Source organism: Streptomyces sp. NPDC096176 (assembly GCF_044763255.1).
Classification (GTDB): domain Bacteria; phylum Actinomycetota; class Actinomycetes; order Streptomycetales; family Streptomycetaceae; genus Streptomyces.
Window position 1 is genome coordinate 163,145 of the sequence record NZ_JBIWFV010000012.1, and the last position, 53,267, is coordinate 216,411.

56 protein-coding genes and 7 tRNA genes (2 of these 63 running past the window's edge) are annotated in these 53,267 nt (G+C 70.8%); 19 read left to right on the forward strand and 44 right to left on the reverse strand.

What is annotated here, in order from left to right:
• A protein-coding gene (locus ACIQ7Q_RS28570) for a hypothetical protein (RefSeq protein WP_403868115.1) crosses the window boundary here: on the reverse strand, positions 1-277 show its 5' portion. It extends 959 nt beyond the left edge of the window; 277 of the gene's 1,236 nt are visible here — the first part of the coding sequence; the start codon lies at positions 275-277; its stop codon lies off the left edge, out of view.
• The gene (locus tag ACIQ7Q_RS28575; protein WP_403868118.1) at positions 277-867 is read right to left on the reverse strand and encodes a DUF4365 domain-containing protein; all 591 of its coding nucleotides are present in this window, start codon (positions 865-867) and stop codon (positions 277-279) included. Before ACIQ7Q_RS28575 ends, ACIQ7Q_RS28570 begins: the two co-directional genes overlap by 1 nt.
• A 121-nt stretch (positions 868-988) precedes the next feature.
• On the opposite strand from ACIQ7Q_RS28575, the gene ACIQ7Q_RS28580 reads away from it, so the two are divergent.
• Entirely contained in the window at positions 989-1,714 is a 726-nt protein-coding gene (locus ACIQ7Q_RS28580; RefSeq protein WP_403868121.1) for a 3'-5' exonuclease, read from the forward strand.
• Between the two features lie 56 nt (positions 1,715-1,770).
• Here the strand turns inward: ACIQ7Q_RS28580 and ACIQ7Q_RS28585 are convergent.
• A tRNA-Val gene (locus ACIQ7Q_RS28585) sits at positions 1,771-1,842 on the reverse strand.
• A 39-nt stretch (positions 1,843-1,881) separates the two neighbouring features.
• Complete coding sequence (locus ACIQ7Q_RS28590) at positions 1,882-2,328, reverse strand: SRPBCC family protein (protein WP_403868124.1); 447 nt, start codon at positions 2,326-2,328, stop codon at positions 1,882-1,884.
• Positions 2,329-2,421: 93 nt separating this feature from the next.
• Between ACIQ7Q_RS28590 and ACIQ7Q_RS28595 the strand changes: the two genes are divergently transcribed.
• Complete coding sequence (locus tag ACIQ7Q_RS28595) at positions 2,422-4,911, forward strand: SCO7613 C-terminal domain-containing membrane protein (RefSeq protein ID WP_403868127.1); 2,490 nt, start codon at positions 2,422-2,424, stop codon at positions 4,909-4,911.
• A 56-nt stretch (positions 4,912-4,967) separates the two neighbouring features.
• Here the strand turns inward: ACIQ7Q_RS28595 and ACIQ7Q_RS28600 are convergent.
• Positions 4,968-5,039: transfer RNA gene (locus ACIQ7Q_RS28600), tRNA-Val, on the reverse strand.
• Between the two features lie 54 nt (positions 5,040-5,093).
• Positions 5,094-5,582, reverse strand: coding sequence for a TIGR02611 family protein (locus ACIQ7Q_RS28605; RefSeq protein ID WP_403868130.1), 489 nt, complete (start codon positions 5,580-5,582; stop codon positions 5,094-5,096).
• 190 nt (positions 5,583-5,772) lie between these two features.
• On the opposite strand from ACIQ7Q_RS28605, the gene ACIQ7Q_RS28610 reads away from it, so the two are divergent.
• Both ACIQ7Q_RS28610 and ACIQ7Q_RS28615 read left to right on the forward strand, forming a co-directional pair.
• Entirely contained in the window at positions 5,773-6,186 is a 414-nt protein-coding gene (locus ACIQ7Q_RS28610; protein WP_003959770.1) for an SsgA family sporulation/cell division regulator, read from the forward strand.
• Positions 6,187-6,388: 202 nt separating this feature from the next.
• Positions 6,389-6,943 (forward strand): CGNR zinc finger domain-containing protein, encoded by a 555-nt coding sequence (locus tag ACIQ7Q_RS28615; RefSeq protein ID WP_403868133.1) that lies wholly within the window; start codon positions 6,389-6,391, stop codon positions 6,941-6,943.
• Positions 6,944-6,969: 26 nt separating this feature from the next.
• On the opposite strand, the gene ACIQ7Q_RS28620 is transcribed toward ACIQ7Q_RS28615, so the two are convergent.
• Together ACIQ7Q_RS28620 and ACIQ7Q_RS28625 are read right to left on the reverse strand one after the other, a co-directional pair.
• A complete protein-coding gene (locus ACIQ7Q_RS28620) occupies positions 6,970-7,122 on the reverse strand; it encodes a hypothetical protein (protein ID WP_356621226.1) in 153 nt (50 codons plus the stop codon).
• Between the two features lie 120 nt (positions 7,123-7,242).
• On the reverse strand, positions 7,243-7,692 hold the full coding sequence (locus ACIQ7Q_RS28625) for a hypothetical protein (RefSeq protein ID WP_403868330.1): 450 nt from the start codon (positions 7,690-7,692) through the stop codon (positions 7,243-7,245).
• Positions 7,693-7,869: 177 nt separating this feature from the next.
• Between ACIQ7Q_RS28625 and ACIQ7Q_RS28630 the strand changes: the two genes are divergently transcribed.
• Positions 7,870-8,385, forward strand: coding sequence for a DsbA family protein (locus tag ACIQ7Q_RS28630; protein WP_403868137.1), 516 nt, complete (start codon positions 7,870-7,872; stop codon positions 8,383-8,385).
• Positions 8,386-8,397: 12 nt separating this feature from the next.
• Here ACIQ7Q_RS28630 and ACIQ7Q_RS28635 read toward each other — a convergent pair whose 3' ends face one another.
• Genes ACIQ7Q_RS28635 through ACIQ7Q_RS28645 form a run of 3 tightly spaced genes read right to left on the reverse strand, consistent with a single transcriptional unit; the run spans position 8,398 to position 11,186 of the window.
• On the reverse strand, positions 8,398-9,237 hold the full coding sequence (locus tag ACIQ7Q_RS28635) for a GNAT family N-acetyltransferase (protein WP_403868140.1): 840 nt from the start codon (positions 9,235-9,237) through the stop codon (positions 8,398-8,400).
• A gap of 60 nt (positions 9,238-9,297) precedes the next feature.
• Positions 9,298-10,128: an aminotransferase class IV gene (locus tag ACIQ7Q_RS28640; RefSeq protein WP_403868332.1), complete on the reverse strand. Its 831-nt coding sequence runs from the start codon at positions 10,126-10,128 to the stop codon at positions 9,298-9,300.
• An 8-nt stretch (positions 10,129-10,136) separates the two neighbouring features.
• A complete protein-coding gene (locus tag ACIQ7Q_RS28645) occupies positions 10,137-11,186 on the reverse strand; it encodes a chorismate-binding protein (RefSeq protein ID WP_403868143.1) in 1,050 nt (349 codons plus the stop codon).
• A 211-nt stretch (positions 11,187-11,397) separates the two neighbouring features.
• Between ACIQ7Q_RS28645 and ACIQ7Q_RS28650 the strand changes: the two genes are divergently transcribed.
• From ACIQ7Q_RS28650 to ACIQ7Q_RS28670, 5 genes are all read left to right on the forward strand, one after another.
• Positions 11,398-11,470, forward strand: a tRNA-Gly gene (locus tag ACIQ7Q_RS28650).
• A gap of 35 nt (positions 11,471-11,505) precedes the next feature.
• Positions 11,506-11,579 (forward strand) — tRNA-Cys (locus tag ACIQ7Q_RS28655).
• A gap of 1 nt (position 11,580) precedes the next feature.
• A tRNA-Val gene (locus tag ACIQ7Q_RS28660) sits at positions 11,581-11,652 on the forward strand.
• Between the two features lie 20 nt (positions 11,653-11,672).
• Positions 11,673-11,744, forward strand: a tRNA-Val gene (locus ACIQ7Q_RS28665).
• Between the two features lie 47 nt (positions 11,745-11,791).
• Positions 11,792-11,863 (forward strand) — tRNA-Val (locus ACIQ7Q_RS28670).
• A 90-nt stretch (positions 11,864-11,953) separates the two neighbouring features.
• Here ACIQ7Q_RS28670 and ACIQ7Q_RS28675 read toward each other — a convergent pair.
• The 4 genes from ACIQ7Q_RS28675 to ACIQ7Q_RS28690 all read right to left on the reverse strand — a co-directional run bounded on the left by ACIQ7Q_RS28675 (position 11,954) and on the right by ACIQ7Q_RS28690 (position 14,146).
• Positions 11,954-12,250 (reverse strand): zf-TFIIB domain-containing protein, encoded by a 297-nt coding sequence (locus tag ACIQ7Q_RS28675; RefSeq protein WP_403868146.1) that lies wholly within the window; start codon positions 12,248-12,250, stop codon positions 11,954-11,956.
• Positions 12,251-12,318: 68 nt separating this feature from the next.
• A complete protein-coding gene (locus ACIQ7Q_RS28680) occupies positions 12,319-13,335 on the reverse strand; it encodes a phosphotransferase family protein (protein WP_403868149.1) in 1,017 nt (338 codons plus the stop codon).
• Positions 13,336-13,488: 153 nt separating this feature from the next.
• Positions 13,489-13,695 (reverse strand): hypothetical protein, encoded by a 207-nt coding sequence (locus tag ACIQ7Q_RS28685; RefSeq protein ID WP_403868152.1) that lies wholly within the window; start codon positions 13,693-13,695, stop codon positions 13,489-13,491.
• Positions 13,696-13,915: 220 nt separating this feature from the next.
• Entirely contained in the window at positions 13,916-14,146 is a 231-nt protein-coding gene (locus ACIQ7Q_RS28690) for a hypothetical protein (RefSeq protein WP_356632654.1), read from the reverse strand.
• Between the two features lie 233 nt (positions 14,147-14,379).
• Here ACIQ7Q_RS28690 and ACIQ7Q_RS28695 point away from each other — a divergent pair, with 233 nt between their 5' ends.
• Positions 14,380-15,546 carry a serine/threonine-protein kinase gene (locus tag ACIQ7Q_RS28695; protein ID WP_403868155.1) on the forward strand — a complete coding sequence of 389 codons (1,167 nt, stop codon included), beginning with the start codon at positions 14,380-14,382 and terminating at the stop codon, positions 15,544-15,546.
• Positions 15,547-15,565: 19 nt separating this feature from the next.
• On the opposite strand, the gene ACIQ7Q_RS28700 is transcribed toward ACIQ7Q_RS28695, so the two are convergent.
• The 9 genes from ACIQ7Q_RS28700 to ACIQ7Q_RS28740 all read right to left on the reverse strand — a co-directional run bounded on the left by ACIQ7Q_RS28700 (position 15,566) and on the right by ACIQ7Q_RS28740 (position 27,819).
• On the reverse strand, positions 15,566-16,381 hold the full coding sequence (locus ACIQ7Q_RS28700) for a TrmH family RNA methyltransferase (RefSeq protein ID WP_403868158.1): 816 nt from the start codon (positions 16,379-16,381) through the stop codon (positions 15,566-15,568).
• 112 nt (positions 16,382-16,493) lie between these two features.
• The gene (gene cobA, locus ACIQ7Q_RS28705) at positions 16,494-17,726 is read right to left on the reverse strand and encodes a uroporphyrinogen-III C-methyltransferase (protein WP_403868161.1); all 1,233 of its coding nucleotides are present in this window, start codon (positions 17,724-17,726) and stop codon (positions 16,494-16,496) included.
• Positions 17,727-17,933: 207 nt separating this feature from the next.
• Positions 17,934-21,599, reverse strand: coding sequence for a nicotinate-nucleotide--dimethylbenzimidazole phosphoribosyltransferase (gene cobT, locus ACIQ7Q_RS28710; protein ID WP_403868164.1), 3,666 nt, complete (start codon positions 21,597-21,599; stop codon positions 17,934-17,936).
• A 308-nt stretch (positions 21,600-21,907) separates the two neighbouring features.
• Positions 21,908-23,179, reverse strand: a complete 1,272-nt coding sequence (gene cbiE, locus ACIQ7Q_RS28715; RefSeq protein WP_403868167.1) for a precorrin-6y C5,15-methyltransferase (decarboxylating) subunit CbiE — start codon at positions 23,177-23,179, stop codon at positions 21,908-21,910.
• A 123-nt stretch (positions 23,180-23,302) separates the two neighbouring features.
• The gene (locus ACIQ7Q_RS28720; RefSeq protein ID WP_403868170.1) at positions 23,303-23,944 is read right to left on the reverse strand and encodes a GNAT family N-acetyltransferase; all 642 of its coding nucleotides are present in this window, start codon (positions 23,942-23,944) and stop codon (positions 23,303-23,305) included.
• 164 nt (positions 23,945-24,108) lie between these two features.
• On the reverse strand, positions 24,109-24,978 hold the full coding sequence (locus tag ACIQ7Q_RS28725) for a MetQ/NlpA family ABC transporter substrate-binding protein (RefSeq protein WP_403868173.1): 870 nt from the start codon (positions 24,976-24,978) through the stop codon (positions 24,109-24,111).
• 75 nt (positions 24,979-25,053) lie between these two features.
• Positions 25,054-25,725, reverse strand: coding sequence for a methionine ABC transporter permease (locus tag ACIQ7Q_RS28730; protein WP_403868176.1), 672 nt, complete (start codon positions 25,723-25,725; stop codon positions 25,054-25,056).
• A complete protein-coding gene (locus ACIQ7Q_RS28735; RefSeq protein ID WP_403868179.1) occupies positions 25,722-26,792 on the reverse strand; it encodes a methionine ABC transporter ATP-binding protein in 1,071 nt (356 codons plus the stop codon). Before ACIQ7Q_RS28735 ends, ACIQ7Q_RS28730 begins: the two co-directional genes overlap by 4 nt.
• A gap of 379 nt (positions 26,793-27,171) precedes the next feature.
• Entirely contained in the window at positions 27,172-27,819 is a 648-nt protein-coding gene (locus ACIQ7Q_RS28740; protein ID WP_403868182.1) for an HAD-IA family hydrolase, read from the reverse strand.
• A gap of 85 nt (positions 27,820-27,904) precedes the next feature.
• Here ACIQ7Q_RS28740 and ACIQ7Q_RS28745 point away from each other — a divergent pair, with 85 nt between their 5' ends.
• Both ACIQ7Q_RS28745 and ACIQ7Q_RS28750 read left to right on the forward strand, forming a co-directional pair.
• A complete protein-coding gene (locus ACIQ7Q_RS28745; protein ID WP_403868185.1) occupies positions 27,905-28,264 on the forward strand; it encodes a hypothetical protein in 360 nt (119 codons plus the stop codon).
• Between the two features lie 2 nt (positions 28,265-28,266).
• On the forward strand, positions 28,267-28,707 hold the full coding sequence (locus ACIQ7Q_RS28750; RefSeq protein WP_403868188.1) for a hypothetical protein: 441 nt from the start codon (positions 28,267-28,269) through the stop codon (positions 28,705-28,707).
• 22 nt (positions 28,708-28,729) lie between these two features.
• Here the strand turns inward: ACIQ7Q_RS28750 and ACIQ7Q_RS28755 are convergent, their stop codons facing one another.
• From ACIQ7Q_RS28755 to ACIQ7Q_RS28765, 3 genes are all read right to left on the reverse strand, one after another.
• Complete coding sequence (locus tag ACIQ7Q_RS28755) at positions 28,730-29,233, reverse strand: GNAT family N-acetyltransferase (protein ID WP_403868190.1); 504 nt, start codon at positions 29,231-29,233, stop codon at positions 28,730-28,732.
• Between the two features lie 38 nt (positions 29,234-29,271).
• The gene (locus ACIQ7Q_RS28760; protein ID WP_403868192.1) at positions 29,272-29,811 is read right to left on the reverse strand and encodes a sigma-70 family RNA polymerase sigma factor; all 540 of its coding nucleotides are present in this window, start codon (positions 29,809-29,811) and stop codon (positions 29,272-29,274) included.
• Between the two features lie 175 nt (positions 29,812-29,986).
• Entirely contained in the window at positions 29,987-31,141 is a 1,155-nt protein-coding gene (locus ACIQ7Q_RS28765; protein WP_403868194.1) for a glycerophosphodiester phosphodiesterase, read from the reverse strand.
• A gap of 235 nt (positions 31,142-31,376) precedes the next feature.
• Between ACIQ7Q_RS28765 and ACIQ7Q_RS28770 the strand changes: the two genes are divergently transcribed.
• The gene (locus ACIQ7Q_RS28770) at positions 31,377-32,039 is read left to right on the forward strand and encodes a lysophospholipid acyltransferase family protein (RefSeq protein WP_403868197.1); all 663 of its coding nucleotides are present in this window, start codon (positions 31,377-31,379) and stop codon (positions 32,037-32,039) included.
• Positions 32,040-32,201: 162 nt separating this feature from the next.
• Here ACIQ7Q_RS28770 and ACIQ7Q_RS28775 read toward each other — a convergent pair whose 3' ends face one another.
• From ACIQ7Q_RS28775 to ACIQ7Q_RS28800, 6 genes are all read right to left on the reverse strand, one after another.
• Positions 32,202-33,746 carry an MFS transporter gene (locus ACIQ7Q_RS28775; RefSeq protein ID WP_403868200.1) on the reverse strand — a complete coding sequence of 515 codons (1,545 nt, stop codon included), beginning with the start codon at positions 33,744-33,746 and terminating at the stop codon, positions 32,202-32,204.
• Positions 33,743-34,294 carry a TetR/AcrR family transcriptional regulator gene (locus ACIQ7Q_RS28780; protein ID WP_403868202.1) on the reverse strand — a complete coding sequence of 184 codons (552 nt, stop codon included), beginning with the start codon at positions 34,292-34,294 and terminating at the stop codon, positions 33,743-33,745. The genes ACIQ7Q_RS28775 and ACIQ7Q_RS28780 overlap by 4 nt, the downstream gene beginning before the upstream one ends.
• 605 nt (positions 34,295-34,899) lie before the next feature.
• Positions 34,900-35,490, reverse strand: a complete 591-nt coding sequence (locus ACIQ7Q_RS28785) for a GTP-binding protein (protein WP_403868205.1) — start codon at positions 35,488-35,490, stop codon at positions 34,900-34,902.
• Positions 35,477-35,842: a DUF742 domain-containing protein gene (locus ACIQ7Q_RS28790; RefSeq protein WP_403868208.1), complete on the reverse strand. Its 366-nt coding sequence runs from the start codon at positions 35,840-35,842 to the stop codon at positions 35,477-35,479. The genes ACIQ7Q_RS28785 and ACIQ7Q_RS28790 overlap by 14 nt, the downstream gene beginning before the upstream one ends.
• Complete coding sequence (locus tag ACIQ7Q_RS28795) at positions 35,842-36,246, reverse strand: roadblock/LC7 domain-containing protein (RefSeq protein ID WP_398901778.1); 405 nt, start codon at positions 36,244-36,246, stop codon at positions 35,842-35,844. The genes ACIQ7Q_RS28790 and ACIQ7Q_RS28795 overlap by 1 nt, the downstream gene beginning before the upstream one ends.
• A complete protein-coding gene (locus ACIQ7Q_RS28800; RefSeq protein ID WP_403868212.1) occupies positions 36,243-38,588 on the reverse strand; it encodes a nitrate- and nitrite sensing domain-containing protein in 2,346 nt (781 codons plus the stop codon). Before ACIQ7Q_RS28800 ends, ACIQ7Q_RS28795 begins: the two co-directional genes overlap by 4 nt.
• A 566-nt stretch (positions 38,589-39,154) precedes the next feature.
• On the opposite strand from ACIQ7Q_RS28800, the gene ACIQ7Q_RS28805 reads away from it, so the two are divergent.
• A complete protein-coding gene (locus ACIQ7Q_RS28805) occupies positions 39,155-39,658 on the forward strand; it encodes a hypothetical protein (protein WP_403868215.1) in 504 nt (167 codons plus the stop codon).
• Between the two features lie 263 nt (positions 39,659-39,921).
• Positions 39,922-40,830: an aminoglycoside phosphotransferase family protein gene (locus ACIQ7Q_RS28810; RefSeq protein WP_403868335.1), complete on the forward strand. Its 909-nt coding sequence runs from the start codon at positions 39,922-39,924 to the stop codon at positions 40,828-40,830.
• A gap of 255 nt (positions 40,831-41,085) precedes the next feature.
• Here the strand turns inward: ACIQ7Q_RS28810 and argH are convergent, their stop codons facing one another.
• Both argH and ACIQ7Q_RS28820 read right to left on the reverse strand, forming a co-directional pair.
• A complete protein-coding gene (gene argH / locus ACIQ7Q_RS28815) occupies positions 41,086-42,513 on the reverse strand; it encodes an argininosuccinate lyase (protein WP_403868218.1) in 1,428 nt (475 codons plus the stop codon).
• An 87-nt stretch (positions 42,514-42,600) separates the two neighbouring features.
• Positions 42,601-43,794, reverse strand: coding sequence for an argininosuccinate synthase (locus ACIQ7Q_RS28820; protein ID WP_356632609.1), 1,194 nt, complete (start codon positions 43,792-43,794; stop codon positions 42,601-42,603).
• A 134-nt stretch (positions 43,795-43,928) separates the two neighbouring features.
• Between ACIQ7Q_RS28820 and ACIQ7Q_RS28825 the strand changes: the two genes are divergently transcribed.
• Both ACIQ7Q_RS28825 and ACIQ7Q_RS28830 read left to right on the forward strand, forming a co-directional pair.
• Complete coding sequence (locus ACIQ7Q_RS28825) at positions 43,929-44,156, forward strand: hypothetical protein (RefSeq protein WP_403868221.1); 228 nt, start codon at positions 43,929-43,931, stop codon at positions 44,154-44,156.
• 27 nt (positions 44,157-44,183) lie between these two features.
• Positions 44,184-44,771 (forward strand): pyridoxamine 5'-phosphate oxidase family protein, encoded by a 588-nt coding sequence (locus tag ACIQ7Q_RS28830; RefSeq protein ID WP_403868224.1) that lies wholly within the window; start codon positions 44,184-44,186, stop codon positions 44,769-44,771.
• A 63-nt stretch (positions 44,772-44,834) separates the two neighbouring features.
• On the opposite strand, the gene ACIQ7Q_RS28835 is transcribed toward ACIQ7Q_RS28830, so the two are convergent.
• The 7 genes from ACIQ7Q_RS28835 to ACIQ7Q_RS28865 all read right to left on the reverse strand — a co-directional run bounded on the left by ACIQ7Q_RS28835 (position 44,835) and on the right by ACIQ7Q_RS28865 (position 51,283).
• Positions 44,835-45,380, reverse strand: coding sequence for an arginine repressor (locus ACIQ7Q_RS28835; protein ID WP_356632605.1), 546 nt, complete (start codon positions 45,378-45,380; stop codon positions 44,835-44,837).
• 7 nt (positions 45,381-45,387) lie between these two features.
• Positions 45,388-46,593 carry an acetylornithine transaminase gene (locus tag ACIQ7Q_RS28840; protein ID WP_403868226.1) on the reverse strand — a complete coding sequence of 402 codons (1,206 nt, stop codon included), beginning with the start codon at positions 46,591-46,593 and terminating at the stop codon, positions 45,388-45,390.
• On the reverse strand, positions 46,590-47,504 hold the full coding sequence (argB, locus tag ACIQ7Q_RS28845) for an acetylglutamate kinase (RefSeq protein WP_403868229.1): 915 nt from the start codon (positions 47,502-47,504) through the stop codon (positions 46,590-46,592). Before argB ends, ACIQ7Q_RS28840 begins: the two co-directional genes overlap by 4 nt.
• Positions 47,501-48,652, reverse strand: a complete 1,152-nt coding sequence (gene argJ / locus ACIQ7Q_RS28850; RefSeq protein ID WP_403868231.1) for a bifunctional glutamate N-acetyltransferase/amino-acid acetyltransferase ArgJ — start codon at positions 48,650-48,652, stop codon at positions 47,501-47,503. The genes argB and argJ overlap by 4 nt, the downstream gene beginning before the upstream one ends.
• Complete coding sequence (argC, locus tag ACIQ7Q_RS28855) at positions 48,649-49,677, reverse strand: N-acetyl-gamma-glutamyl-phosphate reductase (protein ID WP_403868234.1); 1,029 nt, start codon at positions 49,675-49,677, stop codon at positions 48,649-48,651. The genes argJ and argC overlap by 4 nt, the downstream gene beginning before the upstream one ends.
• Before the next feature lie 222 nt (positions 49,678-49,899).
• Complete coding sequence (locus tag ACIQ7Q_RS28860; RefSeq protein ID WP_403868237.1) at positions 49,900-50,718, reverse strand: HEAT repeat domain-containing protein; 819 nt, start codon at positions 50,716-50,718, stop codon at positions 49,900-49,902.
• A gap of 160 nt (positions 50,719-50,878) precedes the next feature.
• A complete protein-coding gene (locus ACIQ7Q_RS28865; RefSeq protein WP_403868240.1) occupies positions 50,879-51,283 on the reverse strand; it encodes a DUF5997 family protein in 405 nt (134 codons plus the stop codon).
• A gap of 58 nt (positions 51,284-51,341) precedes the next feature.
• On the opposite strand from ACIQ7Q_RS28865, the gene ACIQ7Q_RS28870 reads away from it, so the two are divergent.
• Positions 51,342-52,166: a LysR substrate-binding domain-containing protein gene (locus ACIQ7Q_RS28870; protein WP_403868243.1), complete on the forward strand. Its 825-nt coding sequence runs from the start codon at positions 51,342-51,344 to the stop codon at positions 52,164-52,166.
• 240 nt (positions 52,167-52,406) lie between these two features.
• Here the strand turns inward: ACIQ7Q_RS28870 and ACIQ7Q_RS28875 are convergent, their stop codons facing one another.
• On the reverse strand, positions 52,407-52,982 hold the full coding sequence (locus ACIQ7Q_RS28875) for a histidine phosphatase family protein (RefSeq protein WP_403868246.1): 576 nt from the start codon (positions 52,980-52,982) through the stop codon (positions 52,407-52,409).
• A gap of 31 nt (positions 52,983-53,013) precedes the next feature.
• On the reverse strand, positions 53,014-53,267 hold the 3' portion of the coding sequence (locus tag ACIQ7Q_RS28880; RefSeq protein WP_403868249.1) for a GNAT family N-acetyltransferase. 199 nt of this gene lie beyond the right edge of the window; the window shows 254 of its 453 coding nt (coding positions 200-453); its start codon lies beyond the right edge, outside the window; the stop codon is at positions 53,014-53,016.

The window sequence follows — 53,267 nt, forward strand, 5'->3', positions numbered from 1 at the left end:
CCGTGATCGCCTCACCGAGCAGGTCCTCGCAGTCGGGGAAGGCCTTGCTCTCGGGTACGAGCAGGCTGGTGCCGCCGGTGGCGGGCCCCGGCGGGGTCCAGCGGGTGTAGCGCCCGGCGGCGCCACCGCGGCGGCGCCAGCCGTGCCGGTCCAGCAGCGCACCGAGGACGACGGGGTCGACGTCGGCCGGGTCCGGTTCCACCGCTCCCAGCCAGGGTCCGGAGGGCTCCGTGGCGCCCGGGCGGGGGCGCACATGCTCATCGAAGGGCTGGTGCATCAGGGTCTCCCTCCAGCCCCGACACGCGTCATGATCTCGCAGAGCGCTCGGTCGTCGAAGATCCGCGAGGTCGGGATGCGCACGGTGGTCCTGCGCCTGCCGGTCACGGGTTGGCCGGCCAGGTTGGTCCAGTAGCAGCAGTGCCTCAGGTCGAGCCGGTCGTGACTGGCGCGCAGCCACTCGTCCTGCGTTCTGGGGACGAGCATCACGACCAGGATCTTGTGCACGGAGACCGGGGTGCGGGCCAGCTTCACCAGGTGGTCGTTGTCGAGCGTGAAGGAGAACGCGGGCCCCGGCGGGTGCGGCGGGATCTGGTACGTGCACTTGAGCTGCACCTTGATGGTCACTTCGTCGTCGACCGTGTGTCCGGCCGAGCTGTGGCTGACATGCCAGTCGATGCCGTTGTCGGGAAACGGCTGGGAGAGCGAACACCCCGCCGCGGCTGCGACGGCATGCAGATAGCCCACCTGGAGCGTCTCCATACAGGCGGTGGTGGCGAGTGCTCCGCGCAGCGGGACCGTCCGCTGGGGCGGGGGGCACCTCCCGCTTGCGGGGGACAGCCCTCCCGGCTCGGGCTGGGCGAGCGCCATGGCAATTTCCTTCCCCGTCACCTGTGTTGTCACCGGCCTGCGTACGGTGCAAACAGCCCGGGTATCACCGATTCGGGCAGGGGTTGTCGCCATCTGCCGCTTACGTGCGAGGAGTTCGGGGATGACGCACTGGTATGACGGCCCCCTGGCCGCATTTGACACAGAGACAACCGGAGTGGACGTCGAGCAGGACCGGATCGTGTCGGCGGCGCTCGTGGTCCAGGACGCGCCCGGCGGGCGGCCGAGGATCACCCGCTGGCTGGTGAATCCGGGGGTGCCCGTGCCGCCGGGAGCCGTCGAGGTTCACGGCCTGACCGACGACCATCTGCAGCGCAACGGCCGTTGGCCGGCGCCGGTGATGGAGGAGATAGCCAGGTCGCTGGCCGAGCAGTGCGCTGCCGCCCGCCCGCTGGTGGTGATGAACGCGCCGTTCGATCTGACGCTGCTGGACCGGGAGTTGAGGCGCCATCGTGCCTCGTCGCTGAGCCGCTATCTGGACCGTTCGCCGCTGTGCGTGCTGGATCCGCGGGTGCTGGACAAACATCTGGACCGCTATCGCAAGGGCCGGCGGACACTCGCCGACCTGTGCGCGCAGTACGAGGTGGTGCTGGACGGCGCCCATGACGCCGCGGCGGACGCGCTGGCGGCGCTCGAGGTCGTCCGGGCGGTCGGCCGGCGCTTCGCGGCGCGGATGGAGCGCCTCTCGCCGGCGGAGCTGCACACGTTGCAGGCGGTGTGGCACGCGGCGCAGGCGCGGGGACTGCAGGCGTGGTTCGCGCGCAGCGGCACTCCCGAGGCTGTCGACCCGGCGTGGCCGCTGCGTCCGGACCTGCCGGCCGCGGCCTGACCCCGGGGCGGGAATGAGCAAGGCCGGTCCGTCGATGACGGACCGGCCTCTCCCGGTGGGCGATACTGGGTTCGAACCAGTGACCTCTTCGGTGTGAACGAAGCGCTCTCCCACTGAGCTAATCGCCCGGGAACGCACTGAACCATACAGTGCCCTGCGGGCTTCCTTCAAACTCCTTCCAGGTACGCCTCGAGCCCTCGCCGCCCGGCGCGCATCATCAGCGCGTGGTTGGCGCGGAAGACCGGTCGGCAGGGCACGGCCAGCCTTCTCATCAGGGGCCGGCGCACCACCACCTCCTGTTCGTAGAGCGCGAGGGTGCCGCGGCCGCCCGCCCGAACCGTCCATCGCGACCAGCCGTCGAGATCGCCCGTCATGCCCATCTCCAGCACACCGGCCACCGGGTCGCGGCGCCGTCCGCGGGCGGTGATGCGGAGGTCGTACGGGAGCACGGAGCGCAGGCGTGCGGTGCCCGACTCGCCGTCGGTGGTGGCCACCTCGCGTACCTGCGGCCACCACAGGGGATAGTCCCCGGCTCTGGACAGCACTTCGTAGACCGTTTCCGGCGCGGCGGGCAGATCCCAGGTGGTGCGGAAGCGGTAGTGGCTCCAGTCCATGGGCCCAGTCTGCGCCCCTCAGCGGGGATACTCACGCGGAATTGAGTATCCGCGCCCATACCGCGGGCTGTGGCGGGGGCCACACTTCCGGCCATGGACAACGTGCCACCACCGGCCGAGGAGCTGGGGATACTCGACCGCGAACTGCGGCAACTGGACGCCCGGCGGGCGCAGTTGCTGACCCGCAGGGCCTGGCTGCTCGCCGCGCTGCAACCGCCTGTCGCCCCGGGCGCCCCGCCCGCGCCGCCGCGGGCCGGTTTCGGCCCGCCCAATTCCGCTCCGGGCGGTTTCGGCCGGCCTTTCGCCGCCCCGGCCGGGCCGGACACTTCCCCGCCCGGCGTGCAGAACGTGCTGCTGACGCTCGGCGGCATCCTGCTGACCGTCGCGGCGATCGCCTTCACCCTGGTCAGTTGGGGGGCCATGGGCATCGGCGGCCGCTCCGCCGTGCTCGGCGCCGTGACGGTGGCGGCGCTCGGCACCCCGTACGCGCTGCTGCGCCGTGGGCTCGTCGCGACGGCCGAGTCGATCGCCGTGCTGGGCCTGGTGCTCATGGTGCTCGACGCGTACGCCTTGCACCGTGCTGTGCTGCCGGAGACGGATGGACTCGGTTACGCGGCCTTCGCCTCGGCCGCGCTCGCCGCGCTGTGGTCCGCGTACGGCCTGTGGCTGCCGCGCCTTCACACACCGCTGCCCGCGGCCGTGGTGGCCGCCCAGCTCCCGCTGCCGCTCTGGGCCCTGACCGCCGGCGCCGGCGCACCGCCCATGGAGTGGGCGCTGTTGCTGACCGCCGCGCTGGACGTCGCCGTCGTGGTGTGGACGCGGCCGGTCCCGGTGAGGGTCACCGCAGGTGTCGCGGCGGCGGTGACGGGCGGCGGAGCACTGCTGATCGGCGCCTTCCGGTCGCTGGCGGCCGACTCCCCGTCGGCTGCCGCGAATCCGGCGGTGCTGCTGGTCGCGGCGGCGGCCGTCGCTCTGTTCACGGCGTGGCGCGTCCCGGCCGTCGCCGGTGTCTCTGCGGTGGCGGGTCTCGCGGCGGTAGCGGGTGTCGGCGGCGTCGTCCGCGCGACGGTTCCCGGCGTCGGCTGGGCGGTCATCGGCTACCTGCTGTGCGGGACCGCGCTGATGGCCGTCGTACGGGCCCCGGTGCCGCGGCGCCTGCTGCCGGGTCTGGCGGGCGCGTCCGCCGTGGTGCATGCGGCATCGGCCCTGATGGCCCTGCCGTTGTCGGCGCTGGCGCTGGCGGGCCCGGTGACGGCATTGACGGACGTCTGGTCCGGTACGTCGCCGCTGCCGGATCCCGACTCCACGGCAACGACCCTGCTCCCGGCGCCTCTTGCGCTGCTGATCACCGCGGCGGTCCTGGTGGCGGCCTCCCATGACCGCGGCACGCCCTCCGCCGCGGACGCCACCGGCTCCCAGCCGCCGTCGGCGGCGACCGGCACCATGTGGCCGGCGCGGGGCGACCGGCTGCGTACTGCCGCCCGTTGCGGTGCCCTGGTGCTGGTCTGGGCGGCGTTCGTCGCGGTGCCGGTCGTGTTCGGCTTCGGGCACTCCGCCGCTGTCCTCTGGCAGCTGGCGCCGACCCTGGGCCTGCCGGCCGCCGCCGCGTGGCGACAGTCCGGTGCCATGACGTCGACCGCTCTGGCGTGCGCGCTGACCGGGTCGGTGAGCGTCGCGCTGCTCTCGCTCGCGACTCGCCCCGCGACCTTCGCCGTCCTCGGAGTGCTGGTGGGGGCCTGCGTGGTGGCCGCCGTAAGGGCGCGTGGTCCGCTGCAGGCCCTGCTCGCCTGCACGGCGACCGTCTTCGCGACGGGCTTCGCCGGAGCCGCCGCCGCGGCCCTGGAGCTTCCGGCACACCGGGCCGCGCCGCTGCTCCTCACCGTCCCGGCGCTCACGGCGCTCCTGGGCGCCCGGCTGCGGCGTCACCCGGCGGCCCTCCCCGTGGAGGTCACCGGCTCAGGGGCCGCACTCGTCGCGCTGCTGCTCGCGGCGGGCCACCTGCCCACGCTCGCCCTGGTTCTCGCGCTGTGCGGAGTCATCGCCGCCGGAACGGCCGTGCGAGCCGAGCGGCGCCCGGTCGCCGGGTATCTGGCGGTGGCGCTGTTCGTCCTGGCGACGTGGGTGCGGCTGGCCGCCTCCGACGTCGTGGCGCCCGAGGCGTACTCGCTGCCCGTCACGGTTCCCGCGCTGGCGGTCGGTGCACTGCGCCGCCGCAAGGACCCGCAGGCATCGTCCTGGACGGCGTACGGGCCGGGCCTGGCCGCGACTCTCGTGCCGAGCCTCGTCGCCGCGTGGGGCGACGAGCACTGGCTGCGCCCGCTGCTGCTGGGGGTCGCGGCGCTCGCCGTCACGCTCGCCGGCGCCAGGCTGCGGCTGCAGGCGCTGCTGATGCTCGGTGGCGCGGTCCTGGCCCTGGATGCCCTGCACGAGCTCGCCCCGTACGTGGTGCAGGCCGTCGGCGCTCTGCCCCGCTGGCTTCCGCCGGCTCTGGTCGGCCTGCTGCTCCTTGCCGTGGGAGCGACGTACGAGCAGCGCCTGCGGGACGCCCGCAAGCTGCGGGAGAGCCTTGGTCGTATGCGGTGACGGGGAAACGCCGCAGGCCCCGGAGACGTGTCGGTCTCCGGGGCCCGCGGTCCGGGTGGGCGATACTGGGTTCGAACCAGTGACCTCTTCGGTGTGAACGAAGCGCTCTCCCACTGAGCTAATCGCCCGGGCGCAGCGCAAACATTACCGCATGTCAGCTGGTCCTCAGGACCACTGTGGTGTCACTCGTCGATCTTCCACGGCATGGCGATCCCGAACTTCCACAGGTAGATGCCGACCAGCACCGCGATGATCACCAGACCGATCGTGGTGAGGATGATGTTCCGGCGTCGCACCTTCGGGTCGAGCGCCCTCTGGGCGGCCTCGGTGACCTTGCGCTTGGTCCAGCGCAGCACCAGCTGGGCCCAGACGAACTCCGTCGCCCAGATCGCCATGCCGCCGAAGATGACCACCCAGCCGGGTCCGGGCAACACCAGCATCGAGACACCGGCGCCGACGACGGCGAGGCCGACGACGAAGACACCGACCTGCCAGCTCACGTGCAGCGTCCTGGACCGCTTGATGAAGTGCGGCGCCCTCGAGCCGAGCGCCGGTTCCTCCTTCGCCCCTTCCGGGAGCGGCTCGGCCGCTCCGTCCGTCACGTCCCCCGTCGCGGGGCGGGCCGTCGTCGCCGCGACGGCCTCGTCCCGCTCGTCACTCTCCGCGTTCATGAATCCAAACCTACCGGATGGAACGCGATCACCAGAATGGCCGTATAACGCAAAGTAATACACCGCCGTACGAGCGACCTGAACGATCCCAAAACGGTCAGAGGGGTTTACAACGGCACCGTAGGTGGCATGTCGATTTCGCCGACGTGCGAATCCCCGAGCGCACACTGAGCGAAAGGCCCTGGCGCTTATGAACACCACGGTCAGCTGCGAGCTGCACCTGCGCCTCGTTGTATCGAGCGAGTCATCACTGCCTGTACCCGCGGGCCTGCGGTATGACACGGCCGATCCTTATGCCGTGCACGCCACCTTCCACACCGGAGCCGAGGAGACGGTCGAGTGGGTTTTCGCCCGCGATCTTCTTGCCGAGGGGCTGCACCGGCCCACCGGCACGGGCGACGTACGAGTCTGGCCGTCCCGCAGCCACGGTCAGGGCGTCGTCTGCATCGCGCTGAGCTCCCCGGAGGGCGAAGCCCTGCTCGAGGCCCCGGCGCGGGCCCTGGAGTCGTTCCTCAAGCGGACGGACGCCGCGGTGCCACCCGGCACCGAGCATCGACACTTCGATCTCGATACGGAGCTGTCGCACATTCTGGCCGAAAGCTGAGCCGAAGTCCGGCCGGCGGAAAACTGCCCGGCGCCGTCCGACTCGGGGAGACGGCGCCGCGCGGACAACCACATATGGCGATCACAGCGCCGTCGTCGCGGAATCCACCGCGGCGACGGCGCCGGTGCGCTCTCGACACGAACCGATAGAGTTCAGCGCAATTCGGCGGGCACCGGCCCGCATCCGGCCAGGGAGCGAATTCGTGCTGATCCCCCACGACACCCGTATCGCCCTCGACACCGTCGTCGATCTGGTGAACACCGCACCTGAGGGCGATCGGGACGACGGGCTGACGGACGTCGAGGCGCTGTACGGCTTCGTGCGGAGTCACGACGTCAGCGGTGTGGGGGATCTGACCCAGCGGGATCTCAAGGCGGTGCACGGCGTCCGGTCGCTGTTCGCGTCGGTGTTCGCGGCGCCCGACAGCAGGACCGCCGCCGAGGTGATCAACCGCCTGGTGGCCGCGGCGGGGACGACTCCGCAGCTCACGGACCACGACGGCTATGACTGGCATGTGCACTACTTCGCGCCGGGCGCGTCGGTCGCCGACCACCTGGCGGCGGACTGCGGGATGGCGCTGGCGTTCATCGTCGTTGCGGGTGAGCAGGAGCGGCTGCGGCGGTGCGAGGCGCCGGACTGCGGGCGCGCCTTCGTGGACCTGTCGCGCAATCGCTCCCGCCGCTACTGCGACAGCCGCACGTGCGGCAACCGCCTGCACGTCGCCGCCTACCGGGCGCGCCGCAAGGCCGCCGGCTGACCGGACCGGGACGCCTCACCGCGGCGTCACAGCCAGAAGAGGTCGTGCACGGCGGCCATCAGCAGCAGGACACCGATCACTCCGAGGAAGATCATCAGGGGCGGCTGGGAGAGCGCGAAGAGGCATCCGCGCGGCTCCTGGGTCGGTACGGGGGGCTGCCCCCGGGAGGTATCGAGCATCTCGGGGGTGATGATGACGCAGCCCGCACCCCGATGATCGACCAACACACCCACCGGGCAGGCTCGTTCATCACATCCCGTGGCACGGATCGGTGCGGGGCCGCCGGAGCGGGGGTCGGGTCAGATGCCGTGCTTCTTGAGGATCGCCTCGATGTCGCTGAAGTCGTCGTCCGTGCCGGATGCCTTCGGGCGAGTGGCCTTGGGGTCGGCGGCGGCCGGACCGGGCCGGCCGAGCGAGGGCCGGGACGCGGCGGGCTCGACCGCGTCGCGGCGGGCGGCAGCGGCGGCGGCCTTGCGCTCCTTGCGGCTTCCACCCGTACGTCGCTCAACGGCCCGTGTGGTCATGAACAGCAGCCACGCGCCGCCGAGGAGGCCGAAGCCGATCCAGGCGGTCGGGCTGAAGGCCGTGCCGACCACCCAGTCGACCGCGCCGGTCAGCACCAGGCCGAGCGGCACGAGGGAGTAGGCGGCGATACGCGCCGCCGGGAGAAAGCGCCTGCGGTAGGCCGTGATCGCGGCGATGCCCAGGCCCGCCGCGGACACCGCGGAACAAATGGTCTCGGCCAGCATCCGGTCCTCCAGGGCATAGCGCGGCATGAGCGGTGTGTCCCTTCCATCCTGCACCGCCCCACCCTGTCCGGGCCATGGTGCGACGCCCCACCCGGAACATCTGGGGGACATCTCCGGGGTGCTCTCCTCCCGAGGTCCCGGTTCCGGCGCGGGCGTCCGGGCTGGGAGACTGGCCGTATGAGCGACTCCACGACCGGCTCCCCCGTCGTCCTCGACGTCTGGTGCGAGCTCCAGTGCCCCGACTGCCGCAGCGCCCTGGAGGACCTGCGCGCCCTGCGCGCCCGCTACGGCGACCGGCTCGAGCTGAGGCTGCGGCACTTCCCCCTCGACAAGCACAAGCACGCCTTCGCCGCCGCGCAGGCCGCAGAGGAGGCCGCAGCGCAGAGCAAGGGCCGGCCGTACGTGGAAGCAGTCCTGGCGCGCACCGAGGAGCTGGCGGCGAAGGGCGAGCCGTTCCTGCTGGAGGTGGCCCGCGAACTGGGCCTGGACACCGAGGAGTTCGACACCGCGCTGATCGACGGGCGGCACATCCTGATCGTCGACGCCGACCAGGCGGAGGGCAAGGCCGTCGGCGTGACCGGCACGCCGACGTACGTCATCGACGGGCAGCGCCTCGACGGCGGCAAGAGCCAGGAGGGGCTGCGGGCCCGGATCGAGGAGATCGTGGACCGGCTGCTCGCCGGGCAGGAGTGAGCCGGGGCCGCCCTAGAGGAGCCGTTTGACGAAGTTGCGGTGGGTGGTGCGGTAGCCGAGGGACTCGTAGAGGGCGAGTGCGGGAGTGTTGCCCTCGAAGACGTGCAGGGCGATCCGCCGGTGTCCGGTCCCTGCCGCGATCCGCTCGGCGAGCAGCATCAGGGCACGTCCGTAGCCCCGGCCGCGGTGGTCCGGTGCGACCTCGACGTCGAAGACGTATCCACCCTCCTGGCCGGGGCGCACCTCGGTCTCCGAGACCCAGACATGACCGACCGCGGTGCCATCGGCGATCAGGTAGTGGATGTGGGTGCCGGGGGTCGCGTGGCCGTCCGGGAGGAGCTGCCTGTGGACCGCCTCGGAGCGGGCGAGGGCCTCCTCCTCGGGCACGCCGCGGGAGATCCAGTCCTGGGCGAACTGCCGCAGGGCGTGCGATCGCCAGCGGTCGAACTCCTCCTCCCCCATGGGCCGGCTCTCGACCCCGTCGGGCAGCGTCGGTGGAGGCCCCAGGGGCTCCTTGAGCATGTTGCGGCCCCGCTCGGTGTAGCCGAGCGCGGCGGCCATGCGCAGTGCGGGGGCCGCGTCGGCCGGGATGGAGGCACGCACCTCGGTGCAGTTCCAGCCGCGCAGCACCTCTTCGGCCGCGAGGGCGGCGACGGTGCCGCGGCCCCGTCTGCGGTCCGCGTCGTCGATGCGCAGCGACCGCACCTGGCCGACCGGGCGGCCCGCGCCGGGGTCCGTTGCGAGTTCGACCACGCCGACGGGCCTGCCGTTGACGCAGACGTCGTAGGTGCGTGCGGTGGCGCCGGTGTCGTCGCGCTGAATCGGCCCGGTGGGCCGCAGGGTTGTGGTCATCGAGGAGTTTCTACCTGCCCCGCGGCTGTCCGACACCAGGTTTTTCGACGGCCCCGGGGCTCACAGGGACTTGGGGTCGCGGTCCGCCGCCGCGCGCTCCTCGAAGACGCGCATGGCCTTCGTCGTCACGGGGCCCGGCGTCCCGGGGACGTCACGGCCGTCGACGCGCCGCACCGCCTGGACGTCGCGGAGCGTGGAGGTCAGAAAGATCTCCTCCGCGCTGTGGAGTACGTCCATGGGCAGGTCCGTCTCCTTGGCGCCCGTCCACTCGACGGTCAGCGCGCGGGTGATGCCGGCGAGGCACCCGGAGGAGACCGGCGGGGTGTGCAGTTCGCCGTCCAGGACGACGAAGACGTTGGAGCCGGTGCCTTCGCAGAGCTGCCCGACCGTGTTGGCGAACAGGGCTTCGGAGGCGCCCTGGTCGTGCGCCTTCGCGAGCGCCACCACGTTCTCCGCGTACGACGTGGTCTTCAGCCCGGTCAGCGCACCGCGTTCGTTACGGGTCCAAGGGACTGTGATCACCGCGGTGGTGTCGGGGCGTCGGACGCTCTCGCCCACGGCGACGACCAGCGTCGGGCCGTCGGTGCCGCGGTCGGAGCCCAGGGGCGAGAGCCCGCCGGTGTAGGTGATGCGCAGCCTGCCGAGCGGCATCGGGTTGGCGTCCAGTACGGCGGTGCAGGCGTGCCGCACCTCGTCGAGGTCGGGCTCGGTGAGCCCGAGGCCTTTGGCGGAGCGGGCCAGCCGTTCCAGGTGGCGGGTGAGGGCGAAGGGCCGACCGTCCACCGCCTTCACGGTCTCGAAGATGCCGTCGCCCACGGTCATTCCGTGGTCGAGCACGGAGACCCGGGCGTTCTCCAGGTCCGTGAGCGCGCCGTTGACCCAAACCTTCATGGCGACCTTCATCGAGTTGTCCTTCCACTTGCCGCGTACGCGCCCGACGCTACCGCCAGCAGCCGGGATGCCTTGAGTTCCGTCTCGGCCCACTCGCGTTCCGGGTCGGAGCCCCAGGTGATTCCGGCGCCGGTGCCGAAGCGCAGGGTGCTGTCCGTGCGGTCGATCCAGAAGGTGCGTATGCCGACCGCGAGCTCCGCCGTGCCCTGGTCGGCGTCGACCCAGCCGATGCCGCCGCAGTACGGACCGCGTGGCGCGGTCTCGAGAGCCTTGATGATGTTCAGTGCGCTGGACTTGGGTGCACCCGTGACGGATCCCGGCGGGAAGGTGGCCTCGAGCAGCTCGCGCCATCCCGCTCCCTGCGCAAGGGTGCCGCGCACGGTGGAGACGAGGTGCACCAGTCCGGGATGGGGCTCGATCGCGCAGAGGGCGGGGACGGTGACGCTGCCGGTGGAGCAGACGCGACCCAGATCGTTGCGGACGAGGTCCACGATCATGACGTTCTCCGCGTGGTCCTTCTCCAGCAGATCGTCGGCCGTACGGCCCGTCCCCTTGATCGGCCCCGACTCGACGGTGTCCGCCTCGCGACGCAGATACAGCTCGGGCGAGGCCGTGGCGATCTCCACACCGTGCGCGGGCAGCCGGATCGTTCCTGCGTACGGCGCCGGGTTGCCCCGCGCCAGCAGGGCGGTCAGCTCGTCGACGTCCGCCGTGGCCGGGTCCGGCAGCGGTGCGGACAGGACTCGGCAGAGATTGGCCTGGTAGACCTCGCCCGCCGCGATGTGCTCGCGGATACGCCGCACGCCGGCGACGTAGCCGGCGCGGTCCAGCGAGCTCGTCCACCCCTCCACGGCGGGCCCCTGCCACCGGCCGGGGACGGGCTCGGGGACCGGCGCGCTCCGGACGTCCCCGAAGCGGGCACAGGTCAGCCGGCCCTCGAAGTCTGCCGCGACGGCCCAGAACCCGGTGGAGTCGAGGGCTGCGGGGTCGCTGGTGACATCCCGGAGGTCGGTGGCGACGAGGGAGCCGAAGCGGGCCAGAGGAGCAAGGTCATGCACGTTGTTGAGTCTATGACCGGCGAGGATGCGGTGCGGATGAGCGTCCGGCGGGCCGCCGGTGCCTCGCGGGTGAACCGCAGGTGGGCCGCCGCCCGGCCGCCGTGGAGCGAACACACGTCGGCAAGCTGCACAAACGCGTTTTTGTACTGGCCCGGGAATCCGCTAGAGTTCAACTCGTCGCCGGGACGCGCAAGCGGATCGGACCCGACAAGCGGACGTGGCTCAGTTGGTAGAGCATCACCTTGCCAAGGTGAGGGTCGCGAGTTCGAATCTCGTCGTCCGCTCGAGAAGGGGGATCTTCCCGAACCCCTGCACTCCGGGTGGAGTGGCCGAGAGGCGAGGCAACGGCCTGCAAAGCCGTCTACACGGGTTCAAATCCCGTCTCCACCTCCAAGGACGATTAGCTCAGCGGGAGAGCGCTTCCCTGACACGGAAGAGGTCACTGGTTCAATCCCAGTATCGTCCACTGGATCCGCGAGGATCCGAGCGCGATTAGCTCAGCGGGAGAGCGCTTCCCTGACACGGAAGAGGTCACTGGTTCAATCCCAGTATCGCGCACGCAGTACGCTGTAGGCAGTAACCCGTTACACGTGGCAGGTCACCCTGCGCGATTAGCTCAGCGGGAGAGCGCTTCCCTGACACGGAAGAGGTCACTGGTTCAATCCCAGTATCGCGCACCGCCCGAAGCCCCCGGTCGTCTTCACGGCCGGGGGCTTCGTCGTTCACCCGCCGTTCGCGAACTCACGGCGGAGAACTCACGACGCGACTCACGAAGAGAAGAGCATCCGCCCGAAGCTGCGCTGACGGTAGTGGCCGTGGTGGCCGCCGTGGTGACCGCCATGCTGCGGTGCGCCCCACGCCGGCGCGGCAGGAGCGGGCGCGGCCGGGTAGCCCTGGGCCGGCGGCGCGGGCGGCGCCTGCTGGGTCCACTGGGACTCGAGACGGGTCAGGGACTCAAGCTCCCCGTAGTCGAGAAATATGCCCCGACAGCCGCTGCACTGCTCGATCTGAACGCCGTTGCGGTTGTACGTGTGCATCGCTGCATGACACTTGGGACACTGCATCGTCGGCTCAGCTCCTCGCCGTTCGGTCGACATCGCCGGAATGCATGCCCGGCGACGAGAGTTTCACCCTACGACGGAGCGATGGCTTCCAACTCGGGTGGCAGTGTCCCGATTCGGGTACAGGCGTCGATCACCTCCTGCTCCACCTCGTCCGGTTGACGCTGCTCCGCCGCAGCCCTGGCCAGAGCGAGTGCGGCGGTCTGAACGGTCAGCGCCCGTGCCGGAACGTCCAGTTGAGGCCAGGGGTCTCCGGCGGCCGGGACCGCCGGGCCTTGTGCGGCGGTGTACGCCCCGAGGAAGCGCTGCCAGACCTCCGGCGGCAGGAGCCCCGCCGCGAACCAGGCCGCCGGGCGGGCGAGGTCCCAGGCGGGATCGCCGAGACCGAGGTCGTCGACGTCGATCAGCAGCCAGCGGCCGTCCGGTGCGGGGTGGCGTACGAGCTGACCCAGATGCAGGTCGCCGTGGCACACGGCGCCACGGCGCGGGGACGGCACCTCGCCGCGTGCCCAGGCGGGCAACCGCGCCCAGGCACGCCGGACGTCGGGCGCGGCCGGGTGGTCCCCGGCGGCCGCCTCCATGCGGTCCATCGCGGCGGCGGCCTTCGCCGGGCCGCGATGGACCGGGAGCGGGCCGGGGAGCTGCGCCGGCTCGATGCGATGCAGACGGGCCAGCAGGGCTGCGGCGGCCTCCCAGGGGGCGGCGTCCGGGTCCGCCGGGTCGACGGGGGTGCCGTAGGGCCACGCTGTGACAGGCCGGTCCTGCGGCGCGGCGACCCTCCCGCGCGGGAGCGGGAGGGGCGGCAGCAGGATCTCGGCGAAGGCGGGGTGGGCGGCCAGGGCGAGGCGGGCGCGGTGGGCGTCGCGGTCGGTGTCGGGGGCGTGGGCCTTGGCGACGGCGGTGCCGTGTCGGACGACGATGCCGTCGGGGCGGTCGGCGAGCGTCTCGCCGGAGTAGGAGCCGGGGGTGCCGGGAGCTTCGTCGGTGTCCTCGCGGGTGCCGCAGGCTCGGCAGGTGGCGCGGGGGTTGGCGAGGTGGGCGGCGTCGCGGGCGACGTCGGCCAGGGCGCGTACGACGGGTCCGGTCACCGCTGGAGCGTATCCCGGGGTCCGCAATGCGCGATGGCCGGTCAGCTCCCCAGCTGACCGGCCAAACGCTGCCGTCCGCCGCACCCCCGTCCCCACGGGGCTGTTGGCCGGATGTCCCCGACCCGGACCGCTCTTCCGGGCCCGGGGCGCCTTTCAGCGCCCCAGCATCACGCCCACGGACGACGCCTGTGTGACCACCGCATCCCAGCCGCCGAAGACGACCACGAGCAGTGCCGCGAGGGGAAGGACCATGGCTGTCGCCACCAGCGGGTGCCGGGTGCCGGACGGGCGGGCGCCGAACGCGGCGGATGCCCTGCGTCCCTGCGTGCGGATCATCGTCCGCGTTGCCGTGTCCGCCATGGTCCTTCTCCTGTCGTGGTTGGCAGCGGCGGGTGTCTGACCTCGGGGGACGAGTGCTGCACCCGCCGCTTGACACCAACATTAAGGAAGCGGAGGGGCCCGGGCGTCATGCCCTCGTACCGATTGGCGGGCCTCCCGGAGGATGAGCCGTCACCCTCCGGTGTACTCCCCAGGGTGGAGACGCCGCTTCGGGAGTTGGGGTCTTCCCCGAGGGGCGCGCTCAGTCGGTGGCGTCCTCGCGCGGGACCGGCTGCTCCACCAGGGCCAGTACGCGATTGGCCATGAACCGGGCCGTGCGGACGGCGGTCCCGGTGCGAGTGACTTCGCTCACTTCGACCACCCCTCTGCGGACCGCCGTCTCCACCCTGCGGCCCGCCCGGCTTGCCACCACTTCGTATGTACGGGTCGTGTCCCCCGCGTCCACGACTATCTCCACGCGGTCACCCTTCATCGATCCAATCCCCCTTCTGCGACGAGGCGTTGAGATCTCGCACGGATCGGCGAAGGCAAATCCGGCCTTCGCTGACCACCCCTCAAGTGTCCCACCGGGCACTGACAATCGATCGGCTCACGAGGGCGCGGCCTATGAGCGCACCGGCACGGCGGTACGTAAGCTGTGCCACGTCAAAAGCGGACGACCGGGCAGCGGGGTGGGGGCTCCCCCACCGTAGGTAGGGGACGGACATGGCGATGATGCGGCTCCGGCGCGAGGACCCGCGTGTCGTCGGCTCGTTCAGGCTGCACCGGCGGCTCGGCGCGGGCGGAATGGGCGTCGTGTACCTGGGGTCGGACCGGCGGGGCCAGCGGGTCGCGCTCAAGGTGATCCGGCCGGACCTGGCGGAGGATCAGGAGTTCCGCTCGCGGTTCGCGCGCGAGGTGTCCGCCGCGCGGCGGATCCGCGGCGGCTGCACGGCCCGGCTGGTGGCCGCGGACCTGGAGGCCGACCGGCCGTGGTTCGCCACCCAGTACGTCCCCGGCCCCTCGCTGCACGACAAGGTGGCGGAGGAGGGCCCGCTGCGGGCGGCCGACGTGGCCGCGATCGGCGCGGCGCTGTCGGAGGGTCTTGTCGCGGTCCACGAGGCCGGTGTGGTGCACCGCGACCTGAAGCCGTCGAACATTCTGCTGTCGCCCAAGGGGCCCCGGATCATCGACTTCGGCATCGCCTGGGCGACGGGCGCGAGCACGCTGACCCATGTGGGGACGGCCGTGGGGTCGCCCGGGTTCCTGGCTCCCGAGCAGGTACGCGGTGCCGTGGTCACGCCGGCCACGGACGTCTTCGCGCTGGGTGCCACGCTGGCCTACGCGGCGATGGCCGACTCGCCGTTCGGGCACGGCAGTTCCGAGGTGATGCTCTACCGGGTGGTGCACGAGGAGCCCCAGCTGCAGGGGGTGCACGATGCGCTGGCCCCGCTGGTCTCCGCCTGCCTGGCGAAGGATCCGGAGGAGCGTCCCAGCACCCTGCAACTGTCCATGCGGCTCAAGGAGATCGCGGCCAGGGAGGCTCAGGGGCTGCACGACGCGCGGCCGCCGGCACAGCGGGAGCGGGTGGAGCTGGGCCGTGCCACCGCGCGCTACCCGGAGCACATGGAGCGTACCGAGCGCATGGAGCGGCGTACGGGTGGCTCGACGAGGCCACAGGCGCCCTCCCGTACCGGCGGCGGGTCCCGGCCTCAGCAGCCGCGCAACACGGGCCGTACGAACGGCCGGCAGGGCGGCACCCGGTCGGGCGCGAGGACGACGTCGACCGGGCGGCGGCCCGCGAATCCGCGGCTGCTGCGTCAGCGGATCACGGTCTTCTTCGTGGTGACGCTGATCGTGGCGCTGGGCATCGCGGCGGCCCAGAAGCTGTAGCCGCCGTCAGCTGCGGCTGCTAACGGGGGCGGCCCGTCGCGACCGCGTAGAAGGCGACCGCGGCCGCGGCGCCCACGTTGAGCGAATCGACGCCGTGTGCCATGGGGATACGGACCCACTCGTCGGCGGCCATCAGTGCCTTGGTGGACAGGCCGTCGCCCTCCGCACCGACCATGAGCGCTACGCGCTCCAGGCTGTGCGGCGCCGCCTCTTCGATCGAGGTGGCCTTCTCGTCGGGGGTGAGGGCGAGCAGCCTGAAGCCCGCCTCGCGGACCGTTTCGAGGCTCTTCGGCCAAGTGTCGAGGCGCGCGTACGGAACGGAGAAGACGGCGCCCATGGAGACCTTGACGGAGCGTCGGTACAGCGGGTCCGCGCAGTCCGGTGAGAGCAGCACGGCGTCCATGCCGAGGGCTGCCGCGCTGCGGAAGATGGCGCCGATGTTGGTGTGGTCGTTGACCGACTCCATGACCACCACCCGGCGGGCGGTGGTCAGGAGTTCGGCCGCCGCCGGGAGGGGCTTGCGCTGCATGGACGCGAGGGCGCCCCGGTGCACGTGGTAGCCGGTGACGCGTTCCGCGAGGGCGGGATCGACCGCGTACACGGGGGCCGGGACCTCGTCGACGACGTCGCGCATGACGTCGACCCACTTGGCTGAGAGCAGCATCGACCGCATCTTGTAGCCGGCCTGCCGGGCGCGGCGGATGACCTTCTCGCCCTCGGCGATGAACAGGCCTTCCGCCGGTTCGCGGCGGCGGCGCAGCTCCACGTCGGTCAGGCCCGTGTAGTCGCGCAGACGGGGGTCGTCGGGATCCTCGATGGTGATGAGATCGGCCACAGGGTGATACTGCCTTCTTGGATGTGCGGTGCCAACGGTTCCCACAGAATGCGGTTACCGGTGGTTACTTGCGCCGGGGGCCACTTCTGCCGGTGGTTGTCCGTGCCGGGGGTCACTTGTGCGGGCCGACGGCGACGACGTCGCCGATGACGATGACGGCCGGGGGCCGTACGTCCTGCGCCTTGACGGTCTCCGCGACCGTGGCGAGCGTGGCGTCCACCCTCCGCTGGGCGGCGGTCGTGCCCTCCTGGACGAGGGCGAGCGGGGTGTCGGGCGCCTTGCCGTGGGTGATGAGGGCCTGCGCGATGGCGCCGATCTTGTCGACACCCATGAGGATCACCAGCGTGCCCCGCAGGCGGGCGAGGGACTTCCAGTCGACGAGCGAGCGCGGGTCGTCGGGGGCGACATGGCCGCTGACGACGGTGAACTCGTGCGCGACGCCGCGGTGGGTCACCGGGATGCCGGCGGCGGAGGGGACCGAGATGGAGCTGGAGATGCCGGGCACGACGGTGCAGGCGATGCCGGCCTCCGCGAGGGCTTGGGCCTCCTCCATGCCGCGGCCGAAGACATACGGGTCACCGCCCTTGAGACGCACGACGGCCTTGCCTGCCTTGGCGTGCTCGATGAGGGCGTTGTTGATGGCCTCCTGGGCCATGAACCGGCCGTACGGAATCTTCGCGGCGTCGATCACCTCGACGTGCGGCGGGAGTTCGTCGAGCAGGTCGCGCGGCCCGAGGCGGTCGGCGATGACGACGTCGGCCTCCGCGAGCAGCCGGCGGCCGCGGACGGTGATCAGGTCCGGGTCGCCGGGGCCGCCGCCGACGAGGGCGACGAACGGGGCGCGGCTGCGGTGGTGCGGCGCGGCGAGGGTGCCGTCGCGCAGTCCCTCGACGATCGCGTCGCGCACGGCGGCGGAACGGCGCGGGTCACGGCCGGTGAGGACGGCGACGGTCACACCGTCGCTGCGTCCTGTGGCCGGGGTCCAGGCGGTGGCGGCTTCCGCGTCGTCGCTGCGGACGCACCAGGTCTTGGTCCGCTCGGCCTCCGCGGACGCGCGGGCGTTGGCGTCGGCGTCGCTGGTGGCGACGAGGGCGTACCAGGCGTCGGCGATGTCGCCGTCCTCGTAGCGGCGGCGGGCCCAAGTGATCTCGCCGGACTCCGCCATGGCCTCGACGGAGGGGGTGGCGGACGGGGAGATCAGGGTGACGTCGGCGCCGGCCGCGACCAGGGCCGGCAGCCTGCGCTGGGCGACCTGCCCGCCGCCGATGACGACGACGCGCCGCCCGGCGAGACGGAGACCGACGGGGTAGGCGGGTTGCTCGGCGTGCGGGACGTGCTCGGCCATGGCGGTGCGGCTCCTCGGGCGGGGCAGGGCGGTGAGTGAGGCCGCTGCGACGCTGAAGCGGCTGGTGGGGACGGGTGAGGGGTCCTGGCCACCACGATACGGCCCCGCGCGGGGGAGCCTCCGGGGCCGTTGCGGAACAGTTGCTTCCGGGACCAGTTCACCGCGCACCCGGGACGGAGCGGACCAGGTGCGCGGTGCGGAGACGGCCTACTTCTCTGTGACGCCGGCCGAGTCGAACGTCGCCACCTCGTGCATGGCGCGAGCGGCACTCTGTACCACCGGCAGCGCCAGCAGGGCACCCGTGCCCTCGCCGAGACGGAGGTCGAGGTCGACCAGCGGACGCAGGCCCAGCTTGTTCAGCGCGGCCACATGGCCGGGCTCCGCGCTGCGGTGACCGGCGATGCACGCGGCCAGCGCCTCGGGGGCGATGGCGCGGGCGACGAGGGCCGCCGCGCCCGTGCTGACGCCGTCGAGGACGACCGGTGTCCGCAGTGATGCGCCGCCGAGGATGAGACCGACCAGCGCGCAGTGCTCCAGGCCGCCGACCGCCGACAGCACCCCGATCGGGTCCGCCGGGTCGGGCCGATGGAGTTCGAGGCCGCGGCGGACGACGTCGACCTTGCGGGCGTGCATCTCGTCGTTGATGCCGGTGCCGCGACCGGTGATCTCGGACGGGTCGGCGCCCGTGTAGACGGAGATGAGCGCTGCGGACGTGGTGGTGTTCGCGATGCCCATCTCGCCGGTGAGCAGCGCCTTGTTGCCGGCGGCCACCAGGTCACGGGCGGTCTCGATACCGACCTCGATCGCCGAGAGCACCTCCTCACGGCTGAGGGCCGGTCCGGTGGTGAAGTCGGCGGTGCCGGCACGCACCTTGCGCGGCAGCAGGCCGGGGGTGGCCGGCAGATCGGAGGCCACGCCGACGTCGATGACGCAGACCTCGGCGCCGACCTGGTTGGCGAAGGCGTTGCAGACCGCCCCGCCGCCGAGGAAATTGGCGACCATCTGACCGGTGACCTCCTGGGGCCAGGCGGTGACCCCCTGGGCGTGCACGCCGTGGTCGCCGGCGAAGATCGCGACGGCCGCGGGCTCCGGGATCGGCGGCGGGCACATCCTGGAGAGGCCGGAGAGCTGTGCGGAGATGATCTCCAGCATCCCCAGCGCGCCGGAGGGCTTGGTCATCCGCTTCTGGCGTTCCCACGCCTCGCCGAGCGCCTTGGCGTCCAGCGGGCGGATGTTGGTGACGGTCTCCTGCAGGAGGTCGTGCGGCTCCTCGCCGGGCAGCGCGCGGCGTCCGTACGTCTCCTCGTGGACGACCCAGGACAGCGGTCGGCGCTTGGACCAGCCCGCCTGCATCAGCTCGGGCTCCTCGGGGAACTCGTCGACGTAGCCGACGCAGAGGTAGGCGACGACCTCGAGGTGCTCGGGCAGGCCGAGCGTACGGACCATCTCGCGCTCGTCGAAGAAGGAGACCCAGCCGACGCCGAGCCCTTCCGCGCGGGCGGCGAGCCAGAGGTTCTCGACGGCGAGCGCCGAGGAGTAGGGGGCCATCTGCGGCTGGGTGTGCCGGCCGAGGGTGTGGCGGCCGCCGCGGGTGGGGTCGGCCGTCACGACGATGTTCACCGGGGTGTCGAGGATGGCCTCGATCTTCAGTTCCTTGAACTGCTTCGCCCGGCCCTTGGGCAGCGACTTGGCGTACGCCTCGCGCTGGCGCTGGGCGAGTTCGTGCATCGTGCGGCGGGTTTCCGCGGAGCGGATGACGACGAAGTCCCAGGGCTGGGAGTGGCCGACGCTCGGCGCGGTGTGCGCCGCTTCGAGGACCCGCAGGAGGACCTCGTGCGGGATGGGGTCGCTGCGGAAACCGTTGCGGATGTCACGGCGTTCGCGCATGACGCGCAGGACTGCTTCGCGTTCGGCGTCGTCGTAGCCGGGCGCGGGGGCCGTGGCGCTCTCGGCCGGCGGCGGGGCCGGAGCCTCGCCCGCGGGCTCGCCGACGTCCGCGACGGGAGACACGACGGCGTCCTCGCCCGGAGCGGGCTCGCCGGCCTCGGGGGCGGGGGCCGCGTCCGCAGGGGTCACGTCCGCGGGGGCCGCGTCCGCAGCGGCCGCGTCGGGGCCAGCCTCGGGAGCCGTGTCGGCTTCCGCAGCGGCCTCGGCGGGGGCGGGCTCCGCGACGGCCTCGGGTGCGGGCTCCTGCTCGGGGGCAGGGTCCGGCTGGGCTACGGGCTCGGTGACGGGGGCGGCTTGCGCGGCCGGGACGGGCGCGGCTTCCGGCTCGGGCTCCGCTTCTGGAGCCGGCTCGGGCTCCGCTTCTGGAGCCGGCGCGGACGGCGCGGCGTTCCCCGCCTCGGCGGCCGAAGTCTCGGCCTGCGGGGCCTGGAGAGGGGCGACTTCGACCGGGACGGGCTCGGCCACGGCGTCGGCGAGGGGCTCGCTCTGCGGGACTTCCGCGGCCACAGGAAGCGCGTGCTCGGACGCGGCCTCGGGTGCGGGGGCCGGCTCCTGTGCCGCCGCGAGCTGCTGCGACTCGAAGCCGCCCGTGCGCGGAGCGGGCACGGTTGCCTCCGCCGGGACGGGCGCCTGCTCCAACGTGGCCTCGGCGGCGGGCTGTTCGTCCGTCGGCTCTGCCGCCGGTTCGGCCGACGCCTGCGGGACGACCGTTTCTTCGGCAGCCACGGGCACAGCCGCGGGCGCGTGGTTCTGTGGCGGCTGGGGATCCCAGGGGGCGCCGGCCTGCGGAGGGATCTCCCCCAGCTGCGGGCCGGGCAGCTCGGCGGCGGGCTCCTCGCGCGGTACGTCGAGGTATTCCACGCCCGTGTGGGCGGGCTGCGCCGGGGTGGTGCGGACGACCATCGGGTGCGGCGGCGTTCCTGCCGGTCCTCGGTCGGCGAGCGAGCGGACCACGCCGCTGGTGGTGTCGGGCACAGGCGGTCCCATGTGGAGCGGGCGACGCGCGGGAGGCGGCGTCGGCATGGCGGAGGTGGCGGCCGCGGGCATCCTTACGGCGCCGAGGTCGACCGAGCCGGAGTCACGGCCGCCCGCCTCGTGGGCGCCGGTCTCGTGGACCGCCGTCTGCGTGGCGGCGACCGCCTCGTGCTGGGGCATGCCCTGCGCCTGCACCGCTGCGGCGGCCGCCTCGGCCGAGGCCTCGGTTTCGACGGAGGACTCGGCAGGCGCCTCGGCCGCGGCGGGGGCCTGCGCCTGCACGGCAACGGCGGCCGAGTCGTCCGGCGCCACGCCCGGGATCACCGACATCGTCCCCTGCACCTGCACCAACGGCTCCTGCGCGGCGACTTCCTGCGCCGGAACCTGGAACTGCTGGGAGTCCTGGGGCAGGGCTTGGACGTCCTGGAACTGCTGGGAGTCCTCGGGCGGGGCTTGGACGTGGAAGGCGGACTCCTGGGCTGCCGGCGTGACCTCGACGAACTCGGGAGCCGCCACCGCGTCCGGCGCCGAGCCCGGTGCGAACGCGTCGGCCGGGGCGGGCGACCCCGCCCCCTGCTCGACTCCGTGCACAGCCGGGGCGGCCTGGTAGTCGTGTGCCTGGTACGCGGCGGAGCCGTAGTCGGTCCGGTATTCGCCGCTCTGGTGCAGCGCCGCGTCCTGGGGCGCCATCGGCTGAACGCCCGCGGGCGCCGCCGCGTACTGATCGGTGGCGGGCGCCGCCTGCATGTGCCCGGCCGGAGCCATGGCAGCGTGCTGGGGGTCGCTCCACGCGCCCTGTGCACCAGGCATCAGCAGGAGGTCGTCCTCTTCCGGGCTGCTCGCGGAGGGTTCGAGGTAGGTGTACGCGCCGGGAGCGGGGACGCCCGGCTGCTCCACCATGCCTGCGTTCTCCGGCAGCCCCTCGCCCGGGATCTGGCCGGTGTCAGTCATGCGCGTACCTCTCGCCCATCGGTTGCTCCTTCGCCCATCGCCCGGGACGTCCGACAGCGGCACACCTGACGCCCGTCAACAAGAACGAGCGTGTGCGCCGCGCGGCACGATTGACCCACGGACCCAGACATTGTCGCGGTCGTTCGCCACCGCGGCAGCAAGATCCGCCGCGGTCCACTGTGGGCTGCGCCACGTCGCGCGACCCCCCGGTATCGGCGTACCACATTTGGGAACCAAAGTGGCTCTCTTTTCCGGACATTGACGAACGAAGCGACGAACACCCGGCTGCGGTACAACGATCGGCCAGCCTACCCCGGGCCGTCCGCGACGGGGGGCCGGGGGCGCGGATCGGGCTGCCGTCCGCAGAGCAGGAAGACGACCGATCGCTCCCGCTCCGACCAGTCGGAGGTGTCCATTTCGACGGACTGGAGCAGGGCGCATTCGACGGCGTATCCGCCGGAGGCGAGCGCCGCGCCGATGGCCTCCGCCTCGTCACGCGTGGAGGCATGGGCGACGATGCGCTCCGGCCGCCGGTCCGCCACGGCGGTGACGACCGGCACTCCCCCGCCGCCGATGCGCACGACGTCGGGTTCGGGCAGTCGTTCGAGAACGTGCGGCGCCCGCCCCTGCACCACGTGGAGTTGGACGCCGACCCGGCGGGCCGATGCCTCGGTGCGGCGGCAGGCGTCGGGGTCGGCGTCGACGGCGATCACTGCGGCGCCGAAACGCGCTGCCTCCGCGGCGAGTGCGCCACTGCCGCTGCCGATGTCCCAGAGGAGGTCGCCGACGCGGGGTCCCAGCCTGGCGAGTTGGGCCGCCCGCAGTCCGGCGTACTCGCCCTCGCCCGTGGCCGTCTCTGCGGGTTCGCCCGGGGCCGTCTCGGCGTGCGGCAGCGCCCAGCCGCGCAGGGCCGGGGGGTAGCCCGGGTCCCGGCCGGCGATCCAGCCGCCGGCGCCGGTGTGCGCGGCGGCACTGCCGGTGCCGCCGATGACGATGACGACATTGGGGTCGCGCCACATGTGGTCGGCGACCTTGTCGGAGGTGAGGACGGTGACCTGTTCCCGGTCGGTGCCCAGTTCCTCGCAGATCACAAAGGTGCGGTGGATGCCGTCGAGCAGCAGTGCGAGTTCGGCGGGCCCGGCGCCCGGGGAGGTCAGCACCGCGACCTTGGTGTGCGCCCGGCACACATTGACCGCCCGGCGCAGCGTACGGCTGTGTGCGACGACGATCTGGGCGTCGTCCCAGGGCATGCCCGCTCTGGCGAAGGCGGCGGCCACGGAGGAGACGGCGGGGACGACCTCGACCTCGAGGCCGTACTCGGGTGCCCGCAGCGTGCGTACGACGCCGAAGAAGCCGGGGTCCCCGTCGGCGAGGACGACGGCGCTGCCGCGGTGTCCGGCGATCCTGCGGGCGGCGAGGTCCACGCTGCCGAGCCGGATGCGTTCGGCGGTCGGCGGAACTTCAGGCAGTGCCAGGTGGTGGGCGGCGCCGGCCACCAGGGTGGCGGCCGACAGCGCGGACCTGGCCGCCTGGGTGAGCGGCGAACCGTCCCAGCCGATCACCGTGACCCGGTCGGCCATCGTCGTCAGTCTCCTGGAGGTTGTCGCAGGTCGGAGCAGTTCCGCGGGTACGCGTCGCAGGGTGAGAGTACCTGGCGGCCCCGGCCGCGGGCCCTGGGGAGGCTTCTCACCACGCCCGGGGGATCAGTTCCAGTCGGTGAAGGAGGTGTAGCCCGCCTCGGCCATGCGGTCGGCCTCCAGGTCCTCGGGCAGCAGGCTCCACACGATGAGGTCGGTGCGTATGTCCGCCCAGGTGCCGTCCGGTATCTGGGTGCGCACTATCCAGGCGTTGCGCAGGACGCCTTCGCTGATGCAGCCGATCTTCTGCGCCACCTGCTGAGAGGCGGTGTTGTCCGCGGCGGTGCGCAGTTCCATGCGCTCGAACTTCTGGTTGCGGAAGAGCCACTGGGCCACGGCGAGGACGGACTCCGTCGCGTATCCCTCGCCGCGCGCCCAGGGGGCCGTGACGTAGGAGACCTCGGTGGACAGCGTGCGCCAGTTGGTGTTCTGCAGGTGGACGGCGCCGACGAGCCGCTGGGTGAGGAACTCGGTGACGGCGAGGACGATGCCGTGGCCCTCCGTCCGTATCGCAGGAGCGATCCTGCGCACCCATTCCTCGGAGTCCGCGGCCGTGTACGGGTGCGGCACGGAGGTCCACGCGGTGACCATCTCGTCGTTCATCATCTCGGTGTGAGCCGCGGCGTCGGCGTCCTCGTAGGGGCGCAGTACCAACCGCTCCGTACTGATGGACACGTCCGGGAAGGCGGTAGTCATGCGCAGCTCCATGCCGAAGACTGTCGATAAATGGTCAAAGCCGTTGGATCGTCGTAGCCGTAAAGGCACAGCATGCAACATCGGGTGCGGGCCGCGCATGGCCGGGTGGGGTACGACGCGGCCCCGCGCACCTTGGTCGGTGCGCGGGGCCTTAGTCAAGTAGGGCCGCATGAGCCTTACTTGGCGGCGCCGAAGGCGGGCACGACGGAGCCGGTGTACTTGTCCTCGATGAACTTCTTCACCTCGGGCGAGTTGAGAAGCTCGGCGAGCTTCTGCACACGGCTGTCGCCCTCGTTGCCTTCCTTGACGGCGAGGAAGTTGGCGTACGGGTTGCCTTCGGCCTTCTCCAGCACCAGCGAGTCCGTGGCGGGCTTGAGGTCGGCTTCGATGGCGTAGTTGCCGTTGATGACGGCGGCGTCGACGTCGTTCAGGGCACGGGGCAGCGTGGCGGCCTCCAGTTCCTTGAACTTCAGGCCCTTCGCGTCGGCGATGTCGGAGAGCTTCGCGTCGGTGCCCACACCGTCCTTGAGGGCGATCAGGCCGTTGTCGGCGAGCAGGTGGAGTGCGCGGCCCTCGTTGGTGGTGTCGTTGGGGACGGCGACGGTCTGGCCGGCCTTGATGTCCTTGATGTCGTCGGCCTTCTTGGAGTAGAGGCCGAGCGGCTCGAGGTGGACGTTGACGACCGGGACGATGGTCGTCTTGTTCTTCTTGTTGAAGTCGTCCAGGTACGGCTTGTGCTGGAAGAAGTTGGCGTCGACCTGGCCCTGCTGGGTGGCGGTGTTCGGCAGGACGTAGTCCGTGAACTCCTTGACCTCCAGCTTGAGGCCCGCCTTGGCCGCCAGGTTGTCCTTGACGTGGTTCAGGATGTCGGCGTGCGGCGTCGGGGACGCCGCGACGACGAGCGCCTTGGACTCGTCGGCCTTGGCGCCGGAGTCGGCCTGGGCGCCCGGGTCGGAGGCCGTGCCGCAGGCGGTGAGGCCGAGGGCGAGGGCGGCGGTGGCGGCGGTGGCGGCGGCAGCCGCGGTGAGCTTGATGTTCTTACGCACGAAAAGTGCCTCTTTCTGGTGGTGGAACGTCGCCCGGACAAGGAGTGCGGGCTGTGTGGGGAGAGAAGTCGGGGGTCAGCTCGCGGTGCGTCCGCGGCGGGCGAGGAGCCGGACGACGCCGTCGCCGACGAGCTGCACGATCGTCACGATGGCGATCAGGATCACGACCGTGATGAGCATGAACTGCGTCTCGAAGCGCTGGAATCCGTAGGTGACGGCCTTGGACCCGAGGCCTTCGCCGCCGACCGCGCCGGCCATCGCCGAGTAGCCGACGAGGACGATCACGGTGGTGGTGACGGCGGCGACCAGCGAGGGCAGGGCCTGCGGCAGCAGCACCTTGCGCACGATGGTGGGGATCGAGCCGCCCATGGACTGGACCGCTTCGACCAGACCGTGGTCGACCTCGCGGATGGCGGTCTCCACGAGCCGCGCGAAGAAGGGGATGGCGCCGACGGCGAGCGGCACGATCATCGCGGTGGGGCCGATGAAGGTGCCGACGACGAGGGTGGTGAACGGGATCAGCGCGATCAGCAGGATGATGAACGGCAGCGAGCGGCCGATGTTCACGATGACGCCGACGACCTTGTTCACCGGGGTGTTCTGCAGCAGTCCCCCCTTGTCGGTGAGGACGAGGAGCACACCGAGCGGCAGTCCGCCCGCGACGGTGACAAGGGTGGACCACAGCACCATGTACAGGGTGTCGAGCGTTCCCTGGCTCAGCAGGGGCTCCATCTCGGACCAGGTCACTTCGCGACCTCCTTGACCAGCTCGGGGGCACTCTGCGCGGGAATGAAGGCCGACTGATCGCCGGGACCGACGATGTCGACCTGAAGGCCCTGCTCGCGCAGGAAGCCGACCGGGACGACGTTCTCCTCGTAACGGCCGGGCAGTTCGATGCGCATCCGGCCGATCTGCTTGCCTCCGACGGTGTCCATCGCGGCGCCGAGGATCGAGATGTCGATGTTGTACGTGCGCGAGAGCTGGGAGATCACGGGCTGGGTGGCGGCCTCGCCGTGGAAGGTGACGTCGATGACCGTGCAGTCGGGGCCGGAGGCCTCACCGCCCACCGGGAACAGCTCCTGGGCAAGCTCTGAGCCGGGGGTCGCGAGCAGTTCGCTCACCGTTCCGGATTCGATGATCCTTCCCTTCCTCATCAGGGCGGCCGAGTCACAGATCGTCTTGACAACGTCCATCTCGTGGGTGATCAGCAGCACCGTGAGTCCGAGCTGCCGGTTCAGGTCACGCAGCAGCTGGAGGATCGAGCGCGTGGTCTCGGGATCGAGGGCGCTGGTTGCCTCGTCGGACAGCAGCACCTTCGGGTCGCCGGCGAGTGCGCGGGCGATGCCGACGCGCTGCTTCTGGCCGCCGGAGAGCTGGCCGGGGTAGGCCTTGGCCTTGTCGGCCAGGCCCACCAGGTCGAGGAGTTCCAGCGCCTTGCGGGAGCGCTGGGCACCGGACACGCCGAGGATCTCGAGGGGGAGCTCGATGTTGTCCTTCACGGTGCGTGACGACAGCAGGTTGAAGTGCTGGAAGACCATGCCGATGCGGCTGCGTGCCTCGCGAAGTTCCTTGGAGGCGCGCCGGCCGCGGCCGGCGAGGCCGGTGAGGTCCGTTCCGGCGACAGTCACGGTGCCGGACGTCGGGCGCTCGAGGAGGTTGACACAGCGGATCAGAGAGGACTTGCCGGCGCCGCTCTGGCCGATGACTCCGAAGACCTCGCCTTCACGGACGTGCAGGTCGACGCCGTCCAGAGCGGTGACCTCGCGGCCGCCTCGCGACTGGTAGACCTTGGTAAGGCCCGTAGTGGTGATCACAGGGGGTTTCCGTCACTGTCGAGTGCACGGCGCGGTGTCCGCCGGGCACGGGGCATTCGGTTCCGATGCGGCACGGCTGGTTCGGCTGGTGGCCGGGGCAACACGTGCGCGGGCAGGCTCGGTCCGGGTGCGTTCCTGGTTCTTCCGGGGACGATCGGACGCGACGCGGCTGTCGGTCTCGCTTCGGGGCGCGAGGCTCAGGCAGGGGCCCTCAGATGGCGCACATTCGACACATACAACGAGCACCGGGCGTCGTGATCGCCTCGGTCGCAAGGGTGCGGCTGCTCGTCGTGGTCATGGGTGCAAGTAAAACAGCAGGCCGACGATCGGATCGGCCATGTCCGTATAGCGGACGCCTTCTGTGCGCTATACGGACACCTCACTCCCCGGCGGTGATCTCGACGCCTGCGGCGGTGACCTGCACGGACACGGCGGAGAGATCGGGCACGACCACATCGGCGGCAAGCTCATCGAGCCCGTGTGTTGTGGTCAATGCCACGGTGCGCATGCCCGCGGCCCGTCCGGCGGCGAGGCCCGCGGGAGCGTCCTCGAAGACCACGCAGCGCGCGGGGTCGACGCCGAGGCGGCGTGCGGCAAGCAGGAACGGCTCCGGGTCGGGCTTGCCTCGGGTGATGTCGTCGGCGGCGATCATCATCTTGGGCAGCACGCCGACCTCCGCGAGCCGGGCCTCGGCGAGCCGCCGGGTGGCGGAGGTGACCACGGCCCACCGCTCCGGGGGCAGCTGCGCGAGCAGAGCGAGCGTTCCGGGCAGTGCCACCACTCCCCCGGCCACGTCCTCGACCTCGAGGTGCTCGATGCGCGCCACCGCCTCGGGGAGGACATGCGCGGGCAGCAGGTCGGCGGCTATCTCGGCGGCCGGTCGGCCGTGCAGCTCGACGCGGGCGAAGTCCTCCGCCGTGATGCCGTATTCACCGGCCCACCGGGTCCAGCAGCGGTTCACCGACTCCATGGAGGAGATGAGGGTTCCGTCGTTGTCGAACAGCAGGGCTTCGGCGTGGAGCTTCATGCACCGACCATAGGTGGGCGGTCGTGCTCCGGTTGCGCCGGGGCCGCGCGCATAGCGCCCTTTGGCCCGTAATACCCTCGAGCCCATGCTTGACGCCCTGACGGTCGCGGTCTCCGTGACCGCGCTCGCCCTCGCCGCGTGGTGCGGCTTCGCTGCTTACCGCGATCAGCCCACCAAGGACTGGCACTTCATCGGCATGGCCGTGGTGAGCGTGCTGGCGCTCGCGCAGCTGGTCGTCGGGATCGTGCAGCTCGGGCGGGGCGAGGAGGCCGACGAGGGCACCACGATCTTCCTGTCGTATCTGATCGGCTCCGCCCTGGCGGTGCCCGCGGCCGGATTCCTTTCGCTGGCCGAGCGGACCCGCTGGGGCTCGGCGACGGTCGCGGCGGGCGCGGTGGTGCTCGCGGTGCTCGAAGTGCGCCTCCACGACATCTGGGGAGGCTGACGATGGCCGAGCCCGCCACGCAGGACATCACGCGGCAGAAGACGCAGAGCAAGCGGACGAAGCTGGTCTCCGGACCCGGTCTGCTGCTGGTCTGGCTCTACGGCGTGATGTCCGTCGGCGCCGTGTCCCGGTCCGTCTACCAGATCCTCACCGACTTCGGCAGCGCCCCTCTCGCGCATGTGCTGTCGGCCGTCGCCGCCGTGGTGTACGCCTTCATCACCTACACACTGGTGCGGGGCGGCGAGACCGCCCGCAAGGCGGCGCTGGTGTGCTGCGCCGCCGAGCTGGCGGGCGTCCTGATCGTGGGGACGTGGACGGTACTGGACCCCTCCGCGTTCCCCGACTCGACGGTGTGGTCCGAGTACGGCATGGGCTACGTCTTCATCCCGGTGCTGCTGCCGGTCACCGGGATGCTCTGGTTGCGGCGCTCGCGGGTCTCCTGACCCCCCGGATCTCTTCAGGGCGTCAGGCGCTGGCCACATACGCGCGGGCGGACGACTCCTTCTCCAGGGTGACCAGGGTCAGGCGCGGTCCCACCTGTTCGCGAGAGACCGGGACATAACCGCGGCTGCGGTACAGCCGCAGGTTGCTCTCGCTGCGGTGGCCGGTGAAAAGCTGGAACCGCTTGGCCGCCGGGTCTGTGGCGAAACGCTGTTCGATCGCGTCGAGCAGCCGGCCGCCGAGGCCGTGGCGCTGCATCCGGGGGTGGACGATCAGCTTGGCGATGCGGGCCGTCCCCGTGTCGTCCACCCGGGCGCGCACGGAGGCGACGACCTCGTCACCGAGCTTGGCGACGAGGGCGGGGCCCTGGGCGATCTCGGCACGGAGGTCCGCGAGCGACTGCGTCAGGGGCTCGATGCCATAGTCGCCGTAGAGCTCGGCCTCGGTCTGATAGCACAGATACTGCAGCTTGAGGATGTGCTCCGCGTCGGTCTCCGCCGCCGCCGAGATGGTCACGCTCATGCCCATGTGCGCACGCCTCCCGCTCACCTGTCACCGCCGGTTGTCTACCGCTCCTTTCCCCGATGTTCAGGAGCTGCAACCTCTGCAGCGAGCATTCTGCGCAGACATCCCAGGCAACGAGAACGAAGCGGCCCCAGACTTCCTTGTGAGATACCCAACGTCCCTGCGATTTCCCGGTAGGTGGGATCGTGGGGCGACAACATCGCAGCCAGCAGGCGGGGGCAGTTCCCCGGAGTGCGGGCCACGGCGGCCCGCAGCACACGACGGCGCTCGCTCCGGAGCGCGGCACGCTCGGGCCCGCCCGCCGGGTCGGTGGAGGGCTCGTGACGGTACGGAAGTTCGCGCGCGGCCTTCCTGCGTGCGCGGCGCGCCTCCGCGCGTACGGCAGCCCGGACCCAGCGCGCGGCGTCGGGCGGCGGCCCGTCGGCGCCGAGCTGCTCAAGGAGCCTTACCCATACGGCCTGTTCCAGGTCGCCGGCCTCCATAGAGGCGCCCGGTGCTTCAGCCGTCGCCTCGGCGCTCACCAGGTCCCTGAGCGCGCCGACGACATGGACGGGGGTCGGTGTTTCGTCGAGAACGGTCATGCCGGGCGGGACGGCCGAGGAACGGGCGACGGTTGCCCCGCGGGAGTGCCATCACCCGTACGGGGTGGGGCCGGGACGCGGCTGTCCGGGGATCACGGGCGACGCCGCGTCAACCGCGTGTGGCGACAGCGGTTGACGCGGCGTCGGTCCGGTGGGGCCGGTTGCCCGTTCGGGTTCAGGCGGTGAAGTCGGCTGCTGCCAGCAGACCCGTGTCCGGGTTGTCGGTGAAGATGCCGTCGACACCTGTCGCGAAGTACGCCGCGTATGCGCCGAAAACGTCGCCGTAGGCATTCGGGTCCGTGCCGCGCCGGAAGTCGGCGGGGAGAAACGTGTTCTCGTTGCGCATGGTGTAGGGGTGCAGGATCAGACCCTCGGCGTGGGCGTCACGTACCAGCGTCGTCGGTGTCGTCAGACGGCCGTTCGCGTCCTTCGGGATGACAAGGTCCAGCGTCGGGCCGAGCCCCTGGGCGAACGAGGCGATCCACTTCAAGCCCTCGGGCTCGACCAGATCCGCGACGGTGCGCGGGTCATTGGCCTCCACGAAGTCCCAGGGGCGGGAGCTCGCACCCGACAGCAGGACGACACGCGGCGACGACACCAACCGGGCCATGCGCTGCATACTGCTCGGCTCGAACGACTGCACGAAGACCGGCGAGTTGCTGCGGTGCCGCCCGTACCGGCGGAGCAGCTTCGCCAGCGGCTCCTCGAGACCGAGGCCGAGCCCGCGGAAGTAGCTGGGATGCTTGGTCTCGACGTGCAGCCACACCGGGTTCCCGCGCCGACGGCCCTCCCGCTCGGCCCAGCGCAGCACCTCCTCGAACGTGGGCACGGTCCAGCGGCCGTCGTAGAGGGTGTTCTCCTGGCGGGTGCCGGGGATCCGCTCCTTGGCGCGCAGGGTTTTCAGTTCGGCGAGCGTGAAGTCCTCGGTGAACCACCCGTTCAGGCTGACGCCGTCGACCGACTTCGTGGTCCTGCGCGAAGCGAACTCCGGGTGCGCGGCAACGTCCGTCGTACCGGTGATGTCGTTCTCATGACGGCATACGAGATGTCCGTCCTTCGTCGGCACCAGGTCCTGCTCGATGACGTGCGCGCCCATGTCGAGGGCGAGCTGGTACGAGCCGATGGTGTGCTCGGGGCGGTAGCCGCTGGCGCCGCGGTGGGCGATCACGGTGGGCACGGGCAGGTCCCTGCCGGGCGGGCGGCCGCTTCCCCCGCGTTCACCCGCCTGCGCCGGCCCGCCGCCGACACCGACGCCGAGCGCGGCGGTGGTGAGGACCGCGGCTCCCAGCACACTCCGACGCGCCGGACTGCTGCTCGCACCTTGTGTCATGAAACGTTCCTCCATGTGATGTCCCGCACTGTCAAGCGACGCCCGATGGTAGGCAGTTGGGCCTTCCCGACGGCAGACGCTGCACGAACACGGCGGAAACACACGTCAACACTGCGTATCAGCTCCATGCACCCGATGTGCGATCCGGGGTGACCCGCGAGTATCGTCCTCACCTGCAAAGACTTCACCGGCCGTATCCGCCCGCCCCATGACACCGGAGGACCCGTTGTCCCGCTTGACGCTCATCAAGGCAGTGCTCGGGCCGATCCTGCGCCTGATGTTCCGCCCGCGTGTGGAAGGCGCGGAGAACATCCCCGGGTCGGGGCCGGTGATCCTCGCCGGAAACCACCTCACCTTCATCGACTCGATGATCCTTCCGCTGGTCTGCGACCGGCCGGTGTACTTCATCGGCAAGGACGAGTACGTCACGGGCAAGGGCCTCAAGGGCCGGGCCATGGCCTGGTTCTTCACCGGCTGCGGCATGATCCCGGTCGACCGCGACGGCGCCAACGGCGGCGTGGCGGCACTGATGACGGGCCGGCGGGTGCTGGAGGAGGGCAGGATCTTCGGCATCTACCCGGAGGGCACGCGCTCCCCCGACGGCCGCCTGTACCGGGGCCGTACAGGTATCGCCCGCCTGACCCTGATGACCGGCGCGCCCGTCGTCCCGTTCGCCGTGATCGGCACGGACAAGCTCCAGCCGGGCGGCGCGGGCCTGCCGCGTCCCGGCCGGGTCTCGATCCGCTTCGGCGACCCGATGGAGTTCTCCCGCTACGAGGGCATGGACCGCGACCGCTATGTGCTGCGGGCGGTGACGGACTCGGTGATGGCGGAGGTCATGCGGCTGTCGGGGCAGGAGTACGTGGACATGTACGCGACCAAGGCAAAGGCCGCGTAGCGCTGGTTCCGGGGGCAATGTCCCCGGACCCCGGCCTCGAACGCCGACGGTCCGGACCTGGCCCTCCCGCCCGGGCTCAGCCCCGAACCTCGCGCCTCAAACGCCCCCACGGCCTGGCGGCCGTGGGAGGTGCCCCCGGCGGGGCTGACTACACGTGACCCGTCAGTGTTCGATGCCGTCGGCCAGCTTCTGGCCCCGCAGCAGGAACCACGCAGCCGCCGCAGTCACCAGCAGCACCACCGCCCCCGCGCCCGCCGCCAGGCGGAGGCCGTCGACGAAGGCTTCCTGAGCCGCGCCCACCAGTGCGTGGGCCTGGTGCGGCGGCAGGGCCGTCGATGCCTCGACCGCGCCGCCCAGTGATTCGTGCGCGGCGACCGCGATGCCCGCCGGGGTGCCTTCAGGGGTGGTGAAGTCCCGGTAGACGCCGGTCACGATCGAGCCCAGCAGTGCGATGCCGAGCGCCGCACCCAATTCGTACGCGGTCTCCGACACCGCTGACGCCGCTCCGGCCTGCTCCTTGGGAACGCTGGAGAGGATCACGTCCGCGGTGACCGTGAACGAGAACCCGGCGCCCGCACCGACGATGAGCAGCGCGGCTCCGAGCAACGGATAGCCGGTCGAGCTGTCGAGCAGGGTCAGCACGGCGAGGGCGAGTCCGACGGCGGCGAGGCCGACGGCCACCACGGACCGCACGGAGAAGCGGCGTGCGACCTTGCCGGCCACGAGGCCCGTGGCTACCGCGCCGATCGCGGCGGGCAGTTCGGCGAGGCCCGCCTCGAGCGGCTCGCGGCCCTGGACCAGTTGCAGGAACTGGGACAGGAAGAACACCAGGCCGGACAGGCCCAGGATGGTCAGCAGATCCGCAAGCACCGCACCGGAGAAGCCCCGGTGCTTGAACAGCCGCATGTCGAGCAGCGGCGTTTCGAGCGTGAGCTGCCGGCGGACGAACCCGTAGAGTCCGGCGATGCCGATGAGCGCCGCGGCGCCGGCTTCCCAGCCCGGACCGTGGCTTGCGGCCTCCTTGATCGCGTAGACGACCGCGACCATACCGACGAGGGACAGGACGACGCTGATCAGGTCCCACGGGCCGGTGACCGGGTTCTTCGACTCGGGCAGGAGCTTGATGCCGACGACAACCAGTACCGCCATCACGGGCAGGTTGATCAGGAAGACCGAGCCCCACCAGAAGTGCTCCAGCAGGAACCCGCCGACGACGGGCCCGACGGCCGCGCCGGCGGACGCCACGGCACCCCAGATGCCGATGGCGAGGCTGCGTTCCCGCGAGTCGTGGAAGATGTTGCGAATCAGCGCCAGCGTGGACGGCATCAGCGTCGCACCCGCGACGCCGAGGAGCGCCCGCGCGAGGATCATCATCTCGGGAGTGGTGGCGTACGCGTTGAGCACGGAGACCGCGCCGAACACGACGGCGCCGCTCAGCAGCAACTTCTTGCGGCCGATGCGGTCGCCGAGGCTGCCCATGGAGACCAGCAGGCCCGCGATGACGAACGAGTAGACGTCGCCGATCCAGAGCAGCTGCGTTCCGGTCGGCTTGAGGTCCTCACTGAGGAAGGGGGTCGCGAGGCCGAGGACGGTGGCGTCCACGGCCACCAGCAGAACGGCGAGGACCAGGACCGCGAGCGCCAGCCAGCGGCCGGGGCGGTACAGGGCCTCGTCCGTCCCGGTCGTGTGCTGGACGGTGCTGCTCATTTCTCCACTCTCCGTTGCGCTCCGCCGAGCAGGAGCTCGGCGGTCATGTACTGGAAGTCCTTCTGGGCGACCCGGCCGTCCATCACGGCCCAGGCACAGGAGCCGATGAGGGCGTAGAGCGCCTCCGTCAGCCAGGCCGGTGTCAGATCGATGCGGAATTCACCCTGTTCCTGACCGCGCCGGAACAGGTCGCAGACCCGGGCGTCGAGGCGGGCCCAGCCCTCGTTGACCTCGTCGCCTTCGAAGAGCTGGTTCTCGGTGTAGAGGAAGGCCAGCAGGTGGGCAGACGGTTCCGTCTCGGCGATCAGCCGTCGCAGTCCGTCGTCCGAGCCGCCCTCTTCGAGCCGGGCGCGGTCGAGCGCCGCTTCGAACTCCTGGATGCCGAGCTGCTCGAGCGCCCTGACCAGCGCGTCCCGGCCGGCGAAGTGCCGGTGCAGGGTGGCGCGGCCGATGCCCGCAGCCCGGGCGACCTCGTCCATGGTGGCGGTCGACTTTCGGGCGAGGAGGGCAGCTGCTGCGCGGAGCACGTGATCTCGATCCATGGCCATGAGACAATCATAACCCACGTGAGACGTCAATGTCTCATTCAGTACGTCGACGTCTCCTGGCGGCATGTCCCGAGGCTCCACCACCGGCGTCGGCCGCTTTCGTCGGCGAACACCCAGCCGCAGTCGTGCCGCCCGTCAGACCGGGGGCACGGGGCGCTCCGGCCCCCGGCCGCGGGCGGGTGAACGCGAAAGGCCCACCCCCGGGGCGGGGTGGGCCTCGTACGCGCGGGTGGGGGTGGGCTACTGGGGCGGGTGCGTGAGGAAGCAGCGGCATGGCACGTGGAGGGGGGTGCGGGAGCGCGTCCTTCCGGCAGCACCGACACTGTCGCCGGACATCGCGGCGCGTCCGTACCCGGCACCGTGCAGGTACGCGAGTTGAGCGAACTCAGCAGCCGGACAGCGTCCCTGGCAGGCGACGGCCTCACAGGCGGCGCACTCGGCCCGCCGCGCGCCGACGGCTGATGCCGTCGGGTCCTGAGTGTCACGGATGTACCGGCCGGTGATTTCCCCACGCGTGACCGGGCCGCTCGGGCCGGGACAGCAGCACGCCGATGGGCACGTGCCAGCGCTGATGCGTCAACAGGGATGCGCGGCAGCTTCCTCCTTCAGACGGACGCAGAGGTCTTCGCCTTGGCGATGAGCATGTCGAGGAGCGAGAGCAGGGCGCCGAGGGCGTCCTGACGGGAGCGGGCGTCGAGCAGGAGGATGGGCGTGTTCGGGTCACGCAGATGCAGCGCCGCCCCGATCTCCTCCGGCGTGTACAGCTGCTCGCCGTTGAAGCAGTTCGCGCCGACCACGAACGGAAGCCCGCGGTTCTCGAAGAAGTCGACAGCCGGGAAGCTGCGGTCCAGGCGCCGGGTGTCGACCAGCACGATCGCTCCGAGAGCCCCGTTCAGCAGGTCGTCCCACATGAACCAGAAGCGCTCCTGGCCGGGCGTACCGAACAGATAGAGGACGACTCCGGCGTCGGTGAGGGTGATACGGCCGAAGTCCATCGCGACGGTGGTCACCGTCTTGGACTCGATGCCGTCGAGGTCGTCCACACCGACACCCGCGGCCGTCAGTCGCTCCTCCGTGCGCAGCGGCTCGATCTCGGAGACCGTCTCGACCAGCGTCGTCTTGCCGACGCCGAACCCCCCGGCGATCAGGACCTTGACGGGGGCCGCTTCCTGGGCAGGGGATTCATATTCGGGCAAGGCTGTCCCTGATTCTCATGAGCAGGTGGACGTTGGTGGTCTCGGCCTCCGCCAGCGGCGGCCGGTGGTGGATCAGCCCGCGGTCCGCGAGTTCGCCGAGCAGGACCGTCATCGGAGTGAGGCGCATGTGCATCCGGGCCGCGATCTCGGCGACCGCCCGACCGTCCGGCGCCGGGCACATGGAGAGGATGGCCTGCCACTCCGTGGGCAGGCCACCGTGGGCGTCCGCGGCGACTGCCGCCGTGATCGTGGTGTCCATGGTCAGGACGGTGTGCGGAGCGGCTGTACGGCCATCGGTCAATGCGTACAGCCGTGTCCGGCGGCGGCTTCCGGGCTGCGGATCGTCCGGCATTACGACGTGGACGCCTGGCTGCGCTCAGGTGTGCCCAGCCACTCACCGAGCGCCTGCGCGGTCCGCACCGCCTCGCCGCCCAACTCCCCGAGCCGTGCCTTGCGGGAGGTCACGACGATGAGCGTGCTGCCCTCCCCGCACCCGACGATGCAGAGATACCTGTCGTCCATTTCGACCAGCTGGCGGATCACCCGACCACCGTCGATCTCCCTGGATATCGCCTTCATCGTGGCCGCGATTCCGGAAGACGCCGCGGCTATGCGCTCCGCCTGTGGCCGGTCCAGCAGGTACGCGCTGAGCTTGATCCCGTCATTGGACAGGAGCACGGCTCCCTGGACACCGGCGATCCTGCTCAGATTGTTGTCCAGGATGCTGTAGATCATGTCGTTCGATGTCGTCGTCATGGCCGATCCTGTCGAAGCTCTTGTTCCACTGTCTGGGTTCCGTGTTCGTAGTCCGCCCATGCGTCAGCCACCTCTTCAGGTGTCGCCGCGTTCTGACCGACCACAGATTCCGATGCGCGTGGCTCGCGCAGTTGCTCGGCGATGTGGGTCTGCGGGACACGCTCGGGCAGGGAGGGCCGCGAGTCGCCGTCCGACGCCACGGGCCGCGCCGGGAGCGTGCTCTCCTGCAACCGCTCATGCCTCCGACGGCTCGGCAGACCGGCCCGGGAATGCAGGACCAGCTCGGGCTTGCGTTCATCGAGGCGGCGCGGTGCGGGGACAGGCTCAGCGGCGACAGGCTCGGCGGCGACGGGCTGAGGGGGGACGGGCCGCAGCGCCTTGCGTGGCTGTTCCCGCTCGGTCGGCACGAGTAGCTCCTTGGGAATGATCACTATGGCCGACGTCCCGCCGTACACCGACCTGCGCAGCGTGACCGTGGCCTGGAGTTGCTCGGCGAGGTGGCCGACGACGAAGAGACCCAGCCGGTGTGCGTTCTCCGCCAGGACGGCGTACGGCGGGGCCGAGTGGAGCCGCCTGTTCATCTCGTCGTAGCTCGCGGGGGTCACTCGCGGACCGCGGTCCTCGATCTCGACCGACAGACCGTCGGCCACCAGGTCGGCCCGGATGACGACCTTCGACCTCGGCGGGGAGAATCGGGTGGCGTTGTCGAGCAGCTCCGCCAGGAGGTGGCTGATCTGGCTGATCACACGCGGTTCCACGCTGATCTCGTCCAGGGCCTGCCTCTCGATCCGACGGAAGTCCTCGACCTCCGCGGCGGCCTCGCGCAGCAGGTCGGCGACGCGCATGGGCTCGGTGTGCGGGTCGGGGATCTCACCGCCCGCCAGGATGAGCAGGTTCTCGATCTGCCGCCGCATGCCCACCGTCAACTGGTCGGATCGCATCAACTGGGCAAGGAGCGCTTCGTCGTGGCCGAAGGTGTCCTGGAGGTCCTCGGTGAGGCTCAACTGGCGGCTGACCAGGTTTCCCGTGCGTGAGGCGATGCCCGCGGCGAACATGCCGAAGCCGTGTCGCTCGTCCGCGAGTGTCCTGTGCCCATCGACGGATACGGCGACGACACGGGCGAACGCGTCGCTGATACGTCCGACTTCGTCCCGGTCTCCGCAGACCGTGGGCAGCGTGTCGGCTGCGACGAGCTGCCCCCGCTGCAGGCGGTCGACGACGTCCGGCAGCGTGTGCTCGGCAATGGTCACCGTGCGTTCGTGCAGACGGTGCAGGCGGCGCAGCACCGAGCGCGTGATGAACACGACGACGGCAGCGACAAGCAGCAGCGCGCCACCGCTCGCCGTGATCAGCCAGGTGACCTTTGCCTCGAGCTCCGACGCCTTGGCGTCGGCCTGCGCGAGCAGCCCCCGCGCCCGCGTGGCGTTCAGCGTGTCCAACTGTGGCGCCCACTTGTCGCGCGCTGCCGGCCAGCCGCTGACGTCCCTCGGCAGCTTCACGCCGAATCGGGTGTCCGTGTGCTCGGCGATGACCTCGTCCTCGATGCGGGTCTTGGTCCGCCACGCGTCCGAGTGGGCCATCTGCGCGTAGAGCTCGTTCTCCTCGGCAGACAGATACGGCACGATCCACATGTCGTACAGGTACCTGTGGGCGCCGATGGCGTTGGCGATGTCGGCGAACCTGGAGGTGGTCAGCTCCCTGGACGGCCCGGCCTGCGCGAGGATCGTGTCCTGCTGCGCCACCATCTCGGCGGCCGAGAACATGGCGACGACCACGCGGCCTTCCTGGGTGAGCCCGCCGTCTTCCGTGTGGCTGAACTCGTCCTGGTAGAAGCGGACCATCTGGCTGATGACGCCGGTGTAGTAGGCGATCGTACTGTCGGCGTTGCCGCTGCGGGCGTCCGCGCGTTCGCGGTAGGCATCCAGGTCGTCGAGGCCTTCCCGCACCTCCAGGAGGCGACGGTCAGCCTGCTCCGAACTCGCCCCACCGGTGGACGACGACCGGCGGAACTCGGCGGCGGCCCGGTCCGTGGCGGCACGCCGCTTCCGCAGGTCCTCCTCGGGCACGGAAGAGCCCGCCCACAGCGCTGCGGTCATCGTCCGCTCGGCCTGCATCTCGACCATGAGCTCGTACAGGGGGACGCCGATCCGCTCACCGGCCACCACGTCGGCGCGCAGGTGCTGCGCATGGTCCAGCAACCCGTCCGCGGTAACGACGGTTTGGGCACCCATCGCCACGGTGGGGACCACCGCCAGCCAGATGAGCAGCGTCCGCAGGCGCAGGGTACGGCGCCGACGAACCGTCGACCGGCCTGGTGCCCCTTCGGGTTCTATGGGAGACATCAATCCTCGGGAGCGGGGGAAGTGGGCGAGGCCCGCAACCGGGCCAGGCCCAGCCCTGGGGAGGGACTGGGGGAACGGCCGGTCCGGCTTCGGTGGGACGTTGGGGTGCCGATCATAACCAGCCACGCCGAGAAAAAGAGAGCTTGCAGCAGTGATCAATTGCGTGGTATGGGCGCCAGAAGGCGTTTCAGACCACAGGCTGCGCGGACCAACCAGTACGGCCTCGAAGGGATCCGGCACCGCGCACGGTTGCCACCGGTCGCCTTCCGCGGCGTGACGCCGTACGTCCTCCTCCCAGGGGACCCGGGCATGGGACGGGGCCGGGACCGGGCGGTCCAAGTGGTCCGGCGCAGAGGCGTATCCGAGCCCCTGGTGCTCTGTCCGCACGAGGCGGGGCGTCTGTCGTCCGGGACGATGCGCAGCCTGCCCTTGGCCAACTTCAGCGCCTGCTGCCGACCGGCGTCCCACAGGACGACGGTCCCGCCCGCATCGCCCACCTTGAGGTAGGGGCGCGAGGGAACGAACTCGCCGCCCTCGACGGGTATCCCCGCAGCCTTGCCGATGGGATGGGCGCACACCCATTCCGGAGCGATCCCGAAGTAGGCGACAGGAGTGCGGCCGCCCTTCTCCGTCGCCACCGCCTCGCTGCCGGCTCTTCCCGCGGACAGCACGCCGAGCTCCAGGGCACCCTGGAGCAGCAGCACGAGACTCACGACAGCGAGCACGACGTTGCCGAACCAGCGGTCCTGCACGTACAGGTGCAGGGCTGGACGGACGGCAAGCCGCTGCGGGTGCGGCTCAACCCCGCACACGGCGCCGAGTTGCTGGCGCTCGCCGAGCGCTACGAGCTGGTGTGGGCCAGGACATGGAAGGACGAGGCGAACGACTGGACAGGCCCGCAGCTGAGGCTGCCGGAACCGCCGTTCATCGACTGGCCGCAGATGCACGGACGGGCGCCGCACGGGACCTTCTGGAAGACGCAGTACATCCTCCAGTACGCCGCTTTACCGACCTTGGATCCGACCGGATTGGCTGTGAACTGGGCCGATACTTCGCTTAGGCGTTCGTGACGCGGCTGGTTCGGTGGACAGAGCGTCTTCGGTGCTGTCGTCGCACTCGTCGAAGAACTGCTCGACTTTCTGCAGCAGCCGTGCGGGGAGGCGGCTTGGTCGGGGTCGAAGCGACTGTCTTCTCTCACGCCCTCTGTTGCTGAAGCTCGACGGCGCTGAGCCACGATCTCATCGAGTTCGCTCGGTGGCCTGCTCGGCCTCCTGCCGGGCGCGTCATGGAAAGTCACTGGCTTCCGGTTCCATCCAGCGGTGAGACTTCCGCCGTGACGCTTCACGAGAATGAGATCCCAGTCGACGAGATGCTGATCCGATCGTTGCTCAAGGCACAGCGCCCACAGTGGAGTGACCTGCCGTTGTCGCCCGCGGGCGCGGGCACCGACAACACCATGTATCGGCTGGGCGATGACCTTCTCGTGCGGCTTCCGCGAACCGCCGACAAGGGACAGTCCGTACGGAAAGAGCAGGAATGGCTTCCTCGCCTGGCGCCTCTCCTGGCATGTCCGATTCCCGCGCTCGTCCATGCCGGAACACCCACCGACGCCTTTCCCTTGGTCTGGTCGGTCTACCGCTGGATCGACGGTGACGAAGCCGGCCCGGACACCGTCCGGGACTGGGCCTCCTTCGGAACGGACCTGGCGGCGGTCGTGCGGGAACTCCACGGCATCGGCCTCATGGGAGCGTCTCGCGCAGAAGGCCTCAGCTGGTACCGCGGAGGCAGCCTGGGGCCATGTGACCAGTGGATCAGCAGATGTCTTGAAGATTGCCGGACCATAGTGGGTTCTGAGCTCGACGTCGACACTCTGGAGCAGTTGTGGCGAGCCGCGCTCGCACTGCCCGTGCCCTCCGGACCTCACGTGTGGCTTCGCGGCGACCTCAAGCCGACCAACCTCTTGGTCCGGGAAGGCAGGCTCCACGCAGTCATCGACTTCGGAGGACTCTCGGTCGGCTTTCCCGACGCCGAGCACTCCACACTCTGGGACCTGCCTGCCCAAGCACGACACGCCTACTGGGATGCCTTGAACCTCGACGATTCGACCTGGGCCCGCGCCCGCGCCTGGGCGATCGCGGTGGGCGTCAGCGGGATCTCCTACTACCAGCACTCCTTCCCCGCCTTCGTCGCCGAATGCCGAGCAAGGCTTCAGGCGATCCTCACCGACGCCGCTGCGCGTTGAGTTGCCTCAGCGCGTCTCGCAGGATCTGCGTTGCTCTGGTGGCCACCGTTGTCGACAGCTCACTTCCCATGGGATGGGACAGTGGACCGACCCGATCGCCCGGATTGATGACGACATCACGCAGTTCGACCACGAGTACGTGGGGCAGAACCACATCGCCGCCGCCCTGCTGCTGCGCGTCGACGAACGGATCGGGTTGACCGAACCAACTTCGTCGCGCTCGCGGACTGGGCGGCGGCGATCTGAGGGCAGCGGCTACTTCTTGGCGTCCGCCCAGGCGTGCTGTATCACCAGGTCGGCCTTGACCTCGTTGAGCTGGGCGGCCACCGCCGAGGGCGCCGTGCCGCCCCGGCCGTTGCGGGAGGCCAGGGCTCCGGGGACGTTCAGGACGGTGCGGACCTCGGGCGTGAGGTGCGGGGAGATCTTCGCGAACTGCTCGTCCGTGAGCTGGTCCAGCTCGATGCCCTGCTGCTCGCACTCCTTGACGCACTCGCCCGCGACCTCGTGCGCCACTCGGAACGGCACGCCCTGCTTGACCAGCCACTCGGCGATGTCCGTCGCGAGCGAGAAGCCGGCCGGGGCGAGCTCCTCCATCCGCTCGCGGTTGACCGTGAGCGTGGCCATCATCCCGGTGAACGCCGGGAGCAGCACCTCGAGTTGGTCGCAGGAGTCGAAGACCGGCTCCTTGTCCTCCTGCAGGTCGCGGTTGTAGGCGAGCGGGAGGGCCTTCAGCGTCGCCAGCAGGCCGGTCAGATTGCCGATGAGCCGGCCGGACTTGCCGCGCGCCAGCTCCGCGATGTCCGGGTTCTTCTTCTGCGGCATGATCGAGGAGCCGGTGGAGAAGGCGTCGTGGAGAGTCACGAAGGAGAACTCCTTCGTGTTCCAGATGATGATCTCCTCGGCGATCCTCGACAGGTTCACGCCGATCATGGCGGTGATGAACGCGAACTCGGCGACGAAGTCACGGGAGGCCGTGCCGTCGATCGAGTTGCCCACGGAGCCGCGCTCGAAGCCGAGGTCGGCGGCGACCGCCTCCGGGTCGAGCCCGAGCGAGGAGCCGGCGAGCGCGCCGGAGCCGTACGGGGAGACGGCGGTCCGGGTGTCCCACTGACGCAGCCGTTCGGCGTCCCGTGACAGCGACTGGACGTGCGCGAGTACGTGGTGGGCGAAGAGCACGGGCTGCGCGTGTTGGAGGTGCGTACGTCCCGGCATGGCGACGTCGGGGTGTGCCTCGGCGAGGCCGACGAGGGCGTCCTGGAGGTCGGCGACGAGAGCGCCGATGATCCGGGCGTGGTCGCGCAGGTACATCCGGAACAAGGTGGCGACCTGGTCGTTGCGGGACCGGCCGGCGCGGAGCTTGCCGCCGAGGTCGGGGCCGAGCCTCTCGAGCAGGCCGCGCTCGAGGGCGGTGTGGACGTCCTCGTCGGCGATGGTGCCGGTGAAGTCGCCGGATGCCACGTCCCCTTCGAGCTGGTCGAGGCCGGCCAGCATGCGCGTCAGCTCGTCCTCGGTGAGCAGCCCCGCCTTGTTGAGGACGCGGGCGTGGGCGCGGGAGCCGGCGATGTCGTACGGCGCGAGACGCCAGTCGAAGTGCACCGACGCGGACAGCTTCGCCAGGGCCTCCGCGGGCCCGTCGGCGAAGCGGCCGCCCCAGAGCCGGACGTCACCGTTGTTGCTGCTCACAGTTCAAGCTCCTGGAAGGGTTCGGATGTGCCACCGCCTCCCCGTGCCGGGACGGTGCGGGGAGGCGGTCTGTACAACGGATGCGGGTTACGCGAGGTCCCGCTTGGCGGCGATCTTCTGCGAGAGGCCGAAGATCTCGATGAAGCCCTGCGCCTTGGACTGGTCGAAGGTGTCGCCCGAGTCGTAGGTGGCGAGGTTGAAGTCGTACAGCGACTCGTCCGACTTCCGGCCGGTGACGACGGCCCGGCCGCCGTGCAGGGTCATCCGGATGTCGCCGGTGACGTGCTGGTTGGCCTCGTTGATGAAGCCGTCCAGGGCGCGCTTGAGCGGGGAGAACCACAGGCCGTCGTAGACCAGCTCGCCCCAGCGCTGCTCGACCTGCCGCTTGTACCGGGCGAGTTCACGCTCGACGGTGACGTTCTCCAGCTCCTGGTGGGCGGTGATCAGAGCGATCGCGCCCGGGGCCTCGTAGACCTCGCGGGACTTGATCCCGACGAGCCGGTCCTCGACCATGTCGATCCGGCCGATGCCCTGGGCGCCGGCCCGCTCGTTGAGCTGCTGGATGGCCTGCAGGACGGTGACGGGCTTGCCGTCGATGGCGACCGGGACGCCCGCCTTGAAGGAGATGACGACCTCGTCGGCCTCGCGGGCCTCCGCCGGGTTCGAGGTGTACTCGTAGATGTCCTCGATCGGCGCGTTCCAGATGTCCTCCAGGAAGCCGGTCTCGACGGCCCGACCGAAGACGTTCTGGTCGATCGAGTACGGCGACTTCTTGGTGGTGGCGATCGGGAGCTGCTTCTCCTCGCAGAAGGCGATCGCCTTGTCCCGGGTCATCGCGTAGTCACGGACCGGGGCGATGCACTTCAGCTCGGGGGCGAGGGCGACGATGCCGGCCTCGAACCGCACCTGGTCGTTGCCCTTGCCGGTGCAGCCGTGGGCGACGGTGGTGGCGCCGTGCTTCTTGGCGGCGGCGACGAGGTGCTTGACGATCGTCGGCCGGGAGAGCGCGGAGACCAGCGGGTAGCGGTCCATGTAGAGGGCGTTGGCCTTGATCGCGGGGAGGCAGTACTCCTCGGCGAACTCGTCCTTGGCGTCGGCGACCTCGGCCTCCACCGCACCGCAGGCGAGCGCGCGCTTGCGGATGACGTCCAGGTCCTCGCCGCCCTGGCCGACATCCACGGCAACGGCGATGACCTCGGCGCCCGTCTCCTCGGCGATCCATCCGATGGCGACGGAGGTGTCCAGGCCGCCCGAGTAGGCGAGTACGACGCGCTCGGTCACGGGTTTCTCCTTACGGTGCAAACGCTGATGGGTATAACTATGCAGTCCTCCGTATGCTTTGTCAATCCACGTGGAAAAGCCCTGGTCGCAGGGGGTGTCGGTCGGCCCACACCCGCCGGGCCGCTTTCCGTCTGATGCGTGCCCAGGGCGGATTCCGGGAGTTCCGCGCGGCGGTCTCGGTACTCGACGACCCCGATCGAGACCTGCGTCGGAACGCGGAGTCCGCCGTGCAACTCCGTCGCTGGATGGACGAAGTCCCGCTGGGCGACGGGGAGGTGGACCGGCTGCTCAGGCAATGCACGCACCTGTTCAGCGATTACGTGATGACCATGATGCGCACCCGTCTCGGTCTCACCCGGTGACTCCAACCCATGGCCGATAATCAGGCCATGGGGAAAACGTATGAACGCATCGAAGGCCGCCTGCGCGATTTCATCGAAGCGCAGCCGGTGTTCTTCACCGCTACCGCGCCGCTGACCGGGGACGGGCACGTCAACCTGTCGCCCAAGGGCCGCAGCGGCACGCTGGCCGTCGTCGACGACATGACGCTCGCCTACCTCGACTTCGGCGGCAGCGGTGCCGAAACCATCGCGCATGTCCGCGAAGAGGGCAACGGACGCATCACACTGATGTGGTGCGCCTTCTCCGGGCCCCCGCAGGTGGTGCGCGTCCACGGCCAGGGCGAGGCGGTCTTCCGGGACGACGCCCGCTGGGCCGAACTGATCGGCCTCTTCGAGAAGGCCGACGGTCCGGCAGCCCGGGCGATCATCGTCGTTCACGCCCGGCGCATCAGTCAGGTGTGCGGTTTCGCGGTGCCCTTCATGGACTACCGGGAGGAGCGGACCCAGCACGCGGAACACTTCGGGCGGAAGTCGGAGGAGGAGTTCGCGGCGTACTGCGAGAAGAAGGAGCACGTGGGGGTGAGCCTGGACGGGCTCCCGGCGCTGCCGTTGCCGCTGCCGGCGCGCACGGCCTGAGCGGGACGCCGTCTCCCACGGCCGCCGGGCCGTGGGAGAGCCCCGAAGACGGAACCCCGCCGTCTACCGCCCGTTCTGCGCCAGTCGCAGCAAGTGGTCCGCCAGCGCCTGGCCACCAGCGGGGTCGCGGCTGATCAGCATCAGCGTGTCGTCGCCCGCGATCGTGCCCAGGATGTCGTGCAGCTCGGCCTGGTCGATGGCCGAGGCCAGGAACTGGGCCGCCCCCGGCGGCGTGCGCAGGACCACGAGGTTGGCCGAGGCCTCCGCCGAGATCAGGAGCTCGCTGGAGAGGCGCCGCATACGCTCCTCCTTCGCCGACTCGCCGAGCGGCGCCTGCGGGGTGCGGAAGCCGCCCTCGCTGGGCACCGCGTAGATCAGCTCGCCGCCGGTGTTGCGGATCTTCACCGCGCCCAGTTCGTCGAGGTCGCGGGAGAGCGTCGCCTGGGTGACGTTCAGCCCGTTGTCCGCGAGGAGCTTCGCCAACTGGCTCTGGGAACGCACCGGTTGCCGGTTGAGGATGTCCACGATCCGGCGGTGGCGGGCCGTGCGGGTCTGCGGTACGGCGGGGCCGCCGTGCTCAGCGTGTTCGGGGTACCGCGCCTCTGTCATCGTCGTCTCATTCTCCGGATCGTCCTTCCCCGCTGCTCGCCTCGAGGATGCCGGGCAGCGCCCGGAGCAGGGCGTCCACCTCTGCGTCGCCGATGGTCAGCGCCGGCATGAGCCGTACGACATCGGACGCGGGAGCGTTCACCAGGAAGCCGGCATCCTGAGCCGCCTGCTGCACCCTGGGTGCGAGGGGCTCGGTGAGCACGATACCCAGCAGCAGGCCGCTGCCGCGGACGTGGGAGACAAGCGGATGATCGAGGCCCTCGATCGACTCGCGGAGTTTCTCGCCGAGCCGCTTGACCGAGTCGAGTACGCCGTCGGCGGCAAGGGTGTCGAGAACGGCGAGTCCGGCGGCGCAGGCGACGGGATTGCCGCCGAACGTCGAGCCGTGGTGGCCGGGCTTGAGCAGGTCGGCCGCCTCGCCGAAGACGACGGTGGCGCCGATGGGCAGGCCGCCGCCGAGCCCCTTGGCGAGGGTGACGATGTCCGGCTCGACGCCCTGGTGGGCCTGGTACTCGAACCAGTGCCCTGTCCGCCCGATGCCCGTCTGCACCTCGTCGAGCACCAGCAGCGTGCCCGTGGCCCGGGTGATCGCGCGCGCGGCCTCGAGATAGCCCTTGGGCGGCACGACAACGCCGTTCTCACCCTGGATCGGCTCGATGATCACGAACGCGGTGTCCTCGGTGACCGCCTCCCGCAGCGCCTCGACGTCGCCGTACGCGACGTGCGTGACGTCCGAGGGCAGCGGCAGGAACGGGCCCTGCTTGGCCGGCTGCCCGGTGAGCGCCAGGGCACCCATGGTCCTGCCGTGGAAACCGCCGGTGGTGGCGACCATGTGGTGACGACCCGTCAGCCGCCCGACCTTGAAGGCGGCTTCGTTGGCCTCTGCGCCTGAGTTCGCGAAGTAGACACGGCCGGTGCGGCCGAAGAGCTGGAGCAGCCGCTCGGCGAGCGCGACGGGCGGCTCGGCGACGTACAGGTTGGAGACGTGTCCGAGGGAGGAGATCTGGCGGGTGACCGCCTCGACGACGGCGGGGTGGGCGTGGCCCAGCGCGTTGACCGCGATGCCGCCGACGAAGTCGATGTACTCCGTGCCGTCCGCGTCCCAGACCTTGGCGCCCTCGCCGCGGACGAGGGACAGCTTCGGTGTGCCGTAGTTGTCGGTCATGGCGCTCTGCCACCGCTGGGCGAGCTGCTCGTTGCCGTTGCCGCTCATGCTTCCCCCTGTCCGTCGGGCACGACCATGGTGCCGATGCCCTCGTCGGTGAAGATCTCCAGCAGGATCGAGCGCTGCACACGTCCGTCGATCACGCGGGCGGTGTTGACCCCGTTGCGTACGGCATGCAGGCAGCCCTCCATCTTGGGGACCATGCCGCTGGAGAGGTCCGGCAGCAGCTTCTCCAGCTGGGTGGCGGTGAGCCGGCTGATCACCTCGTCGCTGTGGGGCCAGTCCTCGTAGAGGCCCTCGACATCGGTGAGGACCATCAGCGTCTCGGCGCCCAACGCCGCAGCGAGTGCCGCAGCCGCCGTATCAGCATTGACGTTGTAGACATGTCCGTCGTCCTGTGAGCGGGCGATCGAGGAGATGACCGGGATCCGGCCGTCGGCGAGCAGCGCTTCGATGGCGCCGGCGTCGATCTCGGTGATCTCGCCGACCCGGCCGATGTCGACGAGCTCTCCGTCGATCTGCGGCTGGTGCTTGGTCGCGGTGATGGTGTGGGCGTCCTCTCCGGTCATGCCGACGGCGAAGGGCCCGTGCTGGTTGAGCAGCCCGACCAGCTCGCGCTGGACCTGCCCGGCGAGCACCATCCGTACGACGTCCATCGCCTCAGGGGTGGTGACGCGCAGGCCCGCCTTGAACTCGCTCACCAGGCCGTGGCGGTCGAGCGCGGCGGAGATCTGCGGGCCGCCGCCGTGCACGACGACCGGCTTGAGGCCGGCGTGGCGCAGGAAGACGACGTCCTGGGCGAAGGCGGCCTTCAGCTCTTCGTCGATCATGGCGTTGCCGCCGAACTTGATGACGACGATCTTGCCGTTGTGGCGGGTCAGCCAGGGCAGCGCCTCGATGAGGGTCTGGGCCTTGGGCAGGGCGGTGTGCTTCCGGGTCGGACTCTGGGAAGTGCTCATGAGCTGTACGCGCTGTTCTCGTGGACGTAGTCGGCTGTGAGGTCGTTGGCCCAGATGACGGCGGACTCGGGCCCGGCCGCGAGGTCGGCGGTGATCCTGACCTCGCGGAAGCGCATGTCGACGAGGTCGCGATCCTCGCCGACGGAGCCGTTCTTGCAGACCCAGATGTCGTTGATGGCGACGTTCAGCTGGTCGGGCTCGAAGGCGGCACTGGTGGTGCCGATCGCGGACAGCACCCGGCCCCAGTTGGGGTCCTCGCCGTGGATGGCGCACTTGAGGAGGTTGTTACGGGCGATGGAGCGGCCGACCTCGACGGCGTCGTCCTCCGTGGCCGCGTTGATCACCTCGATGCGGATGTCCTTGCTGGCGCCCTCAGCGTCACCGATCAGCTGCCGGGCGAGGTCGTCGCAGACGGCCCGCACGGCTTCGGCGAACTCGTCGTGCGCCGGGACGACGCAACTCGCGCCGGAGGCGAGCAGCAGCACCGTGTCGTTGGTGGACATGCAGCCATCGGAGTCGACCCGGTCGAAGGTCTGCCGCGTGGCGCCGCGCAGGGCCGAGTCGAGGGCGGTGTGGTCGAGGTCGGCGTCGGTGGTGAGGACGACGAGCATGGTGGCGAGGCCGGGGGCGAGCATTCCCGCGCCCTTGGCCATGCCGCCGACGGTCCAGCCCTGCCCCTGCGCGACCGCGGTCTTGTGGACCGTGTCGGTGGTCTTGATGGCGATGGCGGCCTTCTCGCCGCCGTGCTCGGAGAGCTGGGCGGCGGCCTGCTCGATGCCGGGGATCAGCTTGTCCATGGGGAGCAGCACGCCGATCAGGCCGGTGGACGCGACGGCCACCTCGCCCGCGCTGTGGCCGAGGACGTCCGCGACCTTCTCGGCCGAGGCATGGGTGTCCTGGAAGCCCTTGGGGCCCGTACAGGCGTTGGCGCCACCGGAGTTGAGGAGTACGGCGGTGACCTCGCCGCCCTTCAGGACCTGCTCGGTCCACAGGACGGGGGCGGCCTTGACGCGGTTGGAGGTGAAGACGCCCGCGGCGGCGCGGCGGGGCCCCTCGTTGACCACGAGGGCCAGGTCCGGGTTGCCGTTCGCCTTGATTCCGGCGGCGATGCCCGCTGCCGTGAATCCCTTCGCTGCGGTCACGCTCACGGCGCAACTCCCATCGTGGAAAGACCGGTGCTCTCGGGGAGTCCGAGGGCGATGTTCATGCTCTGCACCGCGCCGCCGGCGGTGCCCTTCGTGAGGTTGTCGATGGCGCTGATCGCGATGACGCGGCCGGCGTTCTCGTCGTACGCGACCTGGATCTGGACGGCGTTCGAACCGTAGACGGAGGCGGTGGCGGGCCACTGGCCCTCCGGCAGCAAATGCACGAACTCCTCGTCGGCCAGCGCCTTCTCGTACGCGGCGCGTACGTCGTGCGCGGTCGTGCCCGGCTTCGCCTTGACGGAGCAGGTGGCGAGGATACCGCGGGCCATGGGCGCGAGGGTGGGGGTGAAGGAGACACTCACCCGCTCCCCCGCGACCGCGCTCAGGTTCTGGATCATCTCGGGCGTGTGGCGGTGGCCCCCGCCGACGCCGTAGGGGCTCATGGAGCCCATGACCTCCGAGCCGAGCAGATGCGGCTTGAGCGCCTTGCCGGCCCCGGAGGTTCCGGTCGCGGCGGTGATCACGGCCTCGGGCTCGGCGATGCCGGCCTGATAGGCGGGGAACAGCGCGAGCGAGACGGCGGTGGGATAGCAACCGGGCACCGCGACACGCTTGGACCCCTCCAGCGCGGCGCGGGCACCCGGCAGTTCTGGCAGGCCGTAGGGCCAGGTGCCGGCGTGCTCGGAGCCGTAGAAGCTCTCCCAGTCGGCCGCGTCCTTCAGCCGGAAGTCGGCGCCCATGTCGATGACGAGCACGTCGTCACCGAGCTGCTCAGCGACGGCGGCGGACTGCCCGTGCGGGAGCGCGAGGAACACGACGTCGTGACCGGCGAGCACCTCGGTGGTCGTCGGCTGGAGCACGCGGGCTGCCAGCGGCAGCAGGTGCGGCTGCAGCCCGCCGAGCGGCTGACCGGCGTTGGAGTTGCCGGTCAGGGCACCGACCTCGACCTGCGGGTGGGCCAGAAGCAGACGGAGCAGCTCCCCGCCCGCATACCCGCTCGCTCCTGCTACTGCTGCTCGTACCGTCATCGAGTGTCCTCCTCATCGATGGCATGACTATACGCAGCTTCGCAGTTTTATGCAATGAGTGCTCGGGGCGGCCGCCGATTGTCGGCTGCGCCTCAGCGGCCCGGATTGCGCCCATCCCATCGGCGGGCCGACGACGACCTCCGCCGGGCCGACTCGGGCGCCAAAGGGCTCCGGGACCGACTGTCTGGCGGGCCGCCTATGCGGCACCCCAGGAGAGATCCGTCACCGTGCGTCGCCCAATTGGAGAAGGTACGCCGCTGTCAGCGCAATGGCACGGTCCTCGTCGTGCGACAGCTCCAGGAGCGCACGCGACGCCGTCGGCCCCGGGACGGCCGCCAGCGCCTGGGTCAGCCGTCCGCGCGCAGGCGCTTCAGCGGTGCCGTGGGCGGCGAGGCGGTCGACGAGCTCGGTCGCGATCTGATCCGCCGTCGCGGTGTCGCGCGCCAGCACGCTCAGCGCGTCGGCCGCATCGGTGTCGTTCCAACCCTCCACGATCATGTCGATGAGCGTCGGGAGCGCATCGGCCACTCCGCGTGTCCCGAGCGCCAGAGCCGCATACCCGCGGACCACGGGGTCGGGGTTCACGAGAGCGTCCCGCAGCTGCGCGGTAGCCTCACCACCTGGCAGCTCGGCGAGGGACTGAACGGCCCGTTCCCGCACCGCGGCCACCGGTGAGCCGAGGCCCTCCGCCAGCAGTACCGCGCCGCCGTCGCCCGATCGTGCCAGCGCCCAACGCAGGGCTCCGGCGACGTTCGGCTCCGTCTCGCTCAGTGCCGCCTCGACCAGGGCCTCCAACGGCACCGGAACCTCGTCGACCGAGGAAAGGGCCGCACGCTGGCGCGCATGGGCGCTCTTCGATCCCAATGCCTGGAAGAGCCCGACGACTTGGAGGATGTCCTCCCAGTCGGCGGGGTCCGCGGCATCGATCCGGCGGAGCCGCGTGAGCAGCTCGGTCTCGGCCGTGATGCGGGCGTGTGTCTGACGGATGAGGTCGCCGACGAGCTTCGAGGGCTTGAAGCCGGGGTCGTCGAGCGCGCGCACGCAGGGACGGTCGCGATGACGGTCACCACACTTCACCGGCCAGTGATCACACCAGCGGCCCGTGAGCGCGCGAAACCCCCGGGTCCGGAACGGACGGCGGGGGTCTCCTGTGCCTGCTTGTACGGCTTGCAGCCTGTGCGGCTGGATCCTGATTCTGGGGTCAGGGACGCGGCTGGTCGGGCTGGTCGGCTCGTGCGGCCTTCTTCTCCTTGATCCGCACCGCTTCCTTGCGCACCTCGGCCTGTGTGGCACGCTCCTGGCGCAGCCACCCGGGGCACTCCGCCTTGAGCTCCTCGATCTGATCGGTGGTGAGGGGCTCCGTCACTCCGCCACGGGCGAGGCCCGAGATGGAGATGCCCAGCTTCGCCGCGACGACCGGCCGGGGGTGCGGGCCGTTGCGGCGGAGTTCCTGGAGCCACTCGGGCGGGTCGGCCTGGAGCGCACTCAGCTCGGCGCGCGAGACGACGCCCTCCTGGAACTCGGCGGGGGTGGCCTCGAGGTACACACCCAGCTTCTTCGCCGCGGTCGCGGGCTTCATTGTCTGGGTGGTCTGGTGCGACGTCATGGTGTCAAGAGTATCGAGCGTGTGCGCCACCTCCGACCACGACCGGTAACCTGGCGGCGTGACAGGCTCGGAAGTACCCCCTTCGTTCCGGCTGGCCTATGTTCCGGGCGTGACGCCGACCAAGTGGGTGCGGATCTGGAACGAGCGGCTGCCCGACATCCCCCTGAAGCTGGTCTCGGTGTCCGCCGCCGAAGCCACCGAGGTGCTGCGCAGCGGCGGCGCGGACGCAGGTTTCCTCCGGCTGCCGATCGACCGTACGGACTTCAGCGCGATCCCCCTCTACACCGAGACGACGGTCGTCGTGGTCCCGAAGGATCACGTGGTCGCGGCGGTCGACGAGGTCTCCGCAGCTGATCTTGCCGACGACATCGTGCTCCACCCCCTCGACGACACCCTCGACTGGGAGCGCCTTCCGGGACGGCCCGCGAACGAACGCCCGGCCACGACGGCGGACGCCATCGAGCTGGTGGCGGCCGGTGTGGGCCTCCTCGTCGTCCCGCAATCGCTCGCGCGCCTTCACCACCGCAAGGACCTCACCTACCGTCCGGTGATCGACGCCCCCGAGTCGCGCGTCGCGCTGTCCTGGCCGGAGGACGAGACCACCGACCTGGTGGAGGACTTCATCGGCATCGTCCGCGGACGGACGGTCAACAGCTCACGGGGCCGCTCCCAGGCCGCTGCCGCTGAGCAGCCGAAGGACAAGCGCCCGGATGCGGGCGGCGGCGCGCGGCGGAAGCCCGCCGCGGGCAAGCCGGCAGGGAGCAAGCCGACCGCCGGCAAGGCGGCAGGCAGGTCGACGGGCAAAGCAGCAGGCAAGAATCCACGCAGCGGTTCCGGCGGCCCCAAGGCGGGCAAGCGCGGCAAGCCCCGACGCCGGCCGTAGCGAACGCAGGTCGGAGCGAAGCTCCCGGTGTGTCGATCCGGGCGGTCGCCGTTCATGTAGAGGGTGAGACGCGGCAGCACGCCACGGCACCATCGGCTGGGTCGCACGGCGGACGCAGCCGCAGCCTACGAGACAGCCGCCGCCCTTGCCGGGAACGCAGCGGAGGCAGCCTTCCTGCGGCAGAGGCGTGAGTCGCTCGAGGAGAGCTGAGCGGCCTCGCGGAGAGACGTCCGACGGGATTCAGGCCGCCGCTTCCAGGCGGAGGTTCCAGCGGCCGGGGGTGCCGGTCAGTGTCACCGTCGAGAGCGGGCGGACGTCGACGTTCCAGTACATCGAGGGATGCGCTCTCAGCGCGTACACGAAGGCGGCCCGTACGACGGCGGGCTCGGTCACGGCGACGATGGAGCCCGCGGCATCGGCGGGGCGGGTGTCCAGCCAGCCCCCTATGCGTGAGATGAACGCGAGCAGCGGTTCCCCGCCGTGCGGCGCGCTGCGTGGATCGGCGAGCCACGCGTCGACGGCGGCGGGCTCCCTGGCGGTGACCTCGGCGAGAGTGCAGCCGCGCCAGCGGCCCATGTCGCAGTCGCGCAACGCGGGCTGGGCCAGCGGTGCGAAGCCGAGGGCGTCGCCGGTGGCCCGGCTGCGCGCGGTCGGGGAGCAGTAGCGCAGCTCGGCGGCGCTGAGCGGTACGAGGGCATGGGCGGCGAGCTGCACCTCGTGCCAGCCTGCCTGGTCGAGGGGCCGGTCGTCGTCGAAGCGCTCGGTGAGCAACGAGGAGGTGCGCGCGGCGGCGACCAATGTGACCCGGACACTCATGGCGTGATGGTGCTGGCCAAATCCTGGCAGGTCAAGGGGTCGCCGACGGGGGCTGTTGGAAGGGGAGCACCAGCCAGTCCTCGGGGTTCGCCAGAGATGTGAAGCCGATCTTCTCGTAAACGCCGTGAGCGTCGTCGGTGGTGAGCAGCACCCGGCGCACCCCGAGGGGTGCGAGGTGGTCGCGGACGGCGGTGACGAGGGCGGTGCCGAGCCCGTGGCCGCGGGCGGGCCGGTCGATGTAGACGTCGCACAGATAGGCGAAGACGGCGTGGTCGGTGACGACGC

What these genes read in the sequence shown, in the direction of transcription:
- ACIQ7Q_RS28575 (WP_403868118.1), bottom strand. Translation starts at nt 867, where the DNA reads ATGGCGCTCGCCCAGCCCGAGCCGGGAGGGCTGTCCCCCGCAAGCGGG.
- ACIQ7Q_RS28580 (WP_403868121.1), top strand. Translation starts at nt 989, where the DNA reads ATGACGCACTGGTATGACGGCCCCCTGGCCGCATTTGACACAGAGACA.
- ACIQ7Q_RS28590 (WP_403868124.1), bottom strand. Translation starts at nt 2,328, where the DNA reads ATGGACTGGAGCCACTACCGCTTCCGCACCACCTGGGATCTGCCCGCC.
- ACIQ7Q_RS28595 (WP_403868127.1), top strand. Translation starts at nt 2,422, where the DNA reads ATGGACAACGTGCCACCACCGGCCGAGGAGCTGGGGATACTCGACCGC.
- ACIQ7Q_RS28605 (WP_403868130.1), bottom strand. Translation starts at nt 5,582, where the DNA reads ATGAACGCGGAGAGTGACGAGCGGGACGAGGCCGTCGCGGCGACGACG.
- ACIQ7Q_RS28610 (WP_003959770.1), top strand. Translation starts at nt 5,773, where the DNA reads ATGAACACCACGGTCAGCTGCGAGCTGCACCTGCGCCTCGTTGTATCG.
- ACIQ7Q_RS28620 (WP_356621226.1), bottom strand. Translation starts at nt 7,122, where the DNA reads ATGCTCGATACCTCCCGGGGGCAGCCCCCCGTACCGACCCAGGAGCCG.
- ACIQ7Q_RS28625 (WP_403868330.1), bottom strand. Translation starts at nt 7,692, where the DNA reads ATGCTGGCCGAGACCATTTGTTCCGCGGTGTCCGCGGCGGGCCTGGGC.
- ACIQ7Q_RS28630 (WP_403868137.1), top strand. Translation starts at nt 7,870, where the DNA reads ATGAGCGACTCCACGACCGGCTCCCCCGTCGTCCTCGACGTCTGGTGC.
- ACIQ7Q_RS28635 (WP_403868140.1), bottom strand. Translation starts at nt 9,237, where the DNA reads ATGACCACAACCCTGCGGCCCACCGGGCCGATTCAGCGCGACGACACC.
- ACIQ7Q_RS28640 (WP_403868332.1), bottom strand. Translation starts at nt 10,128, where the DNA reads ATGAAGGTTTGGGTCAACGGCGCGCTCACGGACCTGGAGAACGCCCGG.
- ACIQ7Q_RS28675 (WP_403868146.1), bottom strand. Translation starts at nt 12,250, where the DNA reads ATGCAGTGTCCCAAGTGTCATGCAGCGATGCACACGTACAACCGCAAC.
- ACIQ7Q_RS28685 (WP_403868152.1), bottom strand. Translation starts at nt 13,695, where the DNA reads ATGGCGGACACGGCAACGCGGACGATGATCCGCACGCAGGGACGCAGG.
- ACIQ7Q_RS28690 (WP_356632654.1), bottom strand. Translation starts at nt 14,146, where the DNA reads ATGAAGGGTGACCGCGTGGAGATAGTCGTGGACGCGGGGGACACGACC.
- ACIQ7Q_RS28695 (WP_403868155.1), top strand. Translation starts at nt 14,380, where the DNA reads ATGGCGATGATGCGGCTCCGGCGCGAGGACCCGCGTGTCGTCGGCTCG.
- cobA (WP_403868161.1), bottom strand. Translation starts at nt 17,726, where the DNA reads ATGGCCGAGCACGTCCCGCACGCCGAGCAACCCGCCTACCCCGTCGGT.
- cobT (WP_403868164.1), bottom strand. Translation starts at nt 21,599, where the DNA reads ATGACTGACACCGGCCAGATCCCGGGCGAGGGGCTGCCGGAGAACGCA.
- cbiE (WP_403868167.1), bottom strand. Translation starts at nt 23,179, where the DNA reads ATGGCCGACCGGGTCACGGTGATCGGCTGGGACGGTTCGCCGCTCACC.
- ACIQ7Q_RS28720 (WP_403868170.1), bottom strand. Translation starts at nt 23,944, where the DNA reads ATGGAGCTGCGCATGACTACCGCCTTCCCGGACGTGTCCATCAGTACG.
- ACIQ7Q_RS28740 (WP_403868182.1), bottom strand. Translation starts at nt 27,819, where the DNA reads ATGAAGCTCCACGCCGAAGCCCTGCTGTTCGACAACGACGGAACCCTC.
- ACIQ7Q_RS28745 (WP_403868185.1), top strand. Translation starts at nt 27,905, where the DNA reads ATGCTTGACGCCCTGACGGTCGCGGTCTCCGTGACCGCGCTCGCCCTC.
- ACIQ7Q_RS28750 (WP_403868188.1), top strand. Translation starts at nt 28,267, where the DNA reads ATGGCCGAGCCCGCCACGCAGGACATCACGCGGCAGAAGACGCAGAGC.
- ACIQ7Q_RS28755 (WP_403868190.1), bottom strand. Translation starts at nt 29,233, where the DNA reads ATGGGCATGAGCGTGACCATCTCGGCGGCGGCGGAGACCGACGCGGAG.
- ACIQ7Q_RS28760 (WP_403868192.1), bottom strand. Translation starts at nt 29,811, where the DNA reads ATGACCGTTCTCGACGAAACACCGACCCCCGTCCATGTCGTCGGCGCG.
- ACIQ7Q_RS28765 (WP_403868194.1), bottom strand. Translation starts at nt 31,141, where the DNA reads ATGACACAAGGTGCGAGCAGCAGTCCGGCGCGTCGGAGTGTGCTGGGA.
- ACIQ7Q_RS28775 (WP_403868200.1), bottom strand. Translation starts at nt 33,746, where the DNA reads ATGAGCAGCACCGTCCAGCACACGACCGGGACGGACGAGGCCCTGTAC.
- ACIQ7Q_RS28780 (WP_403868202.1), bottom strand. Translation starts at nt 34,294, where the DNA reads ATGGCCATGGATCGAGATCACGTGCTCCGCGCAGCAGCTGCCCTCCTC.
- ACIQ7Q_RS28790 (WP_403868208.1), bottom strand. Translation starts at nt 35,842, where the DNA reads ATGCCGGACGATCCGCAGCCCGGAAGCCGCCGCCGGACACGGCTGTAC.
- ACIQ7Q_RS28795 (WP_398901778.1), bottom strand. Translation starts at nt 36,246, where the DNA reads ATGACGACGACATCGAACGACATGATCTACAGCATCCTGGACAACAAT.
- ACIQ7Q_RS28800 (WP_403868212.1), bottom strand. Translation starts at nt 38,588, where the DNA reads ATGTCTCCCATAGAACCCGAAGGGGCACCAGGCCGGTCGACGGTTCGT.
- ACIQ7Q_RS28805 (WP_403868215.1), top strand. Translation starts at nt 39,155, where the DNA reads ATGGGCGCACACCCATTCCGGAGCGATCCCGAAGTAGGCGACAGGAGT.
- ACIQ7Q_RS28825 (WP_403868221.1), top strand. Translation starts at nt 43,929, where the DNA reads ATGCGTGCCCAGGGCGGATTCCGGGAGTTCCGCGCGGCGGTCTCGGTA.
- ACIQ7Q_RS28830 (WP_403868224.1), top strand. Translation starts at nt 44,184, where the DNA reads ATGGGGAAAACGTATGAACGCATCGAAGGCCGCCTGCGCGATTTCATC.
- ACIQ7Q_RS28835 (WP_356632605.1), bottom strand. Translation starts at nt 45,380, where the DNA reads ATGACAGAGGCGCGGTACCCCGAACACGCTGAGCACGGCGGCCCCGCC.
- ACIQ7Q_RS28840 (WP_403868226.1), bottom strand. Translation starts at nt 46,593, where the DNA reads ATGAGCGGCAACGGCAACGAGCAGCTCGCCCAGCGGTGGCAGAGCGCC.
- argB (WP_403868229.1), bottom strand. Translation starts at nt 47,504, where the DNA reads ATGAGCACTTCCCAGAGTCCGACCCGGAAGCACACCGCCCTGCCCAAG.
- argC (WP_403868234.1), bottom strand. Translation starts at nt 49,677, where the DNA reads ATGACGGTACGAGCAGCAGTAGCAGGAGCGAGCGGGTATGCGGGCGGG.
- ACIQ7Q_RS28865 (WP_403868240.1), bottom strand. Translation starts at nt 51,283, where the DNA reads ATGACGTCGCACCAGACCACCCAGACAATGAAGCCCGCGACCGCGGCG.
- ACIQ7Q_RS28875 (WP_403868246.1), bottom strand. Translation starts at nt 52,982, where the DNA reads ATGAGTGTCCGGGTCACATTGGTCGCCGCCGCGCGCACCTCCTCGTTG.